Source organism: Nonomuraea sp. AD125B (assembly GCF_041402765.1).
Classification (GTDB): domain Bacteria; phylum Actinomycetota; class Actinomycetes; order Streptosporangiales; family Streptosporangiaceae; genus Nonomuraea; species Nonomuraea bangladeshensis.
Map to the genome: position 1 here is coordinate 39,649 of NZ_JBGLOU010000004.1, position 53,995 is coordinate 93,643.

General features: G+C 70.4%; 58 protein-coding genes, 2 tRNA genes, 1 other RNA gene and 1 pseudogene (1 of these 62 cut by a window edge). 34 read left to right on the top strand and 28 right to left on the bottom strand.

The genetic code is table 11. The annotated features are described in order from the left end of the window. Positions 1-885 (bottom strand): annotated as a pseudogene (gene dnaX / locus ACBR40_RS11935) (DNA polymerase III subunit gamma/tau); the annotation flags it as partial. Positions 886-916: 31 nt separating this feature from the next. Then, positions 917-1,012, bottom strand: an RNA gene (gene ffs, locus ACBR40_RS11940) — signal recognition particle sRNA small type. 118 nt (positions 1,013-1,130) lie between these two features. Here ffs and ACBR40_RS11945 point away from each other — a divergent pair. The 4 genes from ACBR40_RS11945 to ACBR40_RS11960 all read left to right on the top strand — a co-directional run bounded on the left by ACBR40_RS11945 (position 1,131) and on the right by ACBR40_RS11960 (position 3,722). Further along, positions 1,131-1,215: transfer RNA gene (locus ACBR40_RS11945), tRNA-Ser, on the top strand. A gap of 86 nt (positions 1,216-1,301) precedes the next feature. Further along, complete coding sequence (locus tag ACBR40_RS11950; protein WP_371248701.1) at positions 1,302-2,105, top strand: hypothetical protein; 804 nt, start codon at positions 1,302-1,304, stop codon at positions 2,103-2,105. Positions 2,106-2,148: 43 nt separating this feature from the next. Beyond that, positions 2,149-2,736, top strand: a complete 588-nt coding sequence (locus ACBR40_RS11955; RefSeq protein ID WP_371248702.1) for a DUF6461 domain-containing protein — start codon at positions 2,149-2,151, stop codon at positions 2,734-2,736. A 200-nt stretch (positions 2,737-2,936) separates the two neighbouring features. Next, on the top strand, positions 2,937-3,722 hold the full coding sequence (locus tag ACBR40_RS11960; RefSeq protein WP_371248703.1) for an ArsR/SmtB family transcription factor: 786 nt from the start codon (positions 2,937-2,939) through the stop codon (positions 3,720-3,722). Positions 3,723-3,738: 16 nt separating this feature from the next. On the opposite strand, the gene ACBR40_RS11965 is transcribed toward ACBR40_RS11960, so the two are convergent. After that, positions 3,739-4,713: an NADPH:quinone oxidoreductase family protein gene (locus ACBR40_RS11965; RefSeq protein WP_371248704.1), complete on the bottom strand. Its 975-nt coding sequence runs from the start codon at positions 4,711-4,713 to the stop codon at positions 3,739-3,741. A gap of 145 nt (positions 4,714-4,858) precedes the next feature. Here ACBR40_RS11965 and ACBR40_RS11970 point away from each other — a divergent pair, with 145 nt between their 5' ends. From ACBR40_RS11970 to ACBR40_RS11980, 3 genes are read left to right on the top strand one after another with little or no spacing between them, the layout of a single operon-like run. Then, a complete protein-coding gene (locus ACBR40_RS11970; RefSeq protein ID WP_371248705.1) occupies positions 4,859-5,923 on the top strand; it encodes a low specificity L-threonine aldolase in 1,065 nt (354 codons plus the stop codon). Beyond that, on the top strand, positions 5,920-6,378 hold the full coding sequence (locus tag ACBR40_RS11975; RefSeq protein ID WP_371248706.1) for an NUDIX hydrolase: 459 nt from the start codon (positions 5,920-5,922) through the stop codon (positions 6,376-6,378). The genes ACBR40_RS11970 and ACBR40_RS11975 overlap by 4 nt, the downstream gene beginning before the upstream one ends. A gap of 37 nt (positions 6,379-6,415) precedes the next feature. Then, positions 6,416-6,895, top strand: a complete 480-nt coding sequence (locus ACBR40_RS11980; RefSeq protein WP_344208927.1) for a GNAT family N-acetyltransferase — start codon at positions 6,416-6,418, stop codon at positions 6,893-6,895. Here the strand turns inward: ACBR40_RS11980 and ACBR40_RS11985 are convergent. Together ACBR40_RS11985 and ACBR40_RS11990 are read right to left on the bottom strand one after the other, a co-directional pair. Next, complete coding sequence (locus ACBR40_RS11985) at positions 6,873-7,307, bottom strand: hypothetical protein (protein ID WP_371248707.1); 435 nt, start codon at positions 7,305-7,307, stop codon at positions 6,873-6,875. The two genes, ACBR40_RS11980 and ACBR40_RS11985, sit on opposite strands and share 23 nt — an antisense overlap. 35 nt (positions 7,308-7,342) lie before the next feature. Further along, positions 7,343-8,572 (bottom strand): serine hydrolase domain-containing protein, encoded by a 1,230-nt coding sequence (locus ACBR40_RS11990; protein ID WP_371248708.1) that lies wholly within the window; start codon positions 8,570-8,572, stop codon positions 7,343-7,345. 203 nt (positions 8,573-8,775) lie between these two features. Here ACBR40_RS11990 and ACBR40_RS11995 point away from each other — a divergent pair, with 203 nt between their 5' ends. The 4 genes from ACBR40_RS11995 to ACBR40_RS12010 all read left to right on the top strand — a co-directional run bounded on the left by ACBR40_RS11995 (position 8,776) and on the right by ACBR40_RS12010 (position 11,305). Beyond that, the gene (locus ACBR40_RS11995; RefSeq protein ID WP_344208933.1) at positions 8,776-9,168 is read left to right on the top strand and encodes a hypothetical protein; all 393 of its coding nucleotides are present in this window, start codon (positions 8,776-8,778) and stop codon (positions 9,166-9,168) included. Between the two features lie 84 nt (positions 9,169-9,252). Continuing rightward, a complete protein-coding gene (locus ACBR40_RS12000; RefSeq protein ID WP_371248709.1) occupies positions 9,253-10,104 on the top strand; it encodes a neutral zinc metallopeptidase in 852 nt (283 codons plus the stop codon). A gap of 48 nt (positions 10,105-10,152) precedes the next feature. Further along, entirely contained in the window at positions 10,153-10,449 is a 297-nt protein-coding gene (locus ACBR40_RS12005; protein WP_344208937.1) for a type II toxin-antitoxin system VapB family antitoxin, read from the top strand. 115 nt (positions 10,450-10,564) lie between these two features. After that, positions 10,565-11,305 (top strand): DUF4352 domain-containing protein, encoded by a 741-nt coding sequence (locus tag ACBR40_RS12010; protein WP_371248710.1) that lies wholly within the window; start codon positions 10,565-10,567, stop codon positions 11,303-11,305. A 51-nt stretch (positions 11,306-11,356) separates the two neighbouring features. On the opposite strand, the gene ACBR40_RS12015 is transcribed toward ACBR40_RS12010, so the two are convergent. The 4 genes from ACBR40_RS12015 to ACBR40_RS12030 all read right to left on the bottom strand — a co-directional run bounded on the left by ACBR40_RS12015 (position 11,357) and on the right by ACBR40_RS12030 (position 12,943). Further along, positions 11,357-11,443, bottom strand: a tRNA-Ser gene (locus ACBR40_RS12015). 10 nt (positions 11,444-11,453) lie between these two features. Then, positions 11,454-11,891, bottom strand: coding sequence for a tRNA adenosine(34) deaminase TadA (gene tadA, locus ACBR40_RS12020; RefSeq protein WP_371248982.1), 438 nt, complete (start codon positions 11,889-11,891; stop codon positions 11,454-11,456). A gap of 44 nt (positions 11,892-11,935) precedes the next feature. Beyond that, complete coding sequence (locus ACBR40_RS12025; protein ID WP_344208941.1) at positions 11,936-12,409, bottom strand: tRNA adenosine deaminase-associated protein; 474 nt, start codon at positions 12,407-12,409, stop codon at positions 11,936-11,938. Between the two features lie 18 nt (positions 12,410-12,427). Continuing rightward, a complete protein-coding gene (locus ACBR40_RS12030; RefSeq protein ID WP_020543023.1) occupies positions 12,428-12,943 on the bottom strand; it encodes a hypothetical protein in 516 nt (171 codons plus the stop codon). A gap of 147 nt (positions 12,944-13,090) precedes the next feature. Between ACBR40_RS12030 and upp the strand changes: the two genes are divergently transcribed. The 7 genes from upp (at position 13,091) to ACBR40_RS12065 (ending at position 17,626) form a co-directional block, all read left to right on the top strand. Beyond that, positions 13,091-13,729, top strand: coding sequence for a uracil phosphoribosyltransferase (gene upp / locus ACBR40_RS12035; RefSeq protein ID WP_344208944.1), 639 nt, complete (start codon positions 13,091-13,093; stop codon positions 13,727-13,729). Between the two features lie 179 nt (positions 13,730-13,908). Then, positions 13,909-14,133 (top strand): hypothetical protein, encoded by a 225-nt coding sequence (locus tag ACBR40_RS12040; protein WP_091088233.1) that lies wholly within the window; start codon positions 13,909-13,911, stop codon positions 14,131-14,133. Between the two features lie 99 nt (positions 14,134-14,232). Next, on the top strand, positions 14,233-14,391 hold the full coding sequence (locus ACBR40_RS12045; protein WP_177240954.1) for a hypothetical protein: 159 nt from the start codon (positions 14,233-14,235) through the stop codon (positions 14,389-14,391). After that, positions 14,388-14,921, top strand: a complete 534-nt coding sequence (locus ACBR40_RS12050; protein WP_344208946.1) for a PH domain-containing protein — start codon at positions 14,388-14,390, stop codon at positions 14,919-14,921. The genes ACBR40_RS12045 and ACBR40_RS12050 overlap by 4 nt, the downstream gene beginning before the upstream one ends. Positions 14,922-15,017: 96 nt before the next feature. Continuing rightward, on the top strand, positions 15,018-16,361 hold the full coding sequence (locus tag ACBR40_RS12055; protein WP_371248711.1) for a helix-turn-helix domain-containing protein: 1,344 nt from the start codon (positions 15,018-15,020) through the stop codon (positions 16,359-16,361). Positions 16,362-16,463: 102 nt separating this feature from the next. Next, entirely contained in the window at positions 16,464-17,147 is a 684-nt protein-coding gene (locus ACBR40_RS12060; protein ID WP_344208950.1) for a FadR/GntR family transcriptional regulator, read from the top strand. 20 nt (positions 17,148-17,167) lie between these two features. Continuing rightward, positions 17,168-17,626 carry a MarR family winged helix-turn-helix transcriptional regulator gene (locus ACBR40_RS12065; protein WP_364457164.1) on the top strand — a complete coding sequence of 153 codons (459 nt, stop codon included), beginning with the start codon at positions 17,168-17,170 and terminating at the stop codon, positions 17,624-17,626. Positions 17,627-17,642: 16 nt separating this feature from the next. On the opposite strand, the gene dnaN is transcribed toward ACBR40_RS12065, so the two are convergent. From dnaN to ACBR40_RS12080, 3 genes are all read right to left on the bottom strand, one after another. Continuing rightward, positions 17,643-18,740, bottom strand: a complete 1,098-nt coding sequence (gene dnaN / locus ACBR40_RS12070; protein WP_371248712.1) for a DNA polymerase III subunit beta — start codon at positions 18,738-18,740, stop codon at positions 17,643-17,645. Between the two features lie 91 nt (positions 18,741-18,831). Further along, positions 18,832-19,482 (bottom strand): response regulator transcription factor, encoded by a 651-nt coding sequence (locus ACBR40_RS12075; protein WP_344208956.1) that lies wholly within the window; start codon positions 19,480-19,482, stop codon positions 18,832-18,834. Next, positions 19,479-20,909, bottom strand: coding sequence for a histidine kinase (locus ACBR40_RS12080; protein WP_371248713.1), 1,431 nt, complete (start codon positions 20,907-20,909; stop codon positions 19,479-19,481). The genes ACBR40_RS12075 and ACBR40_RS12080 overlap by 4 nt, the downstream gene beginning before the upstream one ends. A gap of 109 nt (positions 20,910-21,018) precedes the next feature. Between ACBR40_RS12080 and ACBR40_RS12085 the strand changes: the two genes are divergently transcribed. Genes ACBR40_RS12085 through soxR form a run of 3 tightly spaced genes read left to right on the top strand, consistent with a single transcriptional unit; the run spans position 21,019 to position 23,196 of the window. Next, positions 21,019-21,924 (top strand): ABC transporter ATP-binding protein, encoded by a 906-nt coding sequence (locus ACBR40_RS12085; protein WP_344208960.1) that lies wholly within the window; start codon positions 21,019-21,021, stop codon positions 21,922-21,924. Continuing rightward, positions 21,921-22,652 (top strand): ABC transporter permease, encoded by a 732-nt coding sequence (locus ACBR40_RS12090; RefSeq protein ID WP_371248714.1) that lies wholly within the window; start codon positions 21,921-21,923, stop codon positions 22,650-22,652. The genes ACBR40_RS12085 and ACBR40_RS12090 overlap by 4 nt, the downstream gene beginning before the upstream one ends. A 40-nt stretch (positions 22,653-22,692) precedes the next feature. After that, positions 22,693-23,196 carry a redox-sensitive transcriptional activator SoxR gene (gene soxR / locus ACBR40_RS12095; protein WP_344208965.1) on the top strand — a complete coding sequence of 168 codons (504 nt, stop codon included), beginning with the start codon at positions 22,693-22,695 and terminating at the stop codon, positions 23,194-23,196. Here the strand turns inward: soxR and ACBR40_RS12100 are convergent. Then, on the bottom strand, positions 23,193-23,648 hold the full coding sequence (locus ACBR40_RS12100; RefSeq protein ID WP_344208967.1) for a universal stress protein: 456 nt from the start codon (positions 23,646-23,648) through the stop codon (positions 23,193-23,195). The genes soxR and ACBR40_RS12100 overlap by 4 nt on opposite strands. 88 nt (positions 23,649-23,736) lie before the next feature. After that, positions 23,737-27,423 carry a replicative DNA helicase gene (dnaB, locus tag ACBR40_RS12105; protein WP_371248715.1) on the bottom strand — a complete coding sequence of 1,229 codons (3,687 nt, stop codon included), beginning with the start codon at positions 27,421-27,423 and terminating at the stop codon, positions 23,737-23,739. A 286-nt stretch (positions 27,424-27,709) separates the two neighbouring features. On the opposite strand from dnaB, the gene ACBR40_RS12110 reads away from it, so the two are divergent. Together ACBR40_RS12110 and ACBR40_RS12115 are read left to right on the top strand one after the other, a co-directional pair. Beyond that, positions 27,710-29,011 (top strand): MATE family efflux transporter, encoded by a 1,302-nt coding sequence (locus tag ACBR40_RS12110; protein WP_371248716.1) that lies wholly within the window; start codon positions 27,710-27,712, stop codon positions 29,009-29,011. Between the two features lie 67 nt (positions 29,012-29,078). Next, on the top strand, positions 29,079-30,554 hold the full coding sequence (locus ACBR40_RS12115; protein ID WP_371248717.1) for an APC family permease: 1,476 nt from the start codon (positions 29,079-29,081) through the stop codon (positions 30,552-30,554). On the opposite strand, the gene ACBR40_RS12120 is transcribed toward ACBR40_RS12115, so the two are convergent. From ACBR40_RS12120 to rpsF, 7 genes are all read right to left on the bottom strand, one after another. Further along, positions 30,551-31,294: an amino acid ABC transporter ATP-binding protein gene (locus ACBR40_RS12120; RefSeq protein ID WP_371248718.1), complete on the bottom strand. Its 744-nt coding sequence runs from the start codon at positions 31,292-31,294 to the stop codon at positions 30,551-30,553. The two genes, ACBR40_RS12115 and ACBR40_RS12120, sit on opposite strands and share 4 nt — an antisense overlap. Further along, positions 31,291-32,160 carry an amino acid ABC transporter permease gene (locus tag ACBR40_RS12125; RefSeq protein WP_371248719.1) on the bottom strand — a complete coding sequence of 290 codons (870 nt, stop codon included), beginning with the start codon at positions 32,158-32,160 and terminating at the stop codon, positions 31,291-31,293. Before ACBR40_RS12125 ends, ACBR40_RS12120 begins: the two co-directional genes overlap by 4 nt. After that, the gene (locus ACBR40_RS12130) at positions 32,157-33,017 is read right to left on the bottom strand and encodes an ABC transporter substrate-binding protein (protein WP_371248720.1); all 861 of its coding nucleotides are present in this window, start codon (positions 33,015-33,017) and stop codon (positions 32,157-32,159) included. The genes ACBR40_RS12125 and ACBR40_RS12130 overlap by 4 nt, the downstream gene beginning before the upstream one ends. Positions 33,018-33,118: 101 nt before the next feature. Further along, entirely contained in the window at positions 33,119-33,565 is a 447-nt protein-coding gene (rplI, locus tag ACBR40_RS12135) for a 50S ribosomal protein L9 (protein ID WP_020543047.1), read from the bottom strand. Positions 33,566-33,580: 15 nt separating this feature from the next. Continuing rightward, on the bottom strand, positions 33,581-33,817 hold the full coding sequence (gene rpsR, locus ACBR40_RS12140; RefSeq protein WP_327088611.1) for a 30S ribosomal protein S18: 237 nt from the start codon (positions 33,815-33,817) through the stop codon (positions 33,581-33,583). Positions 33,818-33,880: 63 nt separating this feature from the next. After that, a complete protein-coding gene (locus ACBR40_RS12145; RefSeq protein WP_344208986.1) occupies positions 33,881-34,432 on the bottom strand; it encodes a single-stranded DNA-binding protein in 552 nt (183 codons plus the stop codon). Between the two features lie 79 nt (positions 34,433-34,511). Continuing rightward, on the bottom strand, positions 34,512-34,802 hold the full coding sequence (gene rpsF / locus ACBR40_RS12150; RefSeq protein WP_055504125.1) for a 30S ribosomal protein S6: 291 nt from the start codon (positions 34,800-34,802) through the stop codon (positions 34,512-34,514). Between the two features lie 191 nt (positions 34,803-34,993). On the opposite strand from rpsF, the gene ACBR40_RS12155 reads away from it, so the two are divergent. Beyond that, positions 34,994-35,305 (top strand): hypothetical protein, encoded by a 312-nt coding sequence (locus ACBR40_RS12155; RefSeq protein ID WP_344208991.1) that lies wholly within the window; start codon positions 34,994-34,996, stop codon positions 35,303-35,305. Between the two features lie 70 nt (positions 35,306-35,375). On the opposite strand, the gene ACBR40_RS12160 is transcribed toward ACBR40_RS12155, so the two are convergent. Continuing rightward, on the bottom strand, positions 35,376-35,552 hold the full coding sequence (locus tag ACBR40_RS12160) for a hypothetical protein (protein ID WP_177240955.1): 177 nt from the start codon (positions 35,550-35,552) through the stop codon (positions 35,376-35,378). 74 nt (positions 35,553-35,626) lie between these two features. Between ACBR40_RS12160 and ACBR40_RS12165 the strand changes: the two genes are divergently transcribed. After that, entirely contained in the window at positions 35,627-36,370 is a 744-nt protein-coding gene (locus ACBR40_RS12165) for a deoxyribonuclease IV (RefSeq protein WP_344208994.1), read from the top strand. A gap of 63 nt (positions 36,371-36,433) precedes the next feature. On the opposite strand, the gene ACBR40_RS12170 is transcribed toward ACBR40_RS12165, so the two are convergent. From ACBR40_RS12170 to ACBR40_RS12185, 4 genes are all read right to left on the bottom strand, one after another. Next, positions 36,434-37,498 (bottom strand): mannosyltransferase family protein, encoded by a 1,065-nt coding sequence (locus tag ACBR40_RS12170; RefSeq protein ID WP_371248721.1) that lies wholly within the window; start codon positions 37,496-37,498, stop codon positions 36,434-36,436. Then, entirely contained in the window at positions 37,495-38,817 is a 1,323-nt protein-coding gene (locus ACBR40_RS12175) for a glycosyltransferase 87 family protein (RefSeq protein WP_344208998.1), read from the bottom strand. Before ACBR40_RS12175 ends, ACBR40_RS12170 begins: the two co-directional genes overlap by 4 nt. After that, on the bottom strand, positions 38,814-41,390 hold the full coding sequence (locus tag ACBR40_RS12180; protein ID WP_371248722.1) for a transglycosylase domain-containing protein: 2,577 nt from the start codon (positions 41,388-41,390) through the stop codon (positions 38,814-38,816). Before ACBR40_RS12180 ends, ACBR40_RS12175 begins: the two co-directional genes overlap by 4 nt. 240 nt (positions 41,391-41,630) lie before the next feature. Continuing rightward, positions 41,631-42,017 carry a DUF5318 family protein gene (locus tag ACBR40_RS12185; protein WP_020543057.1) on the bottom strand — a complete coding sequence of 129 codons (387 nt, stop codon included), beginning with the start codon at positions 42,015-42,017 and terminating at the stop codon, positions 41,631-41,633. A gap of 134 nt (positions 42,018-42,151) precedes the next feature. Between ACBR40_RS12185 and ACBR40_RS12190 the strand changes: the two genes are divergently transcribed. Together ACBR40_RS12190 and ACBR40_RS12195 are read left to right on the top strand one after the other, a co-directional pair. Then, entirely contained in the window at positions 42,152-42,736 is a 585-nt protein-coding gene (locus tag ACBR40_RS12190; RefSeq protein ID WP_091088297.1) for a PadR family transcriptional regulator, read from the top strand. Between the two features lie 13 nt (positions 42,737-42,749). Then, positions 42,750-43,829: an inositol-3-phosphate synthase gene (locus tag ACBR40_RS12195; RefSeq protein ID WP_344209003.1), complete on the top strand. Its 1,080-nt coding sequence runs from the start codon at positions 42,750-42,752 to the stop codon at positions 43,827-43,829. Positions 43,830-43,880: 51 nt separating this feature from the next. Here ACBR40_RS12195 and idi read toward each other — a convergent pair whose 3' ends face one another. Then, positions 43,881-44,465, bottom strand: a complete 585-nt coding sequence (gene idi, locus ACBR40_RS12200) for an isopentenyl-diphosphate Delta-isomerase (RefSeq protein WP_344209004.1) — start codon at positions 44,463-44,465, stop codon at positions 43,881-43,883. 79 nt (positions 44,466-44,544) lie between these two features. On the opposite strand from idi, the gene ACBR40_RS12205 reads away from it, so the two are divergent. Beyond that, complete coding sequence (locus ACBR40_RS12205; protein WP_344209005.1) at positions 44,545-45,855, top strand: MFS transporter; 1,311 nt, start codon at positions 44,545-44,547, stop codon at positions 45,853-45,855. Here ACBR40_RS12205 and ACBR40_RS12210 read toward each other — a convergent pair. Next, complete coding sequence (locus ACBR40_RS12210; RefSeq protein ID WP_344209114.1) at positions 45,838-47,235, bottom strand: CCA tRNA nucleotidyltransferase; 1,398 nt, start codon at positions 47,233-47,235, stop codon at positions 45,838-45,840. The two genes, ACBR40_RS12205 and ACBR40_RS12210, sit on opposite strands and share 18 nt — an antisense overlap. A gap of 151 nt (positions 47,236-47,386) precedes the next feature. Here ACBR40_RS12210 and ACBR40_RS12215 point away from each other — a divergent pair, with 151 nt between their 5' ends. The 6 genes from ACBR40_RS12215 to ACBR40_RS12240 form a co-directional block, all read left to right on the top strand. Then, on the top strand, positions 47,387-47,911 hold the full coding sequence (locus tag ACBR40_RS12215; RefSeq protein WP_344209007.1) for a YbaK/EbsC family protein: 525 nt from the start codon (positions 47,387-47,389) through the stop codon (positions 47,909-47,911). A gap of 50 nt (positions 47,912-47,961) precedes the next feature. Then, positions 47,962-50,067 (top strand): DUF6049 family protein, encoded by a 2,106-nt coding sequence (locus tag ACBR40_RS12220; protein WP_344209009.1) that lies wholly within the window; start codon positions 47,962-47,964, stop codon positions 50,065-50,067. A 7-nt stretch (positions 50,068-50,074) separates the two neighbouring features. Beyond that, the gene (gene murJ, locus ACBR40_RS12225) at positions 50,075-51,682 is read left to right on the top strand and encodes a murein biosynthesis integral membrane protein MurJ (protein ID WP_371248723.1); all 1,608 of its coding nucleotides are present in this window, start codon (positions 50,075-50,077) and stop codon (positions 51,680-51,682) included. A 146-nt stretch (positions 51,683-51,828) separates the two neighbouring features. Further along, a complete protein-coding gene (locus ACBR40_RS12230; RefSeq protein ID WP_344209013.1) occupies positions 51,829-53,343 on the top strand; it encodes a protein kinase family protein in 1,515 nt (504 codons plus the stop codon). A gap of 15 nt (positions 53,344-53,358) precedes the next feature. Further along, positions 53,359-53,994: an RNA polymerase sigma factor SigM gene (sigM, locus tag ACBR40_RS12235; RefSeq protein WP_091088316.1), complete on the top strand. Its 636-nt coding sequence runs from the start codon at positions 53,359-53,361 to the stop codon at positions 53,992-53,994. Beyond that, positions 53,984-53,995, top strand: partial view of a zf-HC2 domain-containing protein gene (locus tag ACBR40_RS12240; RefSeq protein ID WP_344209015.1) — the start only. It continues 903 nt past the right edge of the window; the window shows 12 of its 915 coding nt (coding positions 1-12); its start codon is at positions 53,984-53,986; its stop codon lies off the right edge, out of view. The genes sigM and ACBR40_RS12240 overlap by 11 nt, the downstream gene beginning before the upstream one ends.

Here is a 53,995-nt window from a genome sequence, read left to right on the forward strand (position 1 = left end):
GCAGAGGGGACGCCGGACCTTCAGACATGGCCGATCGAAGCGGCGCGGGTCGTGGCCGCCCTCGATGACCCGGTTGACCGCCTGGAACACCTTGCCGCCGTCACGCTCGGCGAACGCGTTGACGACCTCGTCGAGCAGGTCGCCGTCGGTGTAGCCGAGCAGCGAGACGGCCTTGGCGTAGGTGATGCCGTCCTCCTCGGCCCCGGCGAGGAGCTGGTCGAGGATGGACAGCGAGTCACGCGCGGACCCGGCCCCGGCCCGTACGACGAGCGGCAGCGCGGCCGGCTCGAACGGGACGCTCTCGGAGGTGAGGATCTCCTCCAGCAGGGCGCGCAGCGTCGCGGGCGGCATGAGCCGGAACGGGTAGTGGTGTGTGCGCGACTTGATCGTGCCGATGACCTTCTCGGGCTCGGTCGTCGCGAAGATGAACTTCAGGTGCGGCGGAGGCTCCTCGACGAGCTTGAGCAGCGCGTTGAACCCTTCGCGGGTCACCATGTGCGCCTCGTCGATGATGTAGATCTTGAAGCGCGCGGAGACGGGGGCGAAGAACGCCCGCTCGCGCAGGTCGCGCGCGTCGTCCACGCCGCCGTGCGAGGCGGCGTCGATCTCGATGACGTCGAGGTGGCCGGGGCCGGTGGGGGCGAGGGCGACGCAGGACTCGCAGACGCCGCACGGGTCGGGGGTCGGGCCCTGCTCGCAGTTGAGCGAACGCGCCAGGATGCGGGCGCTGGAGGTCTTGCCGCAGCCGCGCGGGCCGCTGAACAGGTAGGCGTGGTTGACGCGGCCGGTGCGAAGTGCCTGCCGCAGCGGGTCGGTGACGTGTTCCTGACCCTTGACCTCCGCGAAGGTCCCGGGCCGGTACTTGCGATAAAGCGCAAGGCTCATGCGACCATCCCGCCTGCGAGGGGGCTCTAACGAAAGAGACCCCCCGCACACCCGCCAGAGCCCGCTTATCCTTGCTGCCTTCCGGCCCTGGGGAGGTTCACAGGATGACGCCGCGCGAGGGGTCCTAGGACAGTCTAGCCGGACCCGGCAGTGCTCGCTCCACCTCCGGCCCTCGCGCGAGCCTTTGGCAATCAACGCGCAAAAGGTGGTCTGGACACCGCTGGAAGTCCGGTAAGCTCGTCGGCGGAGGATTCGCCTAGTGGCCGAGGGCGCACGCTTGGAAAGCGTGTATAGGGCAACCTATCGGGGGTTCAAATCCCCCATCCTCCGCGCCTGGTTGAGGCAGTAAACGCGAAGGGGCCGACCCTACCCAGTCGGCCCCTTCGTCGTTTCCAGTCACGTTACGATCGCCGACCATGGGTACGGATTGGGCGCCCGCGGCCTTACGCGACCTCGCACGGGAGGATCTCGGCGAGCTGGCACGTGCCCATACGCGCCTGGCTCACGCACTCGGTCACACGCACCGCGCCGCCGCTCCCGAAGAAGAGATCGACCACGACACCGCCCTCGCCCGGTGGCGCGACCTCGACGAGCGGCTGCGTTCGCTGCTGATCGTCGATCTGGGCAACCCCCATCGAGTCGCCGTCATCGGCGTCAACCCCCTCTTTCCCCCCGAGTGGCGGGATGCGGCCTGGGCGACGCTCCTCCCCGACGAGCTGGCGGAGTGGTCGGCCAGATGGCGACACTGGTACGCCGAGACGACCGCCGGCGGGTTCCGTCACTACCACGACCGGCTGCGTACGTGGGAAACGAGCCGCCTGCTCGCCGAAACCCAGGCCGACCTCCTCGCGGCAGCACAGGCCACCGAGGGCCGCACCAACGCCTGGACCCGCAAACCCGCCTTCATCGAGGCCCGCCGCCGCGTGCTCGCCCTGCCGCCCCCGCCCGTCGTCCCCGCCTCCGGCCCGCCGCCACGCGCCGCCGGCGACGACAGAGCGACGCCCGGCCAGCAGGAGCACCAAGAGGCGGTGACGGCGCACGGCGCACTGCTGGGCCGGGCCGCGCTGGAGTTCAGCCGTACGGTGCCGAGCGCCTTCAAGCGCCGCCTGCCTCCGTTGCCGGTCACGGAGGAACGGAGGCGGGACCCGTGGGTGGAGGAGTTCTTCGACTGGCTCGACCCGGTCGTACGCGCCGGTCGGGGTCTGTACCTCTGGATCTGAACCGGAGTTCTGCGCGACTTAGAAGCCGAAGGAAGGATCGACCATGGCCGAGGCACCCTGTTTTCCCGGCTACGAGACATTGGGTGAGATCTACTGCGTGTCCTTCGTCCGCGATCTTCCGCCGGAGGAAGCCCTCCGCCGGTTCGGCGTGGACGAGGAGACCATGGAAGAGGTGGCATTCGGCGAGCTGGACGATCGCTCGGTGGAGACCATGAGGGACGACTCGGCCGGTTACATCGGAGCCGCCCGGGTCGGCGACTGGACCGTGGTCATCGAGCCGGGGGGATGGCGGATGGCCGTCGACGACACGATCTACGCCCGGGTCTCGCGAGGAACCGAGGTCGTGTCGCTCTGCGGCCACGAATATGCCAGCGATACCTTCGCCTACATCGTCGACGGCACGTCGGTCGTCTCGTTCGACCCGATGTTCCCTGAGGAGCGATCGGGCAGTGATCCAGACCGTTTCGTCATGAGGATGCACGAGGTCGGGCTGGATCCCGATCACGACATCGATGGTCCGGGGATAGACCACCCGATGGAGAGTTCGTTCGCCTTGGCCAGCAGCATCACCGGCCTCTCGCTCTCCACGGACCTGCGGAACCTGCGGTTCCTCGGCGCGGAAGCGCTGTGACACCAGGAGCTTCGTCAAGCTTCTGAGCCGGATTCCCGCTCGAACTCGGCCTTGCGTCGATCGAGGTAGGCAGGCCAGTCGGTGCGCGGCGGGGCTGCGCTCTTCTTCTCATCCCGCTCTCTCGGCGCGCATTGACATGCAGCCGAACGGCTGCCTAAGGTGAAAAGGCAGCCAATCGGCTGCATGTCTGGAGTGGCGTGATGGACGAGGTATTCAAGGCACTGGCCGACGCCAGTCGGCGGCGGCTGCTCGACAGCCTCAACGCCCGTAACGGGCAGACCCTGCGCGAGCTGTGCGCCGGGCTGGACATGGCGCGGCAGTCGGTGAGCAAACACCTCGCGGTGCTGGAGGCGGCCAACCTGGTGACCACCGTGTGGCGGGGCCGGGAGAAGCTGCACTATCTCAACGCCGCGCCCGTCAGCGAGATCGCCGAACGCTGGATCAGCCGTTACGACCAGCCCCGGGTCGATGCCCTGGCCGATCTGAAGAGAGTTCTGGAGGAGACCCCGATGGACAAGCCCGAGTTCGTCTACACGACCTACATCGGCACCACGCCCGAACGCCTGTGGCAGGCGCTGACCGACCCCGCCTTCACCGAGCGCTACTGGGCGACGACGTTCAAGACCGACTGGGCGCCCGGGTCCGAGATGACCTGGGACAACCACGGAGTGGTGATCAGCGACCCCGAGCAGGTCGTCCTGGAGTCCGAGCCCTACCGCCGGCTGTCGTACACCTGGCACACCTTCACGCCGGAGCTCGGGCGGCGGTTCGGGTGGGACGAGGAGTTCCTCGGGAAGCTGGCCGGTGAGCGGCGCTCGAAGGTCACCTTCGAGATCGAGCCGGTCGGCGAGAAGGTCAAGCTGACCGTCGTCCACGACGGTTTCGAACCCGGCAGCACCGCCGCGCAGATGGTCAGCGTGGGGTGGCCCGAGGTGATCTCCGGTCTCAAGACCCTCCTCGAGACCGGCGCCCCTCTGCCCGGCTGATCAACGAGGATCGGCCTCAGGTCAGGTCCAGGACCGTCATGCCGAGCTTCGCACGTCCCGCGACGGTCCTCATCGCCTCGGCCGCCTGGTCGAGGCGGTACCGGCCGGTGATGGGCGGCTTGAGCCGGCCGTCCGTGAGCAGGGACTCCAGGGCCCGGCGGTTGGCCTCCGCCTCGTCGGGGTGGTGGCGCTCGAAGTCGCCGATCTCGTAGCCCGTCACGATCGAGCCCTTGAGCAGGACGAGGTTGAGCGGGACGCGCGCGATCTCGCCCGTGGCGAACCCGACGACGACGAACCGGCCGCCGTAGCCGGTCGCGCGCAGCGCCGGCTCGGAGAACGGGCCCCCGACCATGTCCAGCACGACCCCGGCGCCCTTCGGGCACAGCTCCTTGAGCGCGCTCTTGAGATCGCCGCCGCTGTAGTCGACCAGCTCGTCGGCGCCCAGGTCCCGGCAGAACTCCAGCTTCGCGGCGCCGGCCGCGCAGGCGATCACCCGGGCGCCCAGGGACCTGCCGATCCCGATGGCCGCCGACCCGACCGCTCCGGCGGCGCCGAGAAGCACCAGGTCCTCGCCCGGCTGGATCCGCGCGGTGGACACCAGCGCGTCGTACGCCGTGCGGTACGTGCTCCCCGTCAGGCACGCCAGGTCCGGGGACAGCCCGCCGGGCGTGGGCCGCAACTGGGCCTCGGGCACGCAGACGCGTTCGGCGAACGCCCCGACGAACGCCATCCCGTGAACGCGGTCGCCCACCGCGAACCGGGAGCAGCCCGGCCCCACGGCCGCCACGACGCCGGCCACGTTGTTGCCGGGAACGTACGGCCTCGGCACCGGAATCTGGTAGACGCCCGTCGCGATGAGCGTGTCGACGAAGTCCACCGACGCCGCCTCCACCCGCACGAGCACCTGGCCGGGCCCCGGCGCCGGGTCGGGCACCTCCTGGACGGCCAGGCTCGTCAGGTCGCCAGTGTCGGTGCACAGGAGAGCGCGCATGGCCGGCTCCCGCCTCTCTGTCGATGCCGATGTCGATGTCGCCTCGTGGATGGCAAGCTAACGCACCGGCGGGCGGCCGTGCCCGGCCCCCTGTGGCTCTCTATGCTGCTTGTTGCACATCATTCGCAATAAGAGGGAGAGTCCCATGCGGTCGCTGTTCCTGCACGCGCCGAACCGGCGCCGGCCCCGCGTGATGCTGGAGCGCATGCTGGCCCTGGTGGACGACGACACGCCGCCCGACGGCCCGGAAGGCCCCGTCGCGGTGCTGGAACGGCGGCTGGCCGACCTGCTCGGCAAGGAGCGCGCGCTGTTCTTCCCCAGCGGCACGATGGCCCAGCAGACCGCGTTGCGCGTGCACGCCGACCGGCGCGGCCGACGTACGTTCGCCGCCCACCCCCAGACGCACCTGGACGTGTGGGAGGAGCAGGGCTACAACGCCGTCCACGGTCTGACGTTGCGCCGGGCCGGCGACCCGTACGAGCTGATGACCGCGAAGGACCTGGCGGCGGCGGTCGGCGAGCCGCCGGCGGCGGTCGTCTGGGAGCTGCCGCAGCGCGACCTCGGCGGGCTGCTGCCCGAGTGGGACGACTTGTGCGAGCAGACCGCGCTCGCCCGCGCCGCCGGCGCCGCCACCCACCTGGACGGCGCCCGCCTGTGGGAGGCCCAGAGCTACTACCGGCGGCCGTTCGACGAGATCGCCGCCCTGTTCGACACCGTCTACGTCTCCCTCTACAAGAGCCTGCAAGGCGTACGGGGCGCGGTGCTCGCCTCCGACGCGGCCACCGTGGACGTGGCGGCGGTGTGGCGGCAGCGGCTCGGCGGCGGCATCGGCGACGCGTGGCCGCTCGCGCTCGCGGCGCTGGTCCACCTCGACACCCTGGCCGACCGGATGCCCGCGTACCGCGAGCACGCCATCGCCGTCGCGGCCGCCATCAACGCCGACGGCGCCGCCCGCGCCCACCCCGACCCGCCGCAGACCCCGCTGTTCCACGTCCACCTGCCCGCCGACCGGCGCGCCGTCGAGCAGGCCGGCCAGGAGATCCTCGCCGAGCACGGCGTCCAGCTCTGGGGCCGGGTACGTCCGGCGTCCGAGCCGGGCCGATGCGCGTTCGAGGTCACCGTCGGCGAGAACGCCATGGAGTTCACCCCGGACGAGGTGGTCGCCCTCATCCACGACCTGCTGGCCCGCGCGGCAGGACGGCGCCCGTGAAGGCGCTGTCCGCGCTCGCCGTCACCGCGGTGGCCCGCAGGGACGCCGAGGTCCTCCTGGTACGGCAGCGGACCGGGGTCTGGGACCTGCCCGGCGGCATGGTGGAGACGGGGGAGTTCGCGGACGAGGCGGTGGTCCGCGAGCTCCGGGAGGAGACCGGGCTGAGTGCGGAGCCGCCGTTCCGCCTCCTGAGCGTCGTGCAGCTCCGCAACCCCGGCGCGCCGCCTCCCGGCCTGCTGACCGCGCTGTACTTCGAGGTCACGCGGCACCACGGGGAGCTCCGCTGCGAGGATCCGGACGGCGACGTGCTGGAGGCGGAGTGGGTCCCCGTCGCTGAGGCGGTCGCCCGCCTGTCCGCGAACGGGGCCGCCCACGTACGCGAACCCGCCCTCGACTGCCTCACCCGCCCCGGAGCCGAGTTGACCTTCCAGAGGTGGCCGGGCGGGCGGAAATGAGGTGCGCCGGCGGCGGCCGCGGTGTCACGATCCTCACGTGGACGATGCAGCCGCGTACCGCATAGCTCGTGTCACAGGTTCCGCCGAGCTGGCGGAGGTCACCGCGAGGCTCCTCGATGAGCTGCCGTCGTGGTTCGGGATGCCGGAGGCGAACGCCGGCTACGTCGAGGCGGCGAAGCGCCTTCCCGGCCTCGTCGCCTACGCGGACGGGGAGGCCGTCGGCGTGCTGCTGCACGAGCGGCACTTCCCCGAGACGGCCGAGATCCATCTGATGGCGGTCGCTCCGTCCTGGCATCGGCGGGGCGTCGGCCGGGCGCTGGTCGACGCGGTCATCGCGGAGGTCCGGCCGGACGGCTGCCGGATGCTCCAGGTCAAGACCCTCGGCGCGCGGCATCCCGATCCCGGCTACGCGCGGACCAGGGCCTTCTACCGGGCCGTCGGCTTCCTCCCGCTGGAGGAGACCGACGACCTGTGGCCGGGCAACCCGTGCCTGATCATGGTGAAGTGGTGCCACTGACGCCCGGGGCGGCGTCGAGCGCGGCGGTGATCTTGCGGGCCATCTCGGCCGTCGCGGGGCTGGGCTCGCCCCGCTGAGCACGGGCGGCCGTCTCGACCGCGACGAGGACGGTCCCGCGGAAGTTGTCGGCCTCCGCCGGGTCCTGCCGCCTGAGCAGGCCCATGGCCGCCGTCAGCGCGGGCAGCACGTGGTCGGCGAGCGCGGCCACGGACCTGCCCTTCAGCTCGATGTCCCGGGACTTCTCGGCGAGCACGTGCCCGACCAGGCCGGTCGCCGAGTAGAGGGCGATGGAGCCGCTGGTGGCGGCCTTGTGGGGCCGGCCGGCGGCGTCGGCCGCGGCCATCAGCGTGACGGCGCCGTACGCGGCGGTGCGCAGGGTGAGCTTGTCCTGGTCGGTGAGGGTCACGGACATGGTGGTGTTCTCCTTCTGTCGAGCAGGGTGGGGTGTCAGTCTTCGACGGCCTGGTAGAGCGTGGTCCAGAAGTCGTGGATCAGCCGTGCCGAGTTCGGGACGGACATGCCGACCTGGGTGAGCAGGATGCCGGTGACCCCGTTGACCGGGTCGGCGTAGGTGGAGGTGCCGCTTCCGCCGTCCCAGCCGAACTGGCCGACGGGCGCGTAGTCGCCGCGGTACGTGCGCACCGCCATCCCCATGCCCCAGCCGCCGTGCTGCCCCTGCCCGAAGGACACGTGGACGTTCTCGGTGGCCAGGGCGTTGCGGGCGGCGTTCTGCTCGGGCGTGAGCCGGTTGGTGGTCATCAGCTCGACGGCCGGCCTGGACAGGATCCGCTCGCCGTTGTGCACGCCCTTGTTCAGCAGCATCGTGAAGTAGGCGTGGTAGTCGTCGGCGGTGGAGACCAGGCCGCCGCCGCTGCCCTGGAACGCCGGAGGCCGGCTCCACCGTCCCCCTTCGGCCTCGTCCCAGACGTGGAACTCCCCCGTGACCGGGTCGGGGGCGTACAGGACCGGCAGCCGCTCGATCTGGTCGGCGGGCACGTGGAAGCCGGTGTCCCGCATCCCCAGCGGCTCGAAGACCCGCTCACGCAGGAACGCCTCGAACGACCCGCCCGTGACCCGCGCGACGAGCACGCTGAGCACGTCGTGGCTGATCTGGTACTGCCAGCGCTCACCAGGCTGGGACGCCAGCGGAAGCTCGCCCAGGCGGCGCATCCACTCGTCCGGCCCCGGCATCGGCACCGGCAGGTCGGGCGTGAGCCCCCTTTCGATGATCGCGCCCATGATCGGCGCGCCCAGCAGCGTCATGTCCATGCCGAGCCCGAACGTGGACGTCAGCAGATCCCGTACGGTGATCGGCCGCCGCGCCGGCACGGTGTCGTCCAGCGGCGCGTCCGGCCGGCTCAGCACCCGCCGGTCGGCCAGCTCGGGCAGCCACTCCTGCACCAGGTCGTCCAGCCGCAGCCGGCACTCGTCCACCAGGATCATCGCCGCCGCCATCGCCACCGGCTTGCTCGTGGACGCCATCCGGAAGATGGTGTCCCTGCGCATGGGCGCGCCGCCGTCGTGGCGCATCGTCCCGATCGCCTCGACGTGCGTCTCGTCGCCCCGGCCGACCAGGGCCACCAGGCCGGGGATCTTCCCCGACTCGACATGCCGCTCCAGCACCCCGCGCAGCCTGCGCAGTCCCGCCGCGGAGAAGCCGTTGTTGCCGTGTTCCATCGTGGTCTCCTCGTCATGTGTCGTTCGCGTGGGACCAACTTTCGGCGAGCGCGCTGACACGGGACCGTCGCGGGGCTGACACGGCCGCTGACGCCGCGCTTCCCAGGCGTTATGCCGTCTTCGTCGCCTCGCCATCGCCGCGACGACCTGGCGACCTACGATCGAGACGTCCGGCCCACCCCCCTCCCGGAGGATGAACGCGTATGGCCGAGTCGTACCGGGTCGAGGCGATCCCGCAGCCGGTGTCCCTCGCGCGGATCTGCATGTGGGTGCAGACGGGGCTGGGCACGGTCGGGCTGCTCCTGCTGCTCACGCTCGTGGGCGGGATGGAGGCGGACGCGGCGGGGGCGGCGGTGCTGCTGTTCGCCGTGCCGGTCGGCGCGATCCTGCTGATCGGGTTCGCCGCCTCCCGGATGACCTCGCGGCGGCGCTGGGTGCGCGTGGCCGGGCTGGTCGTCGAGTCGCTGCTGGTGCTCAACGGGCTCTGGTCGCTGCTCGGCGAGGTCAGCGTCGGGACGCTGGCCAACATGGCGCTGGCCGCGGCGGTGGTGTGGCTGCTGTTCACCCGCCAGTCGGCGGCCTGGTTCGACCGCTAGCCGCAGGCCTCCTCGCCCGCTTGCATCTAACGTCTCCTTCTGGGAAGTGTCTGTCCGTCGGCACCCCCGGAAGGACTGTTGGCGATGGACTTCAAGGACCAGGTTGACCTCGACGCCTCCCAGGTGGAGGACGCGGGCAGAGGCGGAGGCGGCTTCTCCGCGGGCGGCTTCCCCGGCGGGATGGTCATCGGGGGCGGCGGCATCGTCAGCCTCATCGTGCTGGTGCTGGTCTTCGTGCTCAACAACGTCGGCGGAGGCGGCGGCGAGAGCCAGCCCTCCCAGGGGCGGCCCGCGGCCGACCTGTCCGAGCAGTGCAAGACGGGCAAGGACGCCGACCAGAACGAACGCTGCCGGGTCGTCGGCGTCGTCAACAGCATCCAGAGCTACTGGAAGGGCGAGCTGGGCGGCGACTACAGCCAGGCCAGGACCGTGCTGTTCACCCAGAGCGTCAACACCGGCTGCGGCGCCGCGGACTCGGCCGTGGGCCCCTTCTACTGCCCGAACGACTGGCGCGTCTACCTCGACCTCAGCTTCTTCGACCAGCTCCACAGCCAGTTCGGGGCCAAGGGCGGGCCGTTCGCGCAGGCGTACGTGATCGCCCACGAGTACGGCCACCACGTCCAGAACCTGAGCGGCCAGCTCTCCAACGGCAACAGCTCGGTCCCCGTCGAGCTGCAGGCCGACTGCTACGCCGGCGTCTGGGCGCGCAACGCGGTCGAGACCGGCTTCTACGAGAAGCCGTTCACGGACGCCGACATCGCCGAGGCGATCGACGCTGCGGCCGCCGTGGGCGACGACCGAATTCAGCAGCGTTCGCAGGGCAGGGTCGATCCTGAATCCTTCACGCACGGTTCCTCGCAGCAGCGCGTGGCGGCCTTCCAGCGCGGTTACCAGAACGGCGGACCCGCCGACTGCGCGCAGTCCAAGCTGGGCTGATCCCGCCACTCAGCGCGAGGAATCCGATTTCGCCCTAAAATCAGCAGGGTGATCTTCAAGCAAGTCGGCGACGGACGCCCTTATCCCGACCACGGTCTGACCAACCGCGAATGGGCGCAGATCCCTCCACGGCAGGTCAGGCTCGACTCGTTGATCACCACGAAGGCCATGCTGGACCTGCACTCGCTGCTCGCCGCCGACTCCACTTTCTACGGGGACCTTTTCCCGCACGTGGTGCAGTGGCAGGGCGAGCTCTATCTGGAGGACGGTCTGCACCGCGCCCTGCGCGCGGCCCTGCATCAGCGGTCCATCCTGCACGCGCGGGTTCTCGAACTGCCCGACTGAGCCGCAAAGGCCACGAAAAAGGGAGTCGCGAAACGCGGCTCTCTTTTGTTATGCCAACCATGAGGGTGTCTCGGACGTCGAAGCAGAGCCTTTCAACATCATTTGAGGGAGCGCCGTGTCCTACCCGCCGCCACCGCCGCCCTACGGATATGGGTACGGCTACGACGGGTACGGGCATCCGCCGGAGCCGATGCCGCCCGACCGGGGCAATCTCGCGCTGATCCTGCTGCTCGCCATCGGGCTGCCGCTGCTGCTGCTGAGCGGCGCCGGGTCGGTCTACTTCGTGCTCACCGCCGGCGAGGCGAGCGTGGCCGCCCGGCACGCGACGGAGGCGGGGACCGGCGACGACGCGCCGGACGTCCTGTTCGACCAGGACCCGAGCCAGACGCCGTCACCGTCGCAGCCCGCGCAGGGCGACCAGTCCGCCGCCGCCGCCGCGCTCGGGCAGCCGCTCACCCTCACCGGCACCGACCCGGGAGTGAGCGTCGCCGTCACCGTCGAGCAGCTCGTCTCCCCCGCCACCCCGGCGGACGAGCTGTTCAAGCCGGCGACGGGCAACCGCTACGTGGCCGTCCAGCTCGCGCTGGTGAACCAGGGCCAGTCCGCCTACAGCGACACCCTCGGCACCGGCGCGCTGCTCGTGGACGGCGCGGGCCAGGAATACCGCGCGAACCCGACCGCCCGGGTACGCGAGGCGCAGTCGTTCGACGGCGCCGGCGCGGTCACGATCGGCGTGGGCGAGAGCAGGAGGGGCGCGCTCGTGTTCGAGATCCCGGAGACGGCCACGCCGGCGACGTTCAGGTTCGCGCTGGACGGCGGCCTCGCCACCCAGAAGGGCGAGTGGCGGCTCGGCTGACGGGAGAACGCCGAAGGGCCCCCGGTCGTCCGGAGGCCCTTCGATGAGGAGCGGTGGTGGTGGGATTTGAACCCACGGATGAGTTGCCCCATCACACGCTTTCGAGGCGTGCGCCCTCGGCCACTAGGCGACACCACCGCGAACGAGCTTACCGGATTCTGCGAGTGGCAAAGAACCGCTTTAGTACGCCGGAGCACTCCTCCGCCAGAACTCCCATGACGACCTCGGGACGGTGGTTGAGCCTGCGGTCGCGTACGACGTCCCAGAGCGAGCCAACGGCCCCGCCCTTGTCGTCCACGGCCCCGTACACCACCCGCTCCACCCGGGCCAGCACGGCGGCTCCCGCGCACATCGTGCACGGCTCCAGGGTCACCACGAGCGTGCACCCGGTGAGCCGCCACTCCCCGCGCGCCGCGGCGGCCCGGCGCAACGCGAGCACCTCGGCGTGCGCGGTGGGATCGGCGGTGGACTCACGGTCGTTGCCGGCCGCGGCCAGCGGCTCGCCGCGCTCGTCGAGGACGACCGCGCCCACGGGGATCTCGTCCCTGGCGGCGGCCGCCGCCGCCTCGGCCAGGGCCAGGCGCATGGCCTCCTCGTACGTCACCCGCCAGGACCTCGGGACGGCGCGGCTCAGCGCAGCCGGTCGAGCTCGTCGGCGAACGACAGCCGCTCGGCGATCACCGACAGGATGTCGGCCGGCAGCAGGCCCTCCTCCATGCTGAGCTCCAGCAGCTCCTCCGAGCTCACGCCGAGGTCGCTCAGCAGCTCGAAGTCGCCCGCGGGGCGCACGCCGAGGCTGTTGCCCTCCTTGTCGGGCGCCACGCCGGCGAACTCGGCGAACAGCTCGCCGAGGCGGTCGGAGACGATGGCGTGCACGTCGGACAGGAAGACGCGGGGCTCGTCGTCGCCGCGGTAGCGCACGAGGGCGAACCACTCGTCCTCGACCTCGACGCACAGGAGGGCGAGCTCGTCGCCGGTCAGCCCCAGGGTCTCCGTCACGGCGTCGCCGAAGTCGTCGACGATCTCAGCTTCGCTCAGATCGACCTCGGCACCGCTCCAGCCGTCGGGGGTTCGCACAAAGGCCGCAGAGAAGGTGTTGGCCATGTCCGCGCTCCAGGGGGGTCAGCCGAAGACCGATTCGATGGCACGCTCGAACGGCTCGGAGAAGCCGAGCCGCGCGGCGATGCTGGACAGCACGTCTTCGGGCAACAGGTCGATGTCGCCGGAGAGGATGCCCAGCTCCATCTCGTCCAACCCGAGATCGGCGAAGATCGACAGATCTCCGGCGGGGAGCACGGTCTCCTCGTCCTGGAGGATCTCGTCGAGCTCCTCCTCGTCGGGGACGGGCACGTCCAGGTATTCGAGCACCTGACGGGCCAGCGGGAAGTCCCAGGAGGCGGCGATGTCGGACAGGAAGACGTCCACCCGATCGCCGAGGCCCCGCAGCGCCACGAAGAACTCGTCGCCCACGGCGACCAGCGCGATCGTGCCGCTCTCGCTCGGCTGCTGCTTGAGCACCTGGATCAGGCCGTGCAGGTCGGAGGTGAGTGCGACGGGCAGCAGCTCGGCGTGCCACCGTTCGTCCTCGCGATAGACCACGATGGCGAAGTCGAGCGCATCTTCGTCCGTCATCGCCATCCCCACCCGATTTCTGACACGACAGATATCACCAACACCCAATCGTTCCAGAACCGGGCACCCGGCGTGTGCCTCTCCGACCAAATTGTGATCAAAACCAAAACCGCGAGGTGCCGCGGTGTCTCCCAGGGGATACCGTTGTGCTCCATGGAAACCCTCGTCGTCGACCATCCGCTCGTGGCCCACAAGCTCACCGCGCTGCGTGATGCCGGCACCGACTCGCCGACTTTCCGCAGGCTCGCCGACGAGCTGGTGACCCTGCTGGCCTACGAGGCCACGCGCGACGTGCGGATCACCGACGTCACCGTCCAGACCCCGGTCGCCACCGCGCACGGCGTGCGGCTGGCCAAGCCCTACCCCCTGGTCGTGCCGATCCTGCGGGCCGGGCTCGGCATGCTCGACGGCATGACCCGGCTGCTGCCCACGGCCGAGGTCGGTTTCCTTGGCATGATCCGCAACGAGTCCACCCTCCAGGCGGAGACGTACGCCACGCGCCTGCCCGACGACCTGTCCGGCCGGCAGTGCTACGTGGTCGACCCGATGCTCGCCACCGGCGGCACGCTGGCGGCGGCCGTGCAGTTCCTCTTCGACCGGGGCGCCGTCGACGTCACCGCCATCTGCCTGCTGGCCGCCCCCGAGGGCCTCGCCTACATGGACAAGGTGTTCGCCAACTCCGGCAAGCCCATCCGCCTCGTGACCGCGGCCCTCGACGAGCGGCTCAACGAGAACGGCTACATCGTCCCCGGCCTCGGCGACGCGGGCGACCGCCTCTACGGCGTCGTCTGACCCCGCCCGCCCTTTCTTTGGACCGGTCCCGCGGCTCCCTCGCGCGACCGGCGTTTGTCACGCTCGGTCGTCACACCGTTACATACTGTGGTTAGGTGGGTACGAACAGACGCGAAGGCAACTTCCGCATGCGCGTGGGGGAGCATGATGAGCGACATGCCGGCCGGCGAGGTGTCCTCGTGAACGAGCACACCGAGGCCGATCCGATGCCGTACGCCGAGGTCGAGGCGGTGCTGCGCGACGAGTTCGCGGGCGTCCACTCCTCGACCACGGTCACGCGTTGTGTCGAGGCGGCGCACTACGGCGCGCTGGAGGTCACCGGCTACGCCCATCCCAGCCTCGTCGAGCGCATCGCGCGCAAGCACCTTCACGTGCTGGCTCTGGTGGCCAGCGAGCGCGGTTGAAACCAAGATCAAAACTAACCCGCCAACACACCTTTACCCGGGCACCCGGGTGGGTAATGTATACGGCGGGAGTGGGTAAGTGGCTCGGAGGCGACGACGGTGCAGGTCAAAAAAGTCCTCACATACAGCGGCATCGGATTTGTCGCTTACTACCTGTTGGCCCGGCCAGCTGATGCCGCTGACGCGGTGAAGGGGGCGTTCGACACGGTGTTCAACGCAGCCGACTCACTGGCGCAGTTTGTGAACAACCTCTCATGAGACTGGTGACCCACGGGGACTCCGCCCCGGCGTCGGTCAACCGTTACCTCCTCCCACAGGAACAGCAGGTCCTCATGGTGCGGCGCCACCCCGCCATCCTGCTCCGCCCGGTCGCCGAGGTCTTCGGCGGCCTGGTCGTCGCCGCGTTGCTCAGCAAGTTCTTCGGCGGCACCGCGGCGGGTGGCACGGCGCTCGTCGTCGTGTGGTGGCTCTGGCTCCTGCTGCTGATCCGTTTCGTATGGAAGGTCGCGGAGTGGTCGGTCGACTACTTCGTGGTGACCTCCAAGCGAATGTTGCTCACCACGGGGCTCATCACCCGTAAGGTCGCGATGATGCCCCTGGGCAAGGTCACGGACATGAGCTTCCAGCGCTCGCTGCTGGGACGCATGCTCGGTTACGGCGAGTTCATCCTCGAGTCCGCAGGTCAGGACCAGGCTCTGTCAACAGTCGAGTACATTCCGTATCCGGAGACCCTCTACCTCGAGGTCTGCCAGATGCTTTTCCCCAGCAAGGACGACAGCGACGATTAATCTCCGCGCGGCAAATTCTTCACACGGGGATACCAGATTCGGCTACTTCATGCAATCATTGCGTGTTGTTGACCCTTCCCCGCCCTGAGAGATGAGATGCCGAGTCAGGGAACCATCGGTGACCGCGTCCGTGGATTGCGGCTGAACAGGCGGATGTCGCAGGCCCAGTTGGCCGGACCCGACCTGTCTGACAGTTATGTCTCGCTCATCGAGTCGGGCAAGCGCACGCCGACTCCTGTAGTGGCCCGGCTACTGGCCGAGCGGCTCGGATGCACCACCGAGTTCCTCCTTCACGGGATCGAGCCTCGGCAGCGCATCGACACCGAGCTCGGGCTGCGGCATGCCGAGCTTGAGCTCCAGCACGGCGATCCCGCCGTGGCCGCCGACCGCTTCACCGAGATCGTGAAGGCGGCCGACGAGGAGAACGCCATGTTGACGGCGCAGGCCCGGTTCGGGCGGGCGCGGGCATTGGAGGCGCAGGGCCGGCTGGGCCAGGCGGTCGAGGCGTTCGAGCGGCTGCGCAGGGAGGCGGCGGCCCACCCCGAGCGGCTGGCCGACCTGCCGCTGACCATCGCGCTGAGCCGCTGCTACCAGCGGGCCGGCGACCGGCTGCGCGCCCGTGACCTGGCCGCGCACGCCCTGGAGCAGGCGGAGCGGCTCGACGTGACCAAGGGCGAGATCGCGGTCGATCTGGCGGCGGCGCTGGTCGAGGCGCGCGGCGAGAACGAGAGCGACTCCCCCGAGCTGGCTTACGTCAAGAAGGTCCTCGACATGACCGGTTTTTCCCCGGTTGTGGACCGTTCCGGCGAGATCCGGTCGCTCTGGGAGGCGAGCACGGCCGCCGCGGGCGGCGAGGACTCCGCCCTCGCGGTGCGGCTGGCCGACGACGCGATCATGGCCGGTCGTGAGACGCGGCTGGCGCTGCAGCTCGCCCGCGCCGCCATGCACTGGGCCAGGATGACCACGGCTCCGCTGGAGGAGTCCGAGCGGCTGGTGTCGAGCGCGTCCGCGGTCTTCGCCGCCTTCCCGTCGGCCGCCCCCGCCTACGCCGAGAGCCTGGTCGTGCACGCCCGGGTGCGGCTGCGTTCGGGTGACCCGGCGCGCGCGGCGGAGCTGGCCGGTCAGGCGCTGGGCCTGGCGGGCGAGGAGCCCGGCACGACGGCCGCCGAGGCCCGCCTGGTGCTCGCCGCCGTGGCGCTGGAGCTGGGCGGCAACGCCGAGTCCGAGCTCGCCACCGCGCACCGGCTGCTGAGCGCGCTCGGCCGGCCGGCGTTCGGCACCGACCGGCAGGCCGCGCGGTGCTGGCGTGAGCTGGGCGATCTGCACGGCCGGGTCGGGTCCGTCGCGCAGCAGACGGCCGCGTATCGTAAGGCACTCGAAGCCGCCGGAGTCCGTTCGGCCATGGCGGAGGTGGCAGCCGGCACGACCGTATCCCGCTGAATTCCTCCGGGAGCTCCAGATTTGGCGTTCCGAGTCTGGAATAATTAGGGTCTACCAGTCATTGACTCATGGGATGACTGGTTTTCCCGGAGGAGGCGGACTGTGAGTCTGCGTACGGCGCAGCGGGCTTCGCTCGTCGACCAGGTGATCGATCAGCTCAAGGAGCAGATCACCTCAGGGTCGTGGTCGATGAACGGCAAGATCCCGACCGAGACCGTGCTCGCCGAGCAGCTCGGGGTCGGGCGCAACACCGTTCGTGAGGCCGTGCGCGCGCTCACGCACGCCGGGCTGCTGGAGTGCCGTCAGGGCGACGGCACCTACGTGCGGGCCACCAGCGAGCTGTCCGGCGCCATGCTGCGCCGGCTCAGGCAGGCCGAACAGCTGGAGATCCTGGAGGTGCGGCGCGCGCTGGAGGTCGAGTCCGCGCGGCTCGCCGCCACCCGTCGCACCGACGACGACATCGCCCGCATCGAGGCCGCCCTGGCCGAGCGGGAGCGCGCGTGGGACCTCGACGACCCCGAATACTTCGTGGAGGCCGACCTCGCCTTCCACATGGCGGTCGCGCACGCCACCCACAACCTCGTCCTCATCGACCTGTACGAGGACTTCTCCGCGGCGCTGCGGGCCAGCATCACGGCGGCCGGCACGTCGCTGAACAAGAGCTACATCCCGCACGACGCGATCGCCCGCGCCATCGCGGCCGGCGACGCGACGGCGGCCGAGCGGGCCGGTCACGCCTGCATGGAGCACATCCTCATCGCCCTCACCGAGTCCGCCGACTCCTGACGGCCCCGGAGGGGTGTGCGGTGCGCAGGAGCCGGCGTCAACGCGAGCAGCCCGACCTCGGCATCCTGTCCAGCCGGACGCTGTTCGCCCTCCAGCGTGAGCTGTTCGCCAAGCTGGGCGAGCAGGGGCATCCGCGGCTCAGGCCGCGCCATGGGGCGGTGCTCGCCTACCTCGACGTGGAGGGCAGCCGGGCCACCGAGCTGGCCGCCCAGTCGGGGCAGCACAAGCAGGTGATCGGCACCCTGGTGGACGAGCTGGTCGAGCTCGGCTACGTGGAGCGGCGGCCCGACCCGGCCGACCGCCGCGCCAAGCTCATCGTGCCCACCGAGAAGGGGTGCGACTTCCTCGCCAGGTCGGACGCCGTGCTCGCCGAGATGGAGGCGGGGCACGCGCGGGCCGTGGGCGAGCAGGCGTACGCGGAGTTCAAGCGGGTCTTCAAGCTCGTCGCCGAACGTCAGACGGCCTGGCCGGGCCCGTGAGCCCGGCCGGGCTCCGCTAGCTCTGCCGCAGGGACATGACGAGGTAGCGGAAGGCGGGCTGCGCGTCGCCGGGGACGTCCTGGATGAGCGCGGGCCGCGTGGGCGACTCCAGGTTGATGCGGGCCAGCTCGCCCTCGATGCCCGTGAGCCCGTCGAGCAGGAACTGCGACTGGAAGGCGATCTGGATGTCGTCGCCGCGCAGCTCGCACGGCACCACCTCGGTGCCGCGGCCGACGTCGCCGCCGCCCGCCTGGATGAGCACCTGCCCCTGCGTGAACGACAGCCGGATCGCGGTGTTGCGCTCGGCCACGAGCGCCACGCGCTTGATCGCGTTGACGAACGGCCCCACCGCCACGTCGGCCCGGATCGACCAGTCGCTGGTCAGCCGGGAACGGTAGTCGATGAACTGCTCGTCGAGCAGCCGCACGGTCGTGCTGCGCCCGACGCTCTCGAACCCGGCCACCCCGTCGCCCATGGCCACCGCGACCTCGCCGCCGCGCAGCGACTTGGCCACCTCGACCAGCACCCGGGCCGGCACCATCGCCGAGACGGACACGTCGGGCGTGGCCGGGCGCCAGGTGAAGTCGCGGGCGGCGATGCGGTAGCGGTCGGTGGCCGCCATCGCGACCGACTCGCCGTCGATGTCGACCCTGATGCCGGTGAGCATCGGCAGGGTGTCGTCGCGGCTCGCCGCGGGGGCGACCTGACCGACGGCCGAGGCGAACACGCCGCCGCCCACCGCGCCGACGACCGGCGGCATCGTGGGCAGGGTCGGGAAGTCCTCGACCGGCATGGTGACCAGCCCGAACTCGGCGCTGCCGCAGGTGAGCACCGCCTCGGGCCCCTCGGTGACGATCTCGACGTCGTCGGCCGGCAGGCTGCGGCTGATCTCGGCGAGCAGCCGGCCCGGGATGAGCACGGTGCCCCCCTCGGCCACGTCGGCGTCGATCGCGGCCCGCGCGGAGACGTCGTAGTCGAACGCCGACAGCGTCAGCTCCTCGCCGGCCTCCAGCAGCAGCCCGGACAGAACGGGCACCACCGGGCGGCTGGGCAGGACTCGGGCAGCCCACGCCACCGCTTCTGCCAGAACATCGCGGTTAACCCGGATTTTCACCTGTTACACCCCTTCGTCGCCGTGCCTCTACGAAAATAGCCGAGACGACCGACAACCCCGGGCCCGCCGGGGGGCCGGTGATGCGCGAGAGTCAGGTGCGGCTCTGGAGGTAGGCGAGGACCGCCAGCACCCGGCGGTTGTCGTCGTCCGAAGGGGCGAGGCCGAGCTTGGCGAAGATGTTGGCGGTGTGCTTGGCGACGGCGCTCTCGCTCAGGTAGAGCCGCTGGGAGATCGCCGCGTTGGAGCGGCCCTCCGCCATGGCCTCCAGCACCTCCCGCTCGCGCGGCGTGAGCGCGGCCAGCGGCTCGTGCCTGGCGTTGCTGGCCAGCAGCTTGGCGATGACCTCCGGGTCCATCGCGGTGCCGCCCTCGGCGACCCGGCGTACGGCGTCGACGAACTGCTCGGCGTTGAAGACGCGGTCCTTCAGCAGGTAGCCGATGCCGCCGGAGCCGTCGGCCAGCAGCTCGCGCGCGTACAGCTGCTCGACGTGCTGCGACAGCACCAGGATCGGCAGGCCGGGCACCGACTTCCTGGCCGCCAGCGCGGCCTGCAGGCCCTCGTCGGTGAACGTGGGCGGCAGGCGCACGTCCACGATCGAGACGTCCGGCCGCAGCTCCAGCAGCCCCTTGAGCAGCTCGGGGCCGCTGTCCACCGCTCCCACGACGGTGAAGCCGTGCGCCTGGAGCAGGTGCACCAGGCCGTCCCTGAGCAGGTAGAGGTCTTCGGCGATGAGCACGTTCATGGGCACCAGGGTTTGGTCGGGGTGGCTTCCATCATCCAGCGCTCCCGGTTGTGCACGGCCGGGATGCGGATGGCGATGATATGCATGGTGAGCCCGAGCGTGATCATGCCGATGATGGTCGGCCACTGCCAGGGCTCCGGCATGTACAGGGCGAGGAACCACGTCTTCTCCTCGACTCCGAAGATCTTGAAGATGGCCGCCACGAAACCCTGCGGGAAGGTCGGGCACCACGCCGTCGCCCACAACAGCCCCACGAGGATCGTCTTGTTGCGCGGCAGCTTGGGCAGGTCGGTGGCACAGTGCTGGGGCAGCACCTTGGGCAGGTGCATGGTGACCGTGGTGGGGCCGCCCGGCGGGCTGTTCAGCGCGAGCACCCCGTCGAAGGCGGCCAGCCGCCGCTCGATGCCGGCCAGGCCGCTGCCCTTGGCCGGGTCGGCGCCGCCCATGCCGTCGTCGGTGACCGTGATGCGCAGGTCGGCCTCCCTGGAGCTGATGTCCACGGCCGCCGTACGGGCGTCGCCGTGCCGGGCGGCGTTGGACAGCAGCTCGCTGACCGCGAAGTAGGCCGCGGCCTCCACCGGCGCGTCCGGGCGGTGCGGCAGGTCCACGTCCACGGAGACCTGCATGGGGCTGTCCATGGCGAGGGCGCGTACGGCATCGCCGAGCCCCCGCTCGGCCAGCACCGGCGGATGGATGCCGCGGATGACCCGGCGCAGCTCGGTCAGCGTCTCCGAGGACGCCTCGCGGGCCTTGGTGAGCAGCGCCTTGGCCGCGGCCGGGTCCTGGTCCACGAGCTGCTCGACCGCGCCGAGCGTCATGCCGATGGCGACCAGCCGCGCCTGCGTGCCGTCGTGCAGGTCGCGCTCGATCCTGCGCATCTCGGCGGCCTGGGAGTCGGTGGCCAGGTTGCGGGTGCGCTGGAGGTGGGTGACCTGGTTGGCCAGGCGGCTGTTGGCGGTCGCGCCGAGCAGCAGGTCGCTCCAGAGCGCGTACAGGCGCAGCCCCTGGGCCGGGAGCAGCAGGAACACCGGCGCCAGCGTCACCTTCATCAGCGGGTCCAGCACCAGCCAGAAATCGTCGCGCCAGGTGGCCGGGTCGGTGATCAGCCACTTCCAGCGGTCGTTCCATGCGGGGATGCGCGGGGTCTTGTAGAGGGTGCGGTCGTAGCGGTAGAAGCCGTCCGCCTGCGGCACCGGGGGCGGCGGCTTCGGCAGGTAGGGGGCCTCGATGGCCAGGCCGGTCCAGCGCCGCATGAGCCGCCGGTTGAGCTCGGCCACCCCGCGCACCATGCGGACCTGCGGCGGGAACAGGAACACCATCCCCAACGCCACCGACAGCACCAGCATCACGAGGGACACGGCGATCAGCGGCACCTGGACGACGAGCAGCGCGAGCAGCGTCGCGACCCGGCCGTACCTCCTCAACATGCTCCCAGTGTGCCCAAGCCACGACCTCCGGGTCACTGCACCTAGGTACACCCTTGCCCGGCATCCAGCCGCATTCCCCGGCGGAGGCGGCGTTCCTACCGTCGTAGCCATGAAAATCATCGAGGTCAGGAACCTGCGCAAGCAGTACCCCAAACACCTGGCGGTCGACGACGTGTCGTTCGAGGTCGCCGAGGGCGAGATCTTCGGCATCCTCGGGCCCAACGGCGCCGGCAAGACCACGACGGTCGAGTGCGTGGCGGGCCTGCGGGCGCCGGACGGCGGCACCGTACGGGTGGCCGGGCTCGACCCCCGACGCGACCGCGCCGAGCTGCGCGAAGTGCTCGGCATGCAGCTCCAGAGCGCCAACCTGCCGGAGAAGATCAAGGTGTGGGAGGCCCTGGACCTGTACGCCTCCTTCTATCCCGACCCGGCCGACTGGAACGAGCTGCTGGAGCGGGTGGGGCTCGGCCACAAGCGGCACGCGACGTTCAAGAAGCTCTCCGGCGGGCAGCGCCAGCGGCTGTCCGTGGCGCTCGCGCTGGTCGGCCGGCCGCGCGTGGCCGTGCTCGACGAGCTGACCACCGGCCTCGACCCGCAGGCCCGCCGCGACACCTGGGAGCTCGTCGAGCAGATCCGCGCGTCCGGGGTGACGATCGTGCTGGTCACCCACTTCATGGAGGAGGCGGAGCGGCTCTGCGACCGCCTGGCGCTCATCGACGCCGGCAAGGTCGTCGCCACCGACACGCCCGCCGGGCTGATCCAGCAGGTCGGCGGGGAGCAACGGGTGCGCTTCCGGCCCTCCGCGCCGGTCACGGACGACGTGCTGCTCGCCCTCCCCGGGGTGCGCGCCGTCGAGCGGAACGGCGACCAGGTCGCCGTCAGCGGCGCCGGCAACCTCGCCGCCACCGTCACCCTCGCCCTGGCCCGGCAGGAGATCGTGCCCGGGGACCTGCGCATCGAGCAGGCCACGCTGGACGACGCGTTCCTCGCGCTCACCGGAAGGAAGCTGTCATGAAGAAGATGCTCCTCGTGGAGGCCAAGCTCTACCTGCGCGACTGGCCGTCGCTGGCCTTCACCATCGCGCTGCCGGTCGCCCTCCTGGTCGTACTGGGGCTCACCATCCCCGGCATGGGCGAGGTGACCGACACCGGCGAGCGGTACGTCGACGCCCAGTGGCCGAGCCTCATGGTCCTGCTCTCGCTGCTCACGCTGGTGTGCAGCGTCCTTCCCGCGGTGCTCACCACGTACCGGGAGCAGGGCGTGCTGCGGCGGATGTCCACCACGCCGGTCAGCCCCGCGCGGATGCTGGCCGTGCAGCTCGTCATCAACCTGGCCGTCGCGGTCGTGGCCACGGCCATCCTCGTCGTCGGGACCATGCTGGTCTTCGACGCCGCGCCTCCCGGGCAGTGGCCGGGCTTCGTGCTGGTGTTCCTGCTCGGCACGGCGGCGCTCATGTCGATGGGGCTGGTCATCGCCGCCCTCGCGCCCAACGGCAAGGCGGCGCCGGGGATCGGGTCGCTGGTCATGTTCCCGCTGATGTTCGTCGCGGGCATGTGGATCCCGCGCCAGGCCATGCCGGACGCCCTCCGCATCGTGAGCGACTACTCCGTGGCCGGGCCGTTCGCCCAGGCGCTCAAGGACACCTGGGCGGGCCACGCGCCGCAGCCGCTGCACCTGATCGTGATGGCCGTCGGGCTGGTGGTCTTCGGCGGGCTCGCCGTACGGCTGTTCCGGTGGGAGTGACGGCGGGCCGTCTCCGCCAAACCTCAACTAAGCTCTCGGTATGACCAAGGTCGCCTGGAACACCAAGGAGCTCACGGTCGGGCAACTGGCCGAGCGCAGCGGCGTCGCCGTCTCGGCCCTGCACTTCTACGAGGCCAAGGGCCTCATCACGAGCCGCCGCACGGCCGGCAACCAGCGCCGCTACAGCCGCGACAGCCTGCGCAGGGTCGCCTTCATCCGGCTGGCGCAGCGCATCGGCATCCCGCTCAAGACCATCAAGGACGCGCTGGACGAGCTGCCGGGCGAGCGCACCCCCACCCGCGCCGACTGGGCCCGGCTCTCGGCCGCCTGGCGCGGCGAGCTGGACGACCGCATCCTGCAGCTCCAGCGGCTGCGCGACGACCTCACCGACTGCATCGGCTGCGGCTGCCTGTCGCTCGACCTGTGCCCCGTCGCCAACCCGTACGACCGGCTCGGCGACGAGGGGCCGGGAGCCCGGCGCATCGACACCCGGCTGTCCCCGCCGCCGGGAGCCTGCTGCAACGCGGCCGGGGACGGAGCCTAGCCTCCCGCCCTCTGGGCGGGAGGGACGATGAGCGTGGGCCGCTGCGCGTGGTGCAGCACGTGGTTGGAGACGCTGCCCAGCAGCACCGAACGCACCCCGGCCAGGCCCCGCGAGCCCGTGACGATGAGCGAGGCGTCGAGCTCGTCGGCCACGTCCACGATCGTCTTCCACACGGACTCGTTGTCGGCCACGGCCCGGTGGGTCACCTCGGCGAGGCCCGACGCCACGGCCAGCTCGGCGCCCTCCCTGGCGCTCGCCTCCGCCTGGGCCCGCGCCTCGTCCTCGGCCTCGGTCGTGAGCACACCGGCGGCGAGCGGATATTTCCGCAACTGTACGAGCAGCGGCTCCCACACGGTCAGGACGACGACGGGCTCGGCGGCGAGGTGCTTGGCGGCGAACTCGATCGCGGCGCGCGCGTCGGCCGAGCCGTCGTAGGCGACGAGGATGGTCATGGCGGACTTCCCTTCACTACGGTCATCCGCTGCAGCACCGGGATGATCAGCGCCATTCCGCCGCCGCCTGTCTGCTTCGTCACAGCCCTCAGTGCTGGGCCATGTCCACGAACCGGCTGTAGTGGCCCTGGAACGCCACCGTGACCGTCGCCGTGGGACCGTTTCGGTGCTTGGCCACGATCAGGTCGGCCTCGCCCGCCCGCGGCGACTCCCGCTCGTAGGCGTCCTCCCTGTGCAGCAGGATGACCATGTCCGCGTCCTGCTCGATGGAGTTGTGGACGCTGATCCCGTTGGCCACGAAGTTGTGGGTGCCGAGGACGGTGGCGTCGTAGACCGGCCGCTCGCCGAGGCTCTCGACGGAGGCGACCTCGTCCCAGAACACGTCGTTCGTGGCCAGCAGCTCAAGGTCGGCGTCATCGAGGATCGCGGAGATCCGGCGCAGGCGCTCAGGACCCTGAGCGCTCTTCGTGACGGCCCCCACCGTCAGGTGGTCGCCGACGCGGTCCCACACCTCGCGCGGAACGGCGCCGGCGCCGCTGTCGCCCACGAGTCGCCGGAGAGCGGCGACGCACCGCTCGGCCTGCTGCCCGAACCGCTCGCCCGGCACGCCGATCTCGTCGAGGAACCGGAGCTGGTTGTCGGCTCCGCTGACCCACAGCCGATGTGCCGGCCCGGCCTCTTCGATCCGCGTCATCACGTTGAACCTCAGCAGCAGCCGCGCGACGTCGTCGACCAGGCGGCGGCTCGTGGAGGTGCAGGAGAGCCGCGCCTCGCCCAGCGCGTCGTCCCACCGGACCTCACCGTCGCCCGCCCACAGGCGGCGCAGGAACAGCGCGATCTGCCGCTTGGGGAGGGAGAAGACCCCCTCAGGCACGGCTCCGTCCACCAGGGTCACCTGGTCGTCCGGCCATTCCCGCAGGTCGCGGGGCGCGGAGACGTGCCGCGGCGCGGCGACGCGCGCTCCGGGGGCGAGCTCGCCCAGCGGACGCCACCCGTCGAACGTCATGAAGGGGTGGTTGGCCGTCGCCTCGATCTCCCTGCCGGAGCCGAGCCGCAGCCGGAAGACCTCTTTCGTGCCGCTGGGGAACACGTGCGTCATCGTCCGCGGGACGAGCCGCAGGTTCTCGTCCAGGGACCACACCGGGATGTCGCGCGCGCCGGACTCCAGCAGCTCGCCCAGCGTGGCCTCCGCGCCCGTGTCGGCGCGCAGGACACGGGTGGCGGCGGTGAGGCAGCCCGACTCTCGAAGGTCGCTCACCTGCGGGCGCTTGTCGGTGCGCTGCTCGGGGCCACGGTTGAGCTGGGAGATCGCGATGACCGGCACCTCCAGCTCCTTGGCCAGCAGCTTGATGGCACGCGAGATCTCCGACACCTCGTTCTGGCGGCTCTCGGTCTTCTTCGGCGAGCTCATCAGCTGGAGGTAGTCGATGACCACGAACCTGAGGTCGTTGCGCTGCTTGAGCCGGCGGCACTTGGCCCGGATCTCCATCATCGACATGTTGGGCGAGTCGTCGATGAACAGCGGCGCCTCGGCCACCTCGCTCATCCGCCTGGCCAGCCGGGTCCAGTCCTCGTCGCTCATCATGCCGGAGCGCATGGCGTGCAGCGCGACGCGGGCCTCGGCGGACAGCAGTCGCATGGTGATCTCGTTGCGCGACATCTCCAGCGAGAAGATGACGGTGGTCATGCCATTCTTGATCGCCGCAGATCGGGCGAAGTCCAGACCGAGGGTGCTGTTATGGGTGGGGATGCAGCTGCGGCCGGCAAGGTACATGTGGTCGTCGTTGTCCACTTGGACACAGCGGACCGGCCTGCTCGCGATCTCCCGCACGTCCACGATGTAGCGGAACCTGGTGTTGGGACGAGCTCCGCCGGTCTGCCGGACGGCCTTGCGTGGCAGGCGGAAGAGCTGGTCGGACGCGGTGAAGTTGATCATGTAGGCCGTGCAGGAGTCCGCGCTTCTCCCTCTGACCTGCCTGGTCCGCATGGTCGCCTTGTAGCCGAGGCTGAGGATCAGCTCGTGGACGTCGGCGGCCAGCCGCCGGTTGGTGACGGCGAACTGGATCTGGCCTCCGGTGTTGACGTAACCGTCCGAGTCGAGCAGCCCGGCCAGCAGGGCGCGCCGCTGACGCTCAGAAGCACGGAGATAGGCGGCGGGAATGTGCTTGTCGTGAAGCACGCCCAGAGTACGGAGAATGCCCTGCACGGTTCCGTGTGAGCGATGGCACGCCTGGCAGCGCCGCAACCCGCACACCACGCACGTGCGGCTGGCCGGCGAGTCCGAGGCCGGCAGCGTGAGCTGGTAGGAGATGGAGGAACCCACGCGCGTGACGCACAGACCTTCGGCTTCGAGGTTGGCGATGATCTCCGGATCGGCCGTGCTGATGCGGGCGCCCGCGCTGTGGCCGTCGCCCAGCCAGACGCCGAGCACGTACGGCGCCAGCGGCAATTCGCGCTCGTCGAGGTCGAACGGCGCGGTCACCGCCACCGCGTGGTTCGGCCGCCCGTCGGAGGTGCGCAGGGTCGCGGCGATCTCCTCGGTGGTCACCGTCTGACGAGGGGCCGCGGTGATGGCGGCGTTCTTGGGCGTGGTGACCCGGGCGTGCAGAGCGGCGAAGAGGTCCACTGCCCGGTAGGCGGGAGTGCGCCACTCATGGCTGCGCATCGCGCCACCGACGGCGGCGACTACCTTGCCCGTCGTGCCCACCTGCTTCTGCACGACGTGCAGGACATGACGGAACTCCTCCCCCACGAGCTGAAGCGCCTCCTGGTGCGTGACCAGCTTCTCCCGGTCGCGGAGCGCGGACTCGTAGGCGATCCTGACCTTCTCGATGGCCTCCGGTGCCCAGTGGTAGGAGGGGCCGCTCCGGCGCTGCTTGCGTTCGGCACGGGTGATGGTGCGCCACTGATGCAGGGCGTCCGCGACGATCACGGTGCCGTCGCTGAACTCCACCTCGTAGCAGGGACGGTCGTGCATCACCTCGGTGGCCGCCACGACCCTGGTGGGCCTGCCGTCCGCGCCGATCAGCCGGTCGCCCACCTTGACGTCGCCCATGGTCGTCCACCCCTCGGGCGTGGGCAGCGGCGTGTCGAGCGCCAGCGCCTTCCCGATCGCGGGTCGGGCGGCGACGACGATCATCTGGCCGGGGTGGAGGCCGTTGGTGAGCTGGTCGAGGTCCTGGAAGCCGGTGGGCACGCCGACCATCTGGCCGCCGCGGCTGCCGATGGCCTCCAGCTCGTCGAGGGCGCCCGGCATGATGTCGGCCAGGGGGGCGTAGTCCTCGGAGGTGCGGCGTTCGGTGACCTTGTAGATCTCGGCCTGGGCGCGGTCGACGAGGTCGTCGACCTCTTCGTTCTGGCCGCCGTAGCCGTAGGAGACGATGCGGGTGCCGGCCTCGATGAGGCGGCGGAGGATGGCCTGCTCGCGGACGATCTTGGCGTAGTAGCCGGCGTTGGCGGCCGTGGGGACGACGGCCGTCAGCGTGTGGAGGTAGGCGGCGCCGCCCACGCGGGCCATCTCGCCGCGCTTCTGCAGCTCGTCGAAGACGGTGACGGCGTCGGCGGGCTCGCCGCGGCCGTAGAGGTCGGTGATGACCTCGTAGACCATCTGGTGGGCGGGGCGGTAGAAGTCGTCGGCGCGGATGATCTCGACCACGTCGGCGATGGCGTCCTTGGACAGCAGCATGCCGCCGAGGACCGACTGCTCCGCCTCGATGTTGTGCGGCGGCGTGCGCTCGAAACCGGGCCCCGCCGGGATCTCTTCGTCAATGCTCACCGCGCCCCCTCGAACAGCCTTGCAGGCGGTCGCACCACCCCCACTTGTAGTCGACCGGTCTGACAGTTTCCCGGACCTGGGGCCCGGACGCCAACGTGGCCTGTGGACAACCCTGTGGTCAAGCTGTGTACGACGGCCCCCAACATGTGAAATGCCTGTGGATGACGCCTGGGGATAACTTCTGGGGATTTCCGCCGACGAGCCTCCGACCTGCGGAAACGTTGTCCACCGGCTGTGGAGGAAAGAAAGTTGGCGCTGCATGTCGTGTAATGGGCATAATGGATGAATGCCCATTACGTCCCGAGACAGGGAGATTCTCCGGCTGGCGATCCCGGCGTTCGGCGCGCTGGTGGCCGAGCCGCTCTTCCTGCTCGCCGACTACGCCATCGTGGGCCACGGCCTCGGCACCACTGCGGTGGGCGCGCTGGGCGTGGCGGGATCCGTGCTCGGGACGCTCATGAACCTGTGCGTCTTCCTCGCCTACGGCACCACGGCCTCCGTCGCCCGCCAGACCGGGGCGGGCCGGCACGACCAGGCCATGCGCAGCGGCGTGGACGGCGTCTGGCTGGCCCTCGCCATCGGCGTGGCGCTGATCGCGGTCGTCTGGCCGCTGGCCCCGGCCTTGGTGGGCCTGTTCGGAGCGGACCCCGGCCAGTCCGCGGAGGCGGTGACGTACCTGCGGATCAGCCTGTTCGGCGCGCCCGGGATGCTGGTCGTGCTGGCCGGCACCGGCGTGCTGCGCGGGCTCCAGGACACGGTCACGCCCCTGGCCGTGGCCGTCGGCTCGTTCGCGCTCAACGCGGCGCTGAACGCCTGGTTCGTGCTGGGGCTCGACTGGGGCATCGCCGGGTCGGCGTGGGGCACGGTGCTGGCCCAGACGCTCGGCGCGGCCGTCTACCTGGTCGTGGTGGCGAGGGGCGCGCGGCGGCTCGGCACCTCGCTCGTCCCCAGCCTGACGGGCATCAGGCAGGCGGGTACGGCCGGGCTCGCCCTCCTCGTACGCACCGTGTGCCTGCGCGTCGTCCTGGTCGCGGCCACGGTGATCGCGACCAGGATGGGCCAGGCGGAGCTGGCCGCGTACGCCATCGCCACCCAGGTGTGGACGCTGCTCGCCTTCGCCCTGGACGCCATCGCCATCGCGGGGCAGGCCATCACCGGCCGCTCGCTCGGCGCCGGCGACGTGGCCGCCACCAGGGCGGCCACCAGACGCATGGTCCAGTGGGGCCTCTGGTCCGGGGCGGTGCTCGGCCTGCTGGTGCTGCTCGCGCGCCCGCTGGTGCCGGGGCTGTTCGACGCCGACCCGCAGGTGACCGAGCTGCTGCTGGCGCTGCTGTGGCCGGTGGCGCTGTTCCAGCCGGTGTGCGGGATCGTGTTCGTGCTGGACGGGGTGCTCATCGGCGCGGGCGACCAGCGCTATCTGGCGTGGGCGGGGGTGTGGACGACGCTGGCGTACCTGCCGGCCGCCTTCCTCGCCTCCGGGCTCGGCGTGGTGGCCCTGTGGTGCGCGCTCGGGGTGTGGATGATCGCCAGGCTCGTCACCCTCACCCGGCGGGCGGCGGGCACCGCCTGGCTGGTAACCGGGGCGTAATCGTCCCGTGCTTGCTGTTGTCCAAGTGGTGAGACAGAGTCGGAGCGTTCCCTGAGCGGGGTGTTCCTTGTCCAGTATCTTGCGACGACTGCCGCCCTCCGCGGCCACCGGGTTACGCACCGGCGCCCGGCACAGTCTTGCCGAGGTCTACCGGCCGGCCGACCTCGTCGTGCTCGGCCTCGGCGTGATGATCGGCGCCGGCATCTTCTCCGTGGCCGGGCGGCAGGCCGCGACCGCGGCCGGGCCCGGCGTGATCCTCTCCTTCATGATCGCGGGCATCGCGTGCCTGCTGGCCTGCCTGTGCTACGCCGAGCTGTCGTCCACGATCCCGGCCTCGGGCAGCGCCTACACCTTCACCTACGTCATCTTCGGCGAGGTCTGGGCCTGGGTCATCGGCTGGGCGCTGATCCTGGAGCTGCAGCTCGCCGCCGCCGTCGTGGCCCGCGCGTGGGGCGAGATCGCGGTCGGCGCGCTGGCGAACGCCGGAGTCCGTCTCCCCTCCCCCGGCCGGGTCGCCGACCTGCTCGTGCTGGCGATCCTGGTGCTGCTCACCGGCGTGGTGGCGCTCAGCGCCCGGGTCGGGCTGCGCGCGCTGTGGGTCATGGTGGCGGCCAAGCTGCTGGCCATCGGCGCGGTCATCGTCGTGGGCCTGCCGCACGTGGACGCCCGCAACTTCGGCGACTTCTACGTCCCGCCGAAGACGCTCACGACCGCTCCCGCGACCGTGCTGGAGATCGTGGTGGGCGAGAGCCACGCGTTCGGCTGGTTCGGGATCTTCTCGGCGGCCTCGGCCATCGCCTTCGCCTACATCGGCTTCGACGTGGTGGCGACCGCGGCCGAGGAGACCGTGAACGCGCAGCGGGCGGTCCCGAAGGGCATGATCCGCAGCCTGGTCGTGGCCACCGTCGTGTACGTGGTGGTGGCCGTGGTCATGGTGGGCATGGTGTCGCACACGAAGATCTCCGTGGACGCGCCGCTGGCCAGCGCGTTCCGCGCGGCCGGCGAGGGCTGGATGGCGCACGTCATCGACGTGGGGGCGCTGCTCGGGCTGACCACGGTGATCCTGGTGCTGATGGTGGGGCAGACGCGGGTGCTGTTCTCGATGGCCCGCGACGGGCTCATCCCGCGCGGCCTCGCGGCGGTCAGCCGCCGCTACCACACGCCCTCGCGGGTGACGCTGGTGATCGGGGGCGTCGCGATCGTGCTGGCGGAGTTCGTGCCGGTGCTCACGCTGCAGGAACTCGTCGTGCTGGGGACGCTGTTCGCCTTCGGCTTCGTGGCTGCCGGGGTGATCGTGATGCGGCGGCGCATGCCGCACCTGGAGCGTGGGTTCCGGGTGCCGCTGTCGCCGGTGGTGCCCGCGCTGTCGCTGGTGGCCACGTTCTGGCTCATGGTGAACCTGCGGCTGCTCACCTGGGTGTGGTTCGCGCTGTGGATGGCGTTCGGGCTGGGGGTCTATCTCGCCTACGGCCGCCGGCACAGCGTGCTCGCCCGCCCGGCCGCGCCGGTGCCCGCGCGCGGCGGCGGGCGGCACCGGCGCTAGAAGCGGCCCGAGCGCACCACGCTGCGCAGGAACTCCTTGGTCCTCGGGTGCTCAGGCGCGTCGAAGAGCTGCTCGGGCGGCCCCTTCTCGATCAGTACGCCGCCGTCGAGGAAGCACACCATGTCGGAGATGTCGCGGCAGAAGCCCATCTCGTGCGTGGTGAGGACCATCGTCATGCCGGAGTCCTTCAGCTCCCTGATGATCGTCAGCACCTCCACCACGAGCTGCGGGTCGAGCGCCGAGGTGACCTCGTCGAGCAGCATCAGCCGGGGCTGGGTGGCGAGCGCGCGGATGATCGCTACCCGCTGCTGCTGCCCGCCGGAGAGCTGGTCGGGGTAGGCCCGCGCCTTGCCCTCCAGCCCGAACCGCACCAGCAGCTCGTGCGCCTGCTCCTCCGCCTGCGCCTTGGCCACGCGGTGCACCTGGCGGGGGGCGAGGGTGATGTTGTCCAGCACGGTCATGTGCGGGAACAGGTTGAACGACTGGAAGACGATGCCGATGCGCTTGCGCACGTCGTCCACGTCGACCCGCGGGTCGGTGATGTCCTGGCCGTCGAGCAGGATCACGCCGTCGTCCACCGTCTCCAGCAGGTTGACGCAGCGCAGCAGCGTCGACTTCCCGGAGCCCGACGCGCCGATGAGGCTCACCACCTCGTGCGCGTTCACCTCCAAATCGACGCCCCGCAGGACGCTCTGCCCGTGGAAGTGCTTCCACACCCCGTCGATGCTCAGCAGGCTCATGCGCCGCGCCTCCTTCGGGCCCGCGCCGCCAGGTGGTCGGTGAACCGCGCCAGCGGAATCGTCAGCAGCAGGAACAGCAGCGCCGACGCCAGGTAGGGCGAGTACTTGAAGCTGTGGGCGACGTGGATCTGCGCCTGCCTGAGCGTCTCCAGCGGCCCGATGACGGCCACCAGCGCGGTGTCCTTCTGCAGCGAGACGAAGTCGTTGAGCAGCGGCGGACCCACCCGGCGGACGGCCTGCGGCAGCACCACGAAGCGCATGGTCTTGCCGTGGCTCAGCCCGAGCGAGCGCGCCGCGGCCACCTGGCTCGGATGGATCGACTCGATGCCGGAGCGGAAGACCTCGGCGACGTACGCGCCGTACGACAGCGTCAGCGCGATGATCCCCAGCGTCGCGAGGTCCGTGGGGATGCCCTGCAACCGCAGCGCCGGCAGCCCGAAGCCGACCAGGTAGATCAGCAGAATCGTCGGCACGCCGCGGAAGATGTCGGTGTAGAGCGTGGCGAGCGCCCTGATCGGGAAGAACGCCGGCGTCCTGATCCCCCTGGCCAGCGCCACGAGCAGGCCGATGGCGAGGACCAGCACCTCGGTGATGAGGAACATCTTGATGTTGAGCAGGAACCCGCTCAGCACGTCGGGCAGCGCGTGGACGAACTCCTCGCCGTTCAGGAAGGTCGCCGCCACCCGGGGCCAGCCGGGCGAGCTGGTGACCGCCCACACGACGAGGACGAGGAACACGACCGTCGAGAGCGTCGCGATCGAGCCCGAGCGGCGCCCGTGGGACCGGCGGAACCGCTCCCGCTCGCTCTGCCGCTCGCTCTTGACCCAGCCGTCCGGGCCCGCTGCGGGGCTGATCCGGTCGCTCATGAGAGCTCGGGCGCGCCCACCGCCGAGCCCAGCCACTCCTGCTCGATCTTGGCCAGCTCACCCTTGGACTTCAGCGCGTCCACGGCCTTGTCCACGCACGGCTTGAGCGCGCTGCCCTTCTCCATGACCAGGCCGAACTCCTCCGGCGTGCCGCCGGTCGAGCTGAACTGGCCGACGATCTGGGCATTCTCCACCTGCGCGGCCGTCACGTAGAAGGCCGTCGGCAGGTCCACGACGAGCGCGTCCACCTGCTTGTTCTTCAGCGCGTTGACGGCGTCGACCTGCTCGTTGTAGACGTTGGGGTCGGCGGACGGCTTGATCACGCTCTTGACCGCGTCGAAGGAGGTCGTGCCCACCTGCACGCCGATCTTGGCGTCCTGCAGCTCGGCGAGGGTCTTGGCGGAGGCGTACTTGCCGCCCTTGAGCGCCACCACGGCCTGCTTGACGGTGTAGTAGCCGTTGCTGAAGTCGACGACCTCGGCCCGCTTGGGGGTGATCGACACCTGGTTGATGTCGAAGTCGAAGGTCTTGTCGCCCGGCGCGAACGCCGCGTCGAACTTGACCGTCGCCCACTCGATCTCGCTGCGGTCGAAGCCCAGCTCGCCGGCGACGGCGAAGGCGACCGCGCTCTCGAAGCCCTGGCCGTTGCTCGGGTCGTCGTCCTTGAACCACGGCTCGTAGGCGGGCTTGTCGGTGCCGATCGTCAGCTTGCCCGTCTTGACCAGGCTGAGCTGCTCCTTCGTGCACGCCGTGGAGGCGCTGGGCGCGGCCGAGGAGGCGGTGGTCGCCTGCTCGTCCACGGGTGCGCAACCGACGAGCGCCACGGCCAGCGCGAGCAGCATGAGGGGACGGGCCATGGCCAAGCCTCCAGGGGGAACGTACCGGGGAACGAAAGGAATTGTACGTGAGCAGGCAAAAGCCCCCCACCGCAGGGTGAGGGGCTTCGTCGGGGCCGGGCTCAGCCGGCGACGACCTCGACGTCCAGCGAAGCCGACACCTCGGGGTGCAGCTTCACGGTGATGCGGTGCGAGCCGACGCTCTTGATCGGGTTGACGATCTCGATGCGGCGGCGGTCGAGGACCGGCCCGCCGGCGGCCTTGACGGCGTCGGCGACGTCGCCCGTGGTGACCGAGCCGAACAGGCGGCCGGAGTCGCCCGCGCGGGTGGCCAGGCGCACCTTGAGCGCGCCGAGCTGGCCGGCGACCTCCTTGGCGGTGCCGAGGTCACGGATCTCGCGGGCGTCGCGAGCCTTGCGGATGGTCTCGATCTGCTTCTCGGCGCCGCGCGTCCAGCGCATGGCGTAGCCGCGGGGAATGAGGTAGTTACGGCCGTAGCCGTCCTTGACCTCGACGACGTCGCCAGGGGCACCGAGGCCGGAGACCTCGTTGGTGAGGATGAGCTTCATGTCGACAGAACCTCCTTAGCGCGCGGTGCTCGTGTAGGGCAGCAGAGCCACCTCACGGGCGTTCTTGATCGCGGTGGCGACGTCGCGCTGGTGCTGGGTGCAGTTGCCCGTCACCCGGCGCGCACGGATCTTGCCACGGTCGGAGATGAACTTCCGCAGCAGGCCCGTGTCCTTGTAGTCGACGTAGGAGATCTTGTCGTGGCAGAACAGGCAAACCTTCTTCTTGGGCTTGCGCAGTGCCGGCTTGGCCATCGTGGTGCTCCTCTCAGAGCCCCGCCTTTCGGGCGGGAATGGTCTCGGACTGATGGACAGGGATTAGAAGGGAGGCTCGTCGCTGAAGTCGTTGCCGCCGCCGAAGCCGCCGCCGCTCTGCTGGCCGCCGCCGTAGCCGCCGCCACCGCCACCGCCGAAGCCGCCGCCGCCCTGCGGCGGGGCCGGGGTCGCGGAGGCCCACGGGTCGTCGGACGGGCCGCCGCCGAAGCCGCCGCCACCGCCCTGACGGGAGGTGCGGTTGACCTTGGCGGTGGCGTTGCGCAGAGACGGGCCGACCTCGTCGACCTCGACCTCGTAGACCGTGCGCTTCTCGCCTTCCTTGGTCTCGTAGGACCGCTGCTTGAGCCGCCCCTGCACGATGACCCGCATGCCGCGCTGCAGGCTCTCGGCGGCGTTCTCCGCCGCCTGCCGCCACACGTTGCAGGTCAGGAAGAGGCTTTCGCCGTCCTTCCACTCGTTGGTCTGGCGGTCCATGAACCGCGGAGTGGACGCGACGCGGAAACGAGCCACCGCTTGCCCCGTCGGGGTGAAGCGCAGCTCGGGGTCGTCGACGAGGTTGCCGACGATGGTGATTACGGTGTCGCCTGCTGCCATGGCTTGCGCTCGCCTTCCTGCACGCCTCTTCTTGGGTTACGGCTCAGACTACGGCTGCCTCCCGACAAAAAGTCGGCAGTCAGTGCACGTCGGGGCGGAGCACCTTCGTGCGCAGGATGCCCTCGTTGAGGTTCATCTGCCGGTCGAGCTCCTTGACCGTCGCGGGCTCCGCGGACAGGTCGATGACGGCGTAGATGCCTTCCGACTTCTTGTTGATGTCGTAGGCGAGCCGGCGGCGGCCCCAGACGTCGACCTTCTCCACGGTGCCGCCGTCGTTGCGGACCACGGTGAGGAACTGGTCAAGGGACGGCGCGACGGTGCGCTCGTCGAGTGAAGGGTCCAGGATGACCATTACTTCGTAACGACGCATGCGGACTCCGACCTCCTCTGGACTCTTGCGGTCACGACGCTCTGCCGTGACAGGAGGATGCTGACGCATGAACCGGGAACGCCCATTTCGGCGCCGCCGGGGCGATGGATCACCCATCACAGCGCAGCGTGTCCCAGGTTACCAGCCACCGGTACGTGGGAAGGCACCTAGCAGACAAGGGGGTGGTGGCAGTGCCACACGTGCTTCAGCCCTCCCAAGGGGAGCGGTTCAGGCTCACGCTCAACAGTGACGGGGTCTCGCACCCCACCGAGAACATCCTGTCCGTGGCCACGCTGGTGCTGGGTTTCGTGGCCTTCGTCTCGACCTTCTGGCCGGCCGCGCACGTCGTCTCGTCCTGGGCGGGCTTGCTCGGCTTCAGCGTCGGCATGTTCTCCCAGTACATCTCGGTGACCACGCCGCAGCGCTCGCTCAACGTCGTCGGGCTGGTCGGCTCGTTCGTGGGGGCCGCGCTCGGCATCGCCCACGGCGGGTTCCTCCCCTAGTGATCACTTCGCAAGGCGACGGCCCCGGTCTCACCGGGGCCGTTGTTCTGTGCCGCGAGTGCTATGTCGCTCAGCCGATGTGCAGGTCGATCCCCAGCAGCACCAGGAACCAGAGGAAGACCGCCAGCAACGCCTCGGCGACGTCCCTGAGCAGACCGGGCGTGATGTAGTCGTAGACCCAGGCCACGTAGATGCCGACGATCACGTAGACCAAGACGATCAGCGCACGTAAGCGCCACCTCGACATATCGATTCTCCTCGCGTAGGGGGCCCTTGGCGACTGCCCTGTGGCGCCCGCGGCAAACGGATAGGCTCGGTGACATGGTGCGCATCGGAGCTCATGTCGATCAGGACGACCCGGCCGCCCGCGCAGGGGAGATCGGCGCGGAGGTGGTCCAGTTCTTCCTCGGCGACCCCCAGGGCTACGCCAAGCCGGTGCTGCCCGCCAAGCCGGTCGAAGGCGTGGACGTCTACATCCACGCCCCCTACCTGATCAACGTGGCGACCACCAACAACCGCATCAGGATCCCCAGCCGCAAGCTGCTGGAGCAGCATCTCAAGGCGGCCGCCGGGCTGGGCGCGAAGGGCCTGGTCGTGCACGGCGGGCACGTCAACAAGAGCGACGACCCGCAGACGGGCTTCGACAACTGGCGCAAGGTGTTCGAGCGCATGGAGTGCCCGATCCCCGTGCTGATCGAGAACACCGCGGGCGGCGGCAACGCCATGGCCCGCACGCTGGAGCGCATCGGCCGGCTCTGGGACGCCCTCGACGGCTTCGACGTCGGCTTCTGCCTCGACACCTGTCACGCGCACGCGGGCGGCGAGGAGCTGGTCGGCCTGGTCGAGCGGGTCAAGGCCATCACCGGCCGGATCGACCTCGTCCACTGCAACGACTCCCGCGACGAGTTCGGCTCCGGCGCCGACCGGCACGCCAACCTCGGTCAGGGCAGGATCGACCCCGAGCTGATCCTGGCGGTCTGCCGGGCGGCCGGCGCGCCGGTCGTGGTGGAGACGCCGGGCGACGGCCAGGCGGACGACATCGCGTTCCTGCGGAAGAACCTGTGATCTTTACACACAGGCTGTGGATAACTTCCCTGGATTACCGAGACGGGAAAACGGGTAGAGATTTCAGCCCGCCCACGCGCCGCTGAGAAAACGCATCGTGTTCAGCAGCATGAGGGGCCCGCACACCATCACGTACAGCGCGATCACCCATCGCCGCCGGGTCGCCGCCTTCGCCACGAGCACCCACAGCGGGAACCACAGCAGCAGCGAACGCGGGATCGACAGGTAGTACGCCGACGTCATCAGCGCCCCCGCCTGCGCCCCCGTGTAGACCAGCTCGCTCCACCTGCGCAGCGCGAGCAGCCACACCAGCACGGCGACCGCCACCACGGCGCCGGCGATCTCCATGCGGAAGGCCACCGCGTTCTCGTCGCCGCCCATGGCCGAGCCCCACGTCGCCTGCCACGCCTCCCACGGCCAGACGAACTCCCGGCCCCACCCGGCCTCCTGCGCGTGCTTCCACGCCAGCCAGTCGCCCGAGCGGGAGTAGTGGTAGAACGAGTACGCCGCCAGCGGCAGGAACGGCACCACCAGCCACCCCGCCCGGCGCGGCGACTCCCGCCGCGCCACGAACTCCACGACCAGCGCCACCGCCAGGAACAACCCGGTGATCCGCACGCCCGACGCCCCCGCCGCGAGCAGCGCCGCGGCCGACCAGCGGCCCTGCCGGGCGGCCAGCCACGCCGGGATCGCGAAGGCCAGGAACAACGACTCGCTGTAGCCCGCCGACAGGAACACCGCCAGCGGGAAGGTCAGCAGCGCCGCCACCGCCATCCACCCGTCGGCGCCCTCCAGCTCGGCCAGCCGGGCCAGCGCCACCATCGCGACCGCGCCCGCCACCAGCGAGATCAGCAGCCCGGCCGTCTCCCAGTCGGGCACCACGAGGTGCACCGCCCGCAGCACGGCCGGCAGGCCGGGGAAGAACGCGGGCAGCCCGGCGTCGGGGGGACGCCTTGGCTCGCCGTCGTAGCCGTATTGGGCGATGGTGATGAACAGCCCGGCGTCCCACTTGCGCCACCGGTCGGCGTAGCCGGCGAACGTCGCGCCGAGCAACGTCGCCACCAGCAGCCCGGCCCGCGAGCCGAACCAGAGCAGCAGCGCGTCCCGTGCGGCGGCGCGAGTGATCATCGCAGGACGGTGGCCAGCGTGACCCGGTCGGGCGCGCCGTCGAAGACCCCGCCCGTCTGGTCGTCGAGGTCGTCCTGCCGGACCACGTCCTTGTCCGGGCGCAGGATGTCGCGCACCACGAACGCCATCATGACGGCGATGGTGATGATCCGCCCCCAGACCGCCGTGAAGTAGGTGTCATCGCCGATGCCCAGGTCGTCCCGGTCGAGCGGCGACTGCGAGAGCAAATAGAGCCAGATCGCGGCGAAATACCACAGCTCGGCGAGCTGCCACAGCGCCAGCGGCTTCCAGTTGGGCCGGGCCAGCACCGCGAACGGCACCAGCCACAGCACGAACTGCGGCGACCACACCTTGTTCGTCATCATGAACGCGGCCAGCGCCAGGAAGCAGAGCTGCGCGAGCCGCGGCCGGCGCGGCGCGGCCACCGCGAGCACCGCGATGCCCGCGCACATGACCGCCAGCGACACCATGCCGAGCGTGCTCACGTCGTTCTCGCCGAGGATGTGCCAGCCCTTGGTCTGGAAGAACAGCCACGGCGAGCCCCAGTCGACCCCGCGCTCGGCGGAGAAGACGTAGAACCGGCGCCAGCCCTCCCACGCCAGGAGCATGAAGGGCAGGTTGACCACGAGCCACGCGCCCGCCGCCGAGCCCATCGTGACCAGGAACGGCCGCCACTTCGCCGTGCGCAGGGTGAGCAGGAACAGCGCCCCGGCGAACATCAGCGGGTAGAACTTCGTGGCGATCGCCAGCCCCAGCAGCACCCCGGCGAGCACCTGCCGCTGCCTGGCCCAGGCCAGCAGCATGCCCATCGACAGCGCGCCCGCGACGAGGTCCCAGTTGATGTACGCGGCCAGCACCACGGCCGGCGAGATCGCGTACCAGAGCGCGTCCCAGCGGCGGGTGGGCCCGGCCACCGCGGCCATCAGCAGCACGCCGATGACCAGGCAGGCGCCGAGCAGGATCACGGTCAGGTCGTAGAACTTGACCGCCTGCCCGACCACGTCGTCCTCCACCCACCGGACGATCCAGCTGATCACCTGCATGACCTCGCCCAGCACCACCGGGTACTCGACCTGCTTGTCGAAGGGCACGTCGGCGAAGTAGGGGTTCTGGGTCGACAGGCTGCGGTCGAAGAACAGCGGGTAGATGTCGGTGTAGCAGAAGTTCGTGTACGTCGTGACCTGGTCGTTCCAGCCGCCGGTGCGGCAGGGCAGGCGCACGACGTACGCGAGGCTCGCCCCCAGGGCCGCGATCAGCCCCAGGGGGAGGAAGGGGACGGCACGCGCCGCCAGCGGGACGCGTGCCTCGATGCTGGTCACCAGCCCTCTCGTCCCGAGGGAGGCGGCGCGAACGCGCCACCGAACCCGCCGAACCCGTCGTTGCCGCCGTTGTCCTGGTCGGCTCCGCCGTCGTCGTTGATGCCGAAGTTGTCCTCGTCGCCGGGGCCCTGCTCGTCACAGGGCTGGACCAGGCAGTCCTGCTGATCGTTGCCGTTGTTGTTCTCGTCGCCGCCGAAGGGGTCGTCGCCGCCGTCGAACGGGTCGTCGGTCTTCGTCGGCGTCGGCGTGGGCGTCGGGCTCGGCACGATGTTCTCCGGCAGGCCCACGTCCGACTTCTGCGGGAACTGCTCGATCGGCTTGCCCTCGTGCGCGGCCAGCATGAACTTCTGCCAGGCGATGGTGGGCGGGCCGGCGCCCTCGAAGCCGAGCGAGACCTCGTACGGCCTGGTGTAGGGGTTCTTGTAGTTGTACTTCTTGTGCGGCTTGCCCCCAGGTGTGACCGGGCAGTTGGAGTGGAGCGGCGGGACGACCTTGCCGGTCTTGGTCCGGCACTCCTCGCGGTAGAACCCGACCGCGGTGGAGATCTGCGGCGTGTAGCCGACGAACCAGGCGCCGTTCTCGTCGTTGTTGGTGCCGGTCTTGCCGGCGGCCGGGCGGCTGCCGAGGCCCTTGCCCCGCGCGGTGCCGCTGCGCAGAACCTCCTGCATGGCCACGGTGGCGTCGGCGGCCACGCCAGCGTCGATGACGTTCTTCGACACCCGCTGCTCGCCGTAGACCACCTTGTTGCCCTGCTTGACCTCCTTGATCACGTGCCAGCGGGTGTACTTGCCGCCGTTGGCGAAGATCGAGTAGCCGGCGGCCTGCTCGACCGGCGTGACCGGGGCGCTGCCGATGGCGAACTGGTAGTGGTGATCCTCGATGTCCTTCTTCATGTCCTCGGGGTCGAAGCCGGCCGCCTCGACGAGGCTGCGCACCTCGTCGAGCTTGCCGGGCAGCTTGAACGCCATGGACACGAACGCGGTGTTGACCGACTCGGCGGTGGCCTTGACGACGTCGACCGCGACGCCGACGTTGTGGCTGTTCTTGATGCCGCCGGCCTGCTGGCCGGGCAGTTCCTTCGGCACCGTCTCGTTGCCGGGCACGTAGCTCTTGAGCGAGTAGCCGGCCTGGAGCCAGGCGGCCAGCACGTACGGCTTGAACGCCGAGGCGGCCTGCTTCTTCGATTGGAAGGGCTCGTTCCAGGGGTCGGTGACGTAGTCGGTGCCGCCGTAGAAGGCGATGACGCGGCCGTTCCTCGGGTCCACAGCGGCGAGACCGGCGTGGTACTCCTTGTTCATCGACGCCATGGTGCTGGTGACCGCCTCCTTGGCGGCCAGCATGAGCTTGCGGTCGAAGGTGGTGACGATGCGGAAGCCGCCGCTGCGGACCTCGTCCTCGCTGAGACCACGGGCCTCCAGCTCCTTCAGCACGACCTGGACCATGTAGCCCTTGAGGCCGCCCATCTCGTTGCGGGTGTCCAGCTTGACCGGCTTGGGGAACTTCGCAGTCTGCGGGAGGGTGGCGTACTTGTCCGGCCACTGCTTCGCCATGTAATCGACGACGGTCTTGAAGCGGTTCTTCAGGCCGTCCGCCTCGGGCGTCCAGGCCGGCTGCTGGATGCGGGCGGCGAGGTAGGCGGCCTGCGAGGGGGTCAGTTTCGCGGCGGTGGTGTTGAAGTACGCCTTCGCGGCGGCCTCGGCGCCGTAGGCCCGGCCGAAGGGGACGGTGTTGAGGTAGCGCTGGAGGATCTCGTCCTTGGGCAGCGTCTGGTTGATCTTGACCGCGATGAAGATCTCGTTGACCTTGCGCTTGACCGACACGTCCCGGGTCAGGCCGTCGTAGTAGTTGCGGGCCATCTGCTGGGTGATGGTCGAGGCGCCCTGGATCTGCTGGCCCGTCGCGGTCATGTAGACGGAGCGGAAAATGCCGGAGATCGAGATGCCCGAGTCCTCGTAGAACTCGGGGTTCTCGATGGCGATCACCGCGTCGCGCAGGAACGGGGACATCTGGGACAGCTTGACGATCTCACGCTTCGTGCCCAGGCTCGCGATCTTCTTGCCGTCGGCGTAGTAGATCGTGCTCTGCTGGGCGATCGCTTCGTCCTGGGTGCCGGTGGGCACGTCGGTGTTGGCGTAGGCGACCATGATCATGCCGAACAGGCCGGCCGCGATGACGACGAAGCCGGCCACGAGGAGCTTCCAGCTCGGCAGGAACCGGCGCCAGCCGCCACGGCCGCCGCCGTCCTTCTCATCGGGCGGGCCGGGCGGGCCTGGGGGCTCGGGCGGGCCGCCCTGGGCGCGCCTGCGCGAGCGGCGCGGGCCCTCGGCCACCATGGTCTCCTGGTTGCCGACCGCGCGGGTGTCGGCACGCTCCTGCCTGGAGCGGCGCCCGGGGCGCTGCTGCGGCTGGTCGGGGGCGCCCGGGGGGAAACCCTCGCCGGGGGCGCCAGGAGGGAAGCCCTCGCGCCGCGGCGGCATGGGCTCACGCCGGGGCGGCTGCGGCTGCGCGTCATAAGGCTGGGCGTCATAACGCTGGGTGTCGTATGGCTGCGCGTCGTACTGCTGGGCGGCCATCGCGCCCGTCTGCTCGTACGCGGCTTCAGGCCGACGCGGCGGCTGCGGCTGGTTCCAGGAAGATTCGCCGGTTTGAGGTGGAGAACCTTGGGGCACAGAACGGGATGAAGTGGAGCGACGACGCCTCCCCGGGCGGGCCGTTCCTTCATTCATGCTGTTACTCACACGTCCTCGCACTGTCGTCGGAAACAAAAGCGGCGGTTGGGCGTGAGGTTCCTCGGCGCCCTCGGTGGTGTCTCGTCACGCCTGGCCTGCGGGCTCAGGCGGTCCGTTCCCGAGGACGTACGAAACCGTCAGGTGGTTCCAGGAACAACCCTGACAGACCTCGACGACGTACACCCGGAACTCATCGTAATCATGTGCCATGGCGGCGAGCTCCGAAGCGGCCTTTGCCTGTCCGGCATGTGAGCCGAGCGAATCGCCATAGACATAGGTCACGTGGGTGACGTTCTCCCTCTCGCACACCGGGCAGAGACGTTCGGTCGGCTCGCCGAAGTGGCGTGCCGCGCGAAGGAGGTACGGCTGTGCGTCACAGACGTCACCGCGCGAAGTACGCCCGGAACGCAGGGAGCGGACGACCGCCCTTTTCGCGAGGCCGTAATCCACCACCCTTCGCTGTGACCACATGAGCGCCAGACTACGGCGTTTCAGCCGATCATCCCAACGCCTTGAAAAATCCATAGATTGCCGCGATATAGCGGAGCGACGTATCCTGGGGATGTATCGGCTCGATACATCGACGCGAGAGGAGGGCGGTTCCCATGGCCGGCGGACAGGGCAGGGTCCTGGAACTGGCCGTGCTCGGGTCGCTGCACGAGACGCCACTCCACGGCTATGAGCTGCGCAAACGCCTCAATGCCCTGCTGGGCATGTTTCGCGCGTTCTCCTATGGCTCTCTGTATCCCTGTCTGCGATCGCTCCTGGCGCGCGGCCTCATCACGGAGGAGCAGCCGGCTCCCACCGCGATCGTCGGCGGCCGTTCAAAGATCGTTTACAGGCTGACCGCCGAGGGCAAGGAACGGCTGCAGGAGCTGCTGACGCAGGCCGGGCCCTCCGCGTGGGAGGACGAGAGCTTCGGTGTGCACTTCGCGTTCTTCCGGCACACCGAGGCCGAGGTGCGGTTGCGCATTCTCGAAGGCCGCCGTAGCCGGCTTGAGGAGCGGCTCGACGCGGTGCGGACCGCGCTGGCGCGCACCAGGGAGCGTCTCGACAGTTACACGCTCGAACTGCAGCGTCATGGGCTCGAGTCGGTCGAGCGCGAGGTGCGCTGGCTCAACGAGCTGATCGCAACGGAGCGTCGGGCCTCTGAGGGGCCCGAGAGGGATACCACGTCAACTGATGAGTAAGGGAGCGAGTGCGATGGGTTCGGTCCGCGTGGCCATTGTCGGTGTCGGCAACTGCGCGTCGTCGCTGGTCCAGGGCGTTCACTATTACAAGGACGCCGACCCGGACACACGGGTTCCTGGCCTGATGCACGTGAAGTTCGGCGACTACCACGTCGGCGACGTCGAGTTCGTCGCGGCGTTCGACGTGGACGCCAAGAAGGTCGGCCGCGACCTCTCCGAGGCGATCGTCGCCAGCGAGAACAACACGATCAAGATCTGTGACGTGCCGCCCCTGGGGGTGACGGTCCAGCGCGGTCACACCTTCGACGGCCTCGGCGAGTACTACCGGGAGATCATCGAGGAGTCCGACGAGGCTCCGGTCGACGTGGTCCAGGTGCTCCGCGACAACCAGGTCGACGTCCTGGTGTCCTACCTGCCCGTGGGCTCGGAGGAGGCCGACCGCTTCTACGCGCAGTGCGCGATCGACGCCAAGGTCGCCTTCGTCAACGCGCTGCCGGTCTTCATCGCCTCCGACCCCGAGTGGGCCGAGAAGTTCACCGAGGCGGGCGTGCCGATCGTCGGCGACGACATCAAGTCGCAGGTCGGCGCCACCATCACGCACCGCGTGCTGGCCAAGCTGTTCGAGGACCGCGGGGTGGAGCTGCTGCGCACCTACCAGCTCAACTTCGGCGGCAACATGGACTTCATGAACATGCTGGAGCGCACCCGCCTCCAGTCGAAGAAGATCTCCAAGACGCAGTCGGTCACCTCGCAGATCCCGCACGAGATGGGCAAGGCCGACGTGCACATCGGGCCGTCGGACCATGTGCCGTGGCTGGACGACCGCAAGTGGGCGTACGTGCGGCTGGAGGGGCGCTCCTTCGGCGACACGCCGCTCAACCTGGAGTACAAGCTGGAGGTCTGGGACTCGCCGAACTCGGCCGGCATCATCATCGACGCCGTGCGCGCCGCCAAGATCGCCCTCGACCGGGGCGTCGGCGGGCCGATCCTGTCGGCTTCCTCCTACTTCATGAAGTCGCCGCCGAAGCAGTTCTCCGACGACGAGGCCCGCGAGTACGTCGAGAAGTTCATCCGGGGCGAGGTCGAGCGCTGACCCCGGAGAACGGCGCCGCGTCCCTGGTGGGGCGCGGCGCCGTTCGCGCCTTCAGACCCGGGCGGCCGGCGGCAGCTCGGCGGCGGAGGCCGGCTCCCACGTCAACGGGTCGCAGCCGAGCTCGGCGAGCAGCGGCACCTGCTCGCGGCACCACGGCGAGAGCGCCAGCAGGCCGTTCTGGGCCCCCTCGGCGAACTCCTTCCACGGCATCCACATCGTCTCCCCCACCTCCTCCGGGTTGGGCTGCGCCGGCCCCTCGACGACCACCCGGTAGACCGGGCAGAGCTCGTGCTCGACGATGCCGTTGGCCATGACGGCGCGGTAGGAGAAGCCGGGCAGCATCAGGTCGGCGCCCTCGGAGCGCAGCCCCAGCTCGTACGCCAGCCGCCGCACCACCGCCCGGCCGAGTGCCTCGCCCGGCAGCGGATGGCCGCAGCAGCTGTTGGTCCACACCCCCGGCCAGGTGACCTTGTGGTCGGCCCGCCTGGTGAGCAGCACCCGGCCTTCGCCGTCGAAGACATAACTGGAGAACGCCAGGTGAAGCGGGGTCTCCGGGCCGTGCACCGACGTCTTGGGCGCGGTGCCGAGCGCGCGTCCGTCACGGTCTACCAGCACAACGTGTTCCTCGGTCGTCACGCTTCGAAGCGTACGCAATGACGGCCACCGCGAGGAACCTCCGCACCGGGACCGGCGCGGGCTTGGCTAGGCTGACGGCGTGTCCTTCGTCGCCGATCTCCGCGTGGTCCTCCGGGGCAGAGACTTCAGGCACCTGTTCGGCACGCGGCTGGTCTCCCAGTTCTCCGACGGGATCTTCCAGTTCGCGGTGACCGGGTTCGCCTTCTTCAGCCCCGAGAGCAAGACCACCGCGTTGCAGGTGGCGGCGGGGCTCGCGGTGCTGCTGCTGCCCTACAGCATCCTCGGGCCGTTCGTCGGCGTGTTCATCGACCGGTGGCCGCGGCGGCAGGTCCTGGTGCTCGCGCCCGTGGCGCGCGGCGCGCTGCTGCTGGTGGCCGCCTGGCTGGTCGCCGCGGACGCCCCCGACCCCGCCTTCTACGCGGCGGCGCTGGCCGTGCTGGCGGTCAACCGGTTCTTCCTGGCCGCGCTCGGCGCCTCGCTCCCCCACGTCGTGCCGACCGAGCGGCTGCTGTCGGCCAACGCCGTGGTGCCGACCTCGGGCACGGTGGTCACGTTCGTCGGCGTGGGCGTCGGCTTCCTGCTGCGCGCGCTGGTCGGCGGCGACGACTCCGGCGTGGCGGTGCTGCTGGTCGCCTCCGGCGTGGTGTTCGCGTTGAGCTCGCTGATCGCCCGCCGCATGGACCGCATGCTGCTCGGCCCCTGGCCCGACCCCGACCGGCCGCAGGCCCGCGAGGCGCTGCGCAACGTGGTGGTCGGCCTGGCCGACGGCACGCGGCATCTGCTGAGTCACCGGATCGCGGCCGGCACCCTGGGCGCGATGGCCGCCCACCGCTTCTTCTACGGCATCGCGACCGCCCTCGGCATCATCCTCTACCGCTACTACTTCACCGACGGCGACCCCGACGCCGCGCTCAAGGGCATCGGCCTGGTCGTGGCCACCTCCGGCGTCGGCTACTTCGTGGCGGTGCTCATCACCCCCTACGCGACCGAGCGGTTCACCATCGAGCGCTGGGTGCCGATCGCGCTGACCGCGGCCGGCGTGCTCACCGCGGTGCTGGTGCTGCCGTTCCAGGAGTGGGGGCTCGCCGCCGCCGGGTTCGTGCTGGGGGTGGCCGGGCAGAGCGTCAAGATCTGCGCCGACACCACCGTGCAGCGCGACGTCGAGGACATCTACCGAGGCCGCGCGTTCTCCATCTACGACATGCTCTTCAACGGGATGTACGTGCTCGCCGCGGCCCTGTCGGCGGCCATCCTGCCGGCCGACGGCAAGTCGTACCTCGCGGTGGCGATCATGTCGGTGGGCTATCCGCTCGCGGCGCTCGCCTACCGGGCGATCGCCGCGCGCTCACGTCAGCGGCTGACCGAACCGCCGTCAGCCGAGCTCGGCTGACCTCGACCACTCCAGCAGCGCCTCGGTCGCGGCCTCCTTGCCGATCACGCCCTTGTCGAGCCTGAGGTCGAGCAGGAACTTGTAGGCCCTGCCCACGACCGGCCCCGGCCCGACGCCCAGCACCCGCTGGATCTCGTTGCCGTCGAGCTCGGGCCGGATCTTGGCCAGCTCCTCCTCCTCGGCCAGCCGCTCGATGCGCTCCTCCAGGTGGTCGTAGGTGCGCGAGAGCGCGGCCGCCTTGCGCTTGTTGCGCGTGGTGCAGTCGGCCCTGGTCAGCTTGTGCAGCCGGGAGAGCAGGTGGCCGGCGTCGCGGACGTAGCGGCGCACCGCGCTGTCGGTCCACTCGCCGGTGCCGTAGCCGTGGAAGCGCAGGTGCAGCTCGACCAGCCGGGAGACGTCGGCCACGACGTCCTTGGGGAACTTCAGCTCGCTCATTCGCTTCTTGGTGAGCTGGGCGCCGACCACCTCGTGGTGGTGGAACGACACCCGGCCGCCCGCCTCGTGCCGGCGCGTCTTGGGCTTGCCGACGTCGTGCATGAGCGCCGCCCAGCGCAGGATGCGGTCGGCCTTGCCGTCCTCCTCCTGGGCGATGGCCTGGTCGAGCACGGTCAGCGTGTGCTCGTAGACGTCCTTGTGCCGGTGGTGCTCGTCGATCTCCAGGCGGAGCTTCGGCAGCTCGGGCAGCACGTGGGCGGCGAGGCCGGTCTCGACCAGCAGCCGCAGCCCCTCGCGGGGGTTGGCGCCGCAGATCAGCTTGTCCAGCTCGTCGCGGATGCGCTCGGCGGAGACGATCTCGATCCGCTCGGCCATCGCGGTCATCGCCGCCAGCGCGGCGGGATCGACGGCGAAGCCGAGCTGCGAGGCGAACCTGGCCGCGCGCAGCATCCGCAGCGGGTCGTCGCCGAACGAGCGCTCGGGCGGGCCGGGCGTGCGCATCACCTTCGCGGCCAGGTCGTCGAGCCCGCCGTAGGGGTCGACGAACTCGTGCCCGGGCAGGCGCACGGCCATCGCGTTGACCGCGAAGTCGCGCCGCTCCAGGTCGGCCTGCAGCGTCTCGCCGTACATGACCTCGGGCTTGCGCGACTTCGGGTCGTACGACTCGCTGCGGTAGGTGGTGATCTCGATCAGCCAACTGCCCTTGCGCAGCCCGACGGTGCCGAAGTCGATGCCGATCGTCCACACCGAGTCGGCCCAGTCACGGACGATCTCCAGCACCCGCTCGGGGCGCGCGTCGGTGGTGAGGTCGAGGTCGTTGCCGACCCGGCCGAGCAGGATGTCGCGCACCGGGCCGCCCACCAGGGCCAGCTCGTGCCCTTGCGCGGCGAACAGGCGGCCGAGCTCGTCGGCCACCGGGGCGATCTTGCGGAACAGGTCGGTCATCGCCCGCCGCTGGCCTTCGGTCAAAGTTGCATCCACCACAACCGGGTCGGTCCTTCGTCATCCGGAACATATCCCCCGAGCCACATGAGGTCCGGGTTACCGTCGGTCAAGGGACCGTCGGGGGCCATGGCAACGAGGCTAGGAGGTCTACATGAAGGACGCCCTCGCGATCCACCGCTGGCTCCTCGCCCACCAGGTCCATCATGAGATCGTACGCCTTCCGCGCCCCTTGGCTCGCGCGGAAGAGCTTCCCGGGGCGCTCTCCGCGGCCCCCGGCCGATGCCTGACGGTCACGGTGTTCGAGGTGGCCACCAGGGTCGGCGGCGAGGCCGTCGTGGCCGTCGTCGCCCCGGTGTCCGCCGGTCCGCGTCCCGGAGCCGTGGGCGGCCTGCTCGGCGCGCGCCGGGTGCGACCCGCGCCGGCCCACGTCGTCAACTCCGCCACCGACTACGCGCACGGCCTGGTCTGCCCGCTGCTGCTGCCGGCGTCCCTGCCGCTGCTCGTCGACGACCGGTTGAGCGCCGCCGCGGGGCCGATCTTCACGGCCACCGGCGAGCGTCACACGGCCCTCCGCATTCGTGCGCTCGACCTGCTGACTCTCCTGCCAGGCAAGACGGTCGACCTCCGCCTGGCACGGCCAAGAGGATCACGTGCGGCGGTCACGCGGCGGCACTGAACCCGTACCATTGCGGGCGTGCGTCGTCGTACTCCAGCCCGGGCAGCCGCGTGATCCGTAAGACCGCGCTGCTCGCCGTGCTGTCCGCCGCGTTGCTCGCCCCCACCCTGGCGGCGGCGCCGAGCACGGCTGCCACGAGCGCTCAGACCAGCAGGCAGACCCTCTCCGTCGCCATCACCGCCATCACGCCCGCCGTGCCGCGCTCCCCGACCGACGTCATCAAGATCAGCGGCACGGTGCGCAACGACACCGGCGCCGACATGGCCGGCCTCCAGGTGCGCCTGCGCTACGACGCCCAGAAGCTGCCCGACCGGGCCGCCATGGACGCCTACATGAGCGACCAGTCCACCGCGACGCTGCCGGTCAACGTCTCCACCCGCAACTCCTACATGGACCTGCAGCCGCTCGCCGCCGGCGGCACCGTCCGCTGGGAGATCCAGGCCACGCCGGTGCAACTCGGCCTGCGCGAGTTCGGCGTCTACAAGATCGCCGTGGACGTGGCGCAATACCGCGTGCCGCTCCAGGCCGAACGCACCTTCCTCACCTACGCGCCGCCGACCCCGCAGAAGCTGCCGCGCACCAGGCTCGCCGTCGCCCTGCCGGTCATCGACCAGCCCCACCGGGCCACCGACGACCCCGTGTTCGTCGACGACAAGCTGAGCCAGGCCATCGCCGGCAAGGGCCGCCTCGCCGACCTGCTCCGCATCGCCCAGTCCGCGCCCAGCAACGTGACGTGGTTCGTCGACCCCTCGCTGCTCGACGACCTCAACACCATGGTCAAGGGCTACAAGGTCAAGACCAAGGACGGCGAGCAGAGCCGGCCCGCCAACCCCGCGGCCGGTCAGTGGCTGCAGGAGCTGCGCACCGCCCTCGCCGCCGCGCCCGTCGTGGCGGTCCCGTACGCCGACCCCGACCTCACCGCGCTCACCCACCAGGGCCTCGACGACCAGCCCAACCGGGCGATCGCGCTCGGCGGCAAGAAGGCCAAGGAGCTGCTCGGCCGCGACGTCAAGACGACGATCAACTGGCCCGCCGGCGGCCTGCTCGACCCCGACGCGCTCGACCTGCTCTCGGTCAGCGACGACAAGGTGGACAAGGTCCTGCTCGACGCCGCCAACCTGCCGCCGGCGCAGCCGCTCACGGTCACGCCCGACGCCGCCTCGACCCTCGACTCGGTCCAGGGCCCGGTGACCGCGCTGGTCGCCGACCCCGGGCTGAGCCGCCTGTTCGAGCCGGAGACCAGCACGTCCCTGCTGCTCAGCACGCAGCGGTTCATCGCCGAGACCGCGATGATCGCCGCCGAGCCCGGCCAGACCCTGCCGAGGTCGCTGGTCGTCGCCCCGTCGCGGCGCTGGGACCCCAACCCCGCGCTCGTCACCGGCCTGCTCAAGACCGCGGGCCGGCTGCCCTGGCTGCAGCTCACCACGCTGGAGACGATCAAGCCGGGCAAGGCGTCCGTTCCGCGCGCCGGTCTGACCTACACCGACCAGAACCGCCGCGAGGAGCTGAGCGGCAAATACCTGGCGCCGGTGAAGGAGACCGCGGAGCGGGCCCAGCTCACCGCCCTGATCACGGCCACGCGCACGCAGTCCGTGTTCGACGCCGCGGTGCTGCGTATCGCCTCCTCGGCCTGGCGCAACAGCACCCGCATGGGCCGCTCGGTGACCAACGCGGTGAGCAAGGCCGTGACCGAGCGCGTGGACCGCGTCCAGATCACCGGCGCGGGGCCCGACCGGCCGCGCACCCTGGCGGGCAACAACGGCTTCGTCCCCATCAGCGTCAAGAACGCCAGCGGCGCCGAGATCAGGCTCTACGTCGACGTCCGGTCCGACGACCAGAAACTGCTGCAGGTCACCTTCCAGCAGGACGAGCCCCTGTCCATCGGCGCCGGGCAGAGCGGCACGGTCCAGGTGCCGATGAACGCCACGCCGGGCACCAGCGGCGACGCCACGGTGACCGTTCAGCTCAGGACCGCCGACGGCAAGGCCTACGGCAAGCCGCAACGCCTCACCATCCGCACCACCGGCTACACCGGCATCGCCTCGGTGATCGTGGGCGCGGGGCTCACCGTCATGCTGGCGGCCGTGGTCACGCGGGTGGTGCGGCGCAGGGCGGAGCGCAGGCGCGCGGCGTCCGCCAGGAAAACGGGAGAGTGAAGACCGAATGAGCCGCATGCTGCGGGCCAGCGCCCTGATGGCGGCCGGGACGATGGTGTCCCGGGTCACCGGGTTCGTACGCACCATGGTGCTCGCCTACGCCATCGGCACGGCGGCACTGGGCGACTCCTACAACGCGGCGTACGCGATCCCGTACAGCATCCTCGACCTGCTGCTGCTGGGCGTCCTGAGCAGCGTCGTGGTGCCGATGATCGTGCGGGCGCAGCAGCAGGACCCCGACGGCGGCCGGGCCTACGAGCAGCGGCTGCTGACCGTCGCGACGATGGCGCTGACCGTCGTCGCGGTGCTGGCCGTGCTCGCCGCGCCGCTGCTCATCGACCTCTACACCGACTGGGCGCCGGGCAGCAGGAAATACGAGGTCGGCGTGATGCTGGCCCGGTTCATCCTGCCGCAGCTCGCCTTCTTCGGCATCGGCGCGGTCGCGGGCGCGATACTCAACACCCGTGATCGCTTCGGCGCCCCGATGTGGGCGCCGGTGATCAACAACCTGGTCGTGATCTGCGTGTTCGTCACGTACGCGCTGGTCAGCCAGGCGCGCGACAACATCGACGCGGTCACCACCGCCGACCTGGCGCTGCTCGGGCTCGGCACCACGGCCGGCATCGTGGCCCAGGCGGCCGTGCTGATCGTCGCGCTGCGCCGGGCCGGGTTCTCCTTCGTGCCCCGCTTCGACCTGCGCAACGCCCGCCTGGGCGAGATGGGCAAGGCCGGCGTCTGGACGATCGGCTACGTCGTCGTCACCCAGCTCGGCTTCCTGCTGACCACCAACCTGTCGTCCTCGGCGGGCGACCAGGTGCCCGGCCACGGCATCAGCCCCTACACGCTGGCCTTCCAGCTCTTCCAGCTCCCGTACGGCGTCGTCGGCGTCTCGGTGATCACGGCGATGCTGCCGCGCATGAGCCGGGCGGTCGGCGAGGGCCGGCTCGCCGACGTGCGTCAGGAGTTCGGCTCCAGCGTGCGGCTCATCTGCGCGCTGATGGTGCCGGTGTCGCTGCTGCTCATGGTGCTGGGGCCGGCGATCACCGTGCCCATCTACGGCCACGGCGCCAACAGCGTGGCCGACGCCGTCTACATCGGCAACGTGCTGCAGGTGTACGGGCTGGCGCTGGTGCCGTTCGCGGTCTTCCAGCTGCTGCTGCGGGTCTTCTACAGCTTCGGCGACACGCGGACGCCGGTCTACGTCGGAGCCGGGACGACCGCGGTCAACGCGGGGCTGATGGTGGTGTTCTACCTGCTGCTGCCGGCCGAGTACGCGGTCATGGGGCTGGCGCTGGCGTACGCGATCGCGTACGGGCTGGGCGCGCTGCTCGCCTGGATGCTGGCCAGCCGCCGGGTGGGCGGGCTCGACGGATGGACGGTCGGCATGGCGATGACCCGGATGTACCTCGCCTCGCTGCCCACCGCCGTGCTGGCCCTGGCCGCCGTCTGGGGGGTCACGCAGGCGTTCGGCGGGCTGCGTTTCGTCAGTTCGCTCATCGTCCTGGCGGTCGGCGGCGGGCTCGGTCTGGTGCTCTACCTCGGTGTGGCTCACAGAATGCGCATACCGGAGGTCAACTCGATCGTTGGGATGGTCGCGCGACGGGTAGGTCGGTAAAGAAACTCGGCACTACGATGGAGCCCGACACGCGCGAATGGAAGCAGGAGGGGCGTGGGCGGATCCACCCGGCATAGCGTGCCTTCGTGGGACACCACCACGCGGGCGAGTCCAACCATGTCCGATCGGCCTAGCGGAGTGAGCCTGTGAGCACGTCGGCCGTCGCCCCCGGCACCCGCCTCGCCGAGCGCTTCCGGCTTGAGGACCGCGTCAGCGAGTCCGACGGCGCGACGCTGTGGAAGGCCATCGACGAGATCCTCGCGCGGCCGGTGGCCGTGCACACGTTCGCGCCCGACTTCCCGCGCGTGCACGAGGTCGTGACGGCCGCCCGCGCGGCGAGCCGGCTCACCGACCCGCGCCTGACGCAGGTCTTCGACGCCGCCGAGGACGACAAGCACGCCTACGTCGTCAGCGAGTGGGTCACCGGTGAGACGCTGACCGACCTGCTGGCGGGCGGGCCGCTGGAGCCCGAGCGGGCGGCCGGGCTGGTGGCCGAGGCCGCCGAGGCCCTGGCCCACGCCCACGAGGCCCGCCTCTACCACCTGTGCCTGCGCCCGGCTCACCTGGTGTGGACGACCGGCAACACCGTCAAGGTGCTCGGCGTGGCCGTCGACGCCGCGATGTACGGCCTGACCACCGATCAGCCGGCGCTCGACGACGCCGAGGGCCTCGGCCGGCTGCTGTACGCGGGCCTGACCGGCCACTGGCCGGGCGACGAGGAGGAGGGTGGCCTGCCCGCCGCCCCCATGATGGACGGCCACTTCTGCACGCCGCGCCAGGTCACCGCCGGCGTGCCCGGCTACCTCGACACCGTCACGGTGCGGGCCTGCCTGCCCGAGTCGCGCAAGGGCCAGGGCGCGCTGTCCAGCCCGGCCGAGATCACCGAGGCGCTGGCCGACGTGGCCCGCCCGATGCCGATCCCGATCTCCTACCCGAGCACGCCCGCGGTGGCCTCCGCCTCGCGCTCCGAGGGCCTCGACGTGGGCCACCGCAACCAGACCACGGTCGCGCCGCTGCCTCCCGCGCCGCGGCGGCCGCAGGGCGGCGGCAGCACGCTCAACCGGGTGCTCATGACGATCGTGGTGCTGCTGGTCATCGCCGCGGTCGGCGTGGGGGCGTGGACGATCGGGCGCAGCCTCGGCAGCGGCACCGAGCCCGAAGCTCAGACGGCCACGCCGAGCGCCACCGGCTCCGCCTCCTCCACGCCGACACAGACGGTCAAGCCGGCCAAGGCCAAGGGCTTCGACCCGCTCGGCGACGACGGCGACGAGAAGTCGGACAAGGCCGGCCTCGCGATCGACGGCAAGCCCAGCACGTACTGGGAGACCCAGGGCTACGCCACCGCCGAGCTCGGCAACCTCAAGAAGGGCGTCGGCCTGCTGCTCGACATGGGCAAGTCCGTGCAGGTCAGCGACGTGGTGGCGACGCTGGGCAGCGCCTCGGGCGCGAACGTCGAGCTGAAGGTGGGCGACGCCCCCGAGCTCGGCTCGCTGAAGACGGTCGCGACGGCGAAGGACGCCTCGGGCAAGACCACGTTGAAGCCCGATCAACCCGCAACCGGACAGTACGTTTTGATCTGGTTTACCCGTCTTCCGGCAGATGCGGGCAAGTTTCATGGCACCATCTATGAAGTAGTGGTGCACTCTCCCGGATCGGCATAATCAGGAAACTCTCTTGTGAACTCCCCACCCGAGACACCTTCAGCAGCGGATCGGCCTGCGGTCACGGACGCCGACCTGCTGACCGCGCACATCAACGGGGATCCTCACGCCTTCAGCGAGATCGTCAAACGGCACCGCGACCGCATGTGGGCGGTCGCCCTGCGCACGCTCGGTGACCCGGACGAGGCCGCCGACGCCGTGCAGGACGCCTTCGTCTCCGCCTATCGCAAGGCCGCCACGTTCCGCGGCGAGGCCGCCGTCACCACCTGGCTGCACCGCATCGTGGTCAACGCCTGTCTCGACCGCATGCGGCGCAAGTCCGTCCGGCCGGTGGCCGACGACGAGCTCATCGAGGCCGCCGAGCGCGAGACGCCGCTGCCGGACCAGACCCTGGAGCGCGAGGTCTCCATGGAGGTTTCGGCCGCTCTGAAACTGCTGCCCGCCGACCAGCGCGCGGCCCTGGTGCTCGTCGACATGATGGGCTATTCGGTCGAAGACGCAGCTCAGGTGCTGGAGGTGCCGAGCGGCACCGTGAAGAGCCGGTGCGCCCGTGGGCGCGCGAAACTTGCCCCAATTCTTTCGCATCTGCGGAACCGATCAGACCTCAATCGCGTCTCATCCGCGAAGGGAGCAGAACTTCGTGACGGGTGAT

Excerpts from the sequence above, each read along its gene's own strand:
- ACBR40_RS12030 (WP_020543023.1), bottom strand. The coding sequence starts at position 12,943 with ATGGCGATGACGGACGAAGATGCGCTCGACTTCGCCATCGTGGTCTAT.
- ACBR40_RS11995 (WP_344208933.1), top strand. The coding sequence starts at position 8,776 with ATGGCCGAGTCGTACCGGGTCGAGGCGATCCCGCAGCCGGTGTCCCTC.
- ACBR40_RS12050 (WP_344208946.1), top strand. The coding sequence starts at position 14,388 with ATGAGACTGGTGACCCACGGGGACTCCGCCCCGGCGTCGGTCAACCGT.
- ACBR40_RS11950 (WP_371248701.1), top strand. The coding sequence starts at position 1,302 with ATGGGTACGGATTGGGCGCCCGCGGCCTTACGCGACCTCGCACGGGAG.
- ACBR40_RS12125 (WP_371248719.1), bottom strand. The coding sequence starts at position 32,160 with ATGAGCGACCGGATCAGCCCCGCAGCGGGCCCGGACGGCTGGGTCAAG.
- ACBR40_RS12120 (WP_371248718.1), bottom strand. The coding sequence starts at position 31,294 with ATGAGCCTGCTGAGCATCGACGGGGTGTGGAAGCACTTCCACGGGCAG.
- rplI (WP_020543047.1), bottom strand. The coding sequence starts at position 33,565 with ATGAAGCTCATCCTCACCAACGAGGTCTCCGGCCTCGGTGCCCCTGGC.
- ACBR40_RS12055 (WP_371248711.1), top strand. The coding sequence starts at position 15,018 with ATGCCGAGTCAGGGAACCATCGGTGACCGCGTCCGTGGATTGCGGCTG.
- ACBR40_RS12210 (WP_344209114.1), bottom strand. The coding sequence starts at position 47,235 with ATGACCGACCTGTTCCGCAAGATCGCCCCGGTGGCCGACGAGCTCGGC.
- ACBR40_RS12090 (WP_371248714.1), top strand. The coding sequence starts at position 21,921 with ATGAAGAAGATGCTCCTCGTGGAGGCCAAGCTCTACCTGCGCGACTGG.
- rpsF (WP_055504125.1), bottom strand. The coding sequence starts at position 34,802 with ATGCGTCGTTACGAAGTAATGGTCATCCTGGACCCTTCACTCGACGAG.
- ACBR40_RS12075 (WP_344208956.1), bottom strand. The coding sequence starts at position 19,482 with ATGAACGTGCTCATCGCCGAAGACCTCTACCTGCTCAGGGACGGCCTG.
- upp (WP_344208944.1), top strand. The coding sequence starts at position 13,091 with ATGGAAACCCTCGTCGTCGACCATCCGCTCGTGGCCCACAAGCTCACC.
- ACBR40_RS12170 (WP_371248721.1), bottom strand. The coding sequence starts at position 37,498 with ATGATCACTCGCGCCGCCGCACGGGACGCGCTGCTGCTCTGGTTCGGC.
- ACBR40_RS12185 (WP_020543057.1), bottom strand. The coding sequence starts at position 42,017 with ATGTGGTCACAGCGAAGGGTGGTGGATTACGGCCTCGCGAAAAGGGCG.
- murJ (WP_371248723.1), top strand. The coding sequence starts at position 50,075 with ATGAGCCGCATGCTGCGGGCCAGCGCCCTGATGGCGGCCGGGACGATG.
- ACBR40_RS12110 (WP_371248716.1), top strand. The coding sequence starts at position 27,710 with ATGCCCATTACGTCCCGAGACAGGGAGATTCTCCGGCTGGCGATCCCG.
- ACBR40_RS12145 (WP_344208986.1), bottom strand. The coding sequence starts at position 34,432 with ATGGCAGCAGGCGACACCGTAATCACCATCGTCGGCAACCTCGTCGAC.
- tadA (WP_371248982.1), bottom strand. The coding sequence starts at position 11,891 with ATGCGCCTGGCCCTGGCCGAGGCGGCGGCGGCCGCCGCCAGGGACGAG.
- ACBR40_RS11970 (WP_371248705.1), top strand. The coding sequence starts at position 4,859 with ATGCGGTCGCTGTTCCTGCACGCGCCGAACCGGCGCCGGCCCCGCGTG.
- ACBR40_RS11990 (WP_371248708.1), bottom strand. The coding sequence starts at position 8,572 with ATGGAACACGGCAACAACGGCTTCTCCGCGGCGGGACTGCGCAGGCTG.
- ACBR40_RS12190 (WP_091088297.1), top strand. The coding sequence starts at position 42,152 with ATGGCCGGCGGACAGGGCAGGGTCCTGGAACTGGCCGTGCTCGGGTCG.
- ACBR40_RS11985 (WP_371248707.1), bottom strand. The coding sequence starts at position 7,307 with ATGTCCGTGACCCTCACCGACCAGGACAAGCTCACCCTGCGCACCGCC.
- rpsR (WP_327088611.1), bottom strand. The coding sequence starts at position 33,817 with ATGGCCAAGCCGGCACTGCGCAAGCCCAAGAAGAAGGTTTGCCTGTTC.
- ACBR40_RS12215 (WP_344209007.1), top strand. The coding sequence starts at position 47,387 with ATGAAGGACGCCCTCGCGATCCACCGCTGGCTCCTCGCCCACCAGGTC.
- ACBR40_RS12080 (WP_371248713.1), bottom strand. The coding sequence starts at position 20,909 with ATGTTGAGGAGGTACGGCCGGGTCGCGACGCTGCTCGCGCTGCTCGTC.
- soxR (WP_344208965.1), top strand. The coding sequence starts at position 22,693 with ATGACCAAGGTCGCCTGGAACACCAAGGAGCTCACGGTCGGGCAACTG.
- ACBR40_RS12130 (WP_371248720.1), bottom strand. The coding sequence starts at position 33,017 with ATGGCCCGTCCCCTCATGCTGCTCGCGCTGGCCGTGGCGCTCGTCGGT.
- ACBR40_RS11960 (WP_371248703.1), top strand. The coding sequence starts at position 2,937 with ATGGACGAGGTATTCAAGGCACTGGCCGACGCCAGTCGGCGGCGGCTG.
- ACBR40_RS12000 (WP_371248709.1), top strand. The coding sequence starts at position 9,253 with ATGGACTTCAAGGACCAGGTTGACCTCGACGCCTCCCAGGTGGAGGAC.
- ACBR40_RS12165 (WP_344208994.1), top strand. The coding sequence starts at position 35,627 with ATGGTGCGCATCGGAGCTCATGTCGATCAGGACGACCCGGCCGCCCGC.
- ACBR40_RS12160 (WP_177240955.1), bottom strand. The coding sequence starts at position 35,552 with ATGTCGAGGTGGCGCTTACGTGCGCTGATCGTCTTGGTCTACGTGATC.
- ACBR40_RS12025 (WP_344208941.1), bottom strand. The coding sequence starts at position 12,409 with ATGGCCAACACCTTCTCTGCGGCCTTTGTGCGAACCCCCGACGGCTGG.
- ACBR40_RS12100 (WP_344208967.1), bottom strand. The coding sequence starts at position 23,648 with ATGACCATCCTCGTCGCCTACGACGGCTCGGCCGACGCGCGCGCCGCG.
- ACBR40_RS12180 (WP_371248722.1), bottom strand. The coding sequence starts at position 41,390 with ATGGCCGCCCAGCAGTACGACGCGCAGCCATACGACACCCAGCGTTAT.
- ACBR40_RS12195 (WP_344209003.1), top strand. The coding sequence starts at position 42,750 with ATGGGTTCGGTCCGCGTGGCCATTGTCGGTGTCGGCAACTGCGCGTCG.
- ACBR40_RS11955 (WP_371248702.1), top strand. The coding sequence starts at position 2,149 with ATGGCCGAGGCACCCTGTTTTCCCGGCTACGAGACATTGGGTGAGATC.
- ACBR40_RS11965 (WP_371248704.1), bottom strand. The coding sequence starts at position 4,713 with ATGCGCGCTCTCCTGTGCACCGACACTGGCGACCTGACGAGCCTGGCC.
- ACBR40_RS12085 (WP_344208960.1), top strand. The coding sequence starts at position 21,019 with ATGAAAATCATCGAGGTCAGGAACCTGCGCAAGCAGTACCCCAAACAC.